This window comes from Streptomyces sp. NPDC026301 (assembly GCF_055567935.1).
The window spans coordinates 1-54654 of sequence record NZ_JBVHPN010000028.1 but is presented as its reverse complement, the minus strand read 5'-3'; the positions used below and the strand labels follow the sequence as shown (position 1 = coordinate 54654).

The window sequence follows — 54654 nt, the reverse complement described above, 5'->3', positions numbered from 1 at the left end:
TCCCCTTTTCGGGGGGGGGGGGGGGGGGGGGGGGGGGGGGGGGGGGGGGGGGGGGGGGGGGGGGGGGGGGGGGGCCCCCCCCCCCCCCCCCCCCCCCCGCCGCGTTTCCCTCATTTTCCCCTCATCGGGCCCAGGACTTCCGCCCGTAACGTCCCGTTCGCGCGGCGGAATGAATTTCCTGAGAGACTTTGTTCCCGTAGAGAACTTAAGGCTGTCCCTGTCTCCGCGCGCCACTACGGGCGCGCCCCTTTGATCCTGAAAGGTCACTCATGCCCTTGGCTCTGCTCGCGCTCGCGATCTCGGCCTTCGGTATCGGCACCACTGAGTTCGTGATGATGGGCCTGCTGCCCAACGTCGCGAACGACCTGGGCACCAGCGTGCCCACCGCCGGCTACCTCGTCTCCGCCTACGCCCTCGGCGTCGTCATCGGCGCCCCGCTGCTGACCGCGCTCGGCTCGCGCATCCCCCGCAAGCGGATGCTGCTGCTGATGATGGCGGTCTTCACGGCCGGCAACCTCGCGTCCGCGCTCGCCCCGAACTTCGGCATGCTCATCGCGGGCCGGCTGCTGGCCGGTCTGCCGCACGGCGCGTTCTTCGGTGTCGGGGCGGTCGTCGCCGCCCGGCTGGTCAAGGAAGGCCGGCAGGCCCGCGCGGTCGCCACGATGTTCCTCGGCCTGACCATCGCCAACATCGTCGGCGTGCCCGCCGCGACCCTGCTCGGCCAGCACCTCGGCTGGCGCGCGACCTTCCTGGTCGTCGCCGCCATCGGGCTGGTCGCCATGGCCTCGCTGGCCAAGCTCGTCCCGTACGTGCCGCGCGACGAGCAGAACGGCGTGAGGCAGGAGATCCGGGCGCTGGGCAACCGCCAGGTACTGCTCGGCCTGCTCACCGCGGTCTTCGGCTTCGCGGGCGTCTTCGCCGTCTACAGCTACCTCGCGTCGATGATGACCAAGGTCACCGGCTTCACCGAGTCGACCGTCCCGGTGGTGCTCGCCCTCTTCGGCATCGGCATGACCCTCGGCGCGCTCGCCGCGGGCCCGCTGACCGACCGGGCGCTGCGCCCGACCCTGTACGGCTCGCTCGGCGCGCTGGCCGTCACGCTCGTCGTCTTCGACTTCACCGTGCATGTGAAGTGGGCGGCCCTGGTCACCGTCGTCGTCCTGGGCGCGGTCGGCTTCATGACCACCACGCCCCTGCAGATGCTGGTCATGCGCAAGGCCGAGCACGCCCCGACGCTCGCCTCCGCCTCCAACCACTCCGCGTTCAACCTCGCGAACGCGGGCGGTGCCTGGCTCGGCGGCGTCGCGATCGCCGCGCACTGGGGCTGGACCTCCCCGACCCTCGTCGGCGCGGTCCTCGCGGTCGTCGGCCTCGCCATCGCGGTGACGGCCGGTGTCATGGACCGCGACCCCGGCCGCTCCCGCATCATCGCCACCAGCGACGACAAGGCCCGCCACGAACCTGCCCGGCTCGGCTGAGCACCGCGGTTCCGACGGCCCGGCCGGCGGGGCGCCCCCGTGGCGTCCCGCCGGCCGTTCCCGTTTCCGCGGCGCGTCCCGCTTCCGGCGGCCGGATGACCGTGCCGGGTCATCGGGGCAGTACCGGCTCCACGCCCTCGGGGAGGACCGGGGGCTGCCCCGTGGTCCAGATCGCCTCGACGGCCATCCGGGAGATCCGCCAGCCATCCGCCGTGCGGCGCAGGCGGGCCTCCCAGCGGCCGCCGACCGTGAACAGGGGGTCGGCCCCAGGGCCGCGCCGCTCCAGGGTGGCGGGGTGGTGCACGTGGGTCATCAGCGCGTTCCAGGACGCGGTGGCCTCCTCCGACGCGGCGTCGGCGTCGACGAGGACATCGGCGGAGACGTGCTGGGTGCGCGCGAACCGCCCGATCGCCTCCTCGGTGTGTCGCACCACGTCGGCGCCCTCGGCCGTACCGATGGGCGTCACCGTACGGACGTCGTCCGTGACGTAGGAGCGGGCCCACCCCGCGTCGAACTTGCGCTCGTCCAGGGCGCGGAAGAAGCGGCTGACGAGCAGGGAGATCTCGGCGTGGTCCTGTGATGTGGTCATGACCCGAGCCTGCTGCCTCAAGCGCACTTGAGGTCAAGCGCCGGTACCAGGAGGGCTCAAGCAGCGGCGCTCACCCCTCCCGCCACCGGTTGGTGGTCGGGAGGCGGCGGTCCTTGCCGAAGCCCTTTGCGGAGATCTTGGTGCCCGGCGGGTACTGGCGGCGCTTGTACTCGGCGGTGTCGACGAGCCGGAGGACGCGCGTGACCAGCTCCGGGTCGAAGCCGCGCGCGATGATCTCCGCGTGGCCGAGATCGCGGTCGACGTAGAGGTCCAGGATGGCGTCGAGGGTGGGGTAGTCGGGGAGGGAGTCGGTGTCGACCTGGCCCGGGCGCAGCTCCGCGCTGGGCGGCTTGGTGATCGAGTTCTCCGGGATGGGCGGGGTCTCGCCGCGGGCGACGGCCGCCCGGTTGCGCCAGTTCGCGAGCTGGAAGACGACCGTCTTGTAGACGTCCTTGATCGGGCCGAACGCGCCCACGGAGTCGCCGTAGAGCGTGGAATAGCCGCACGCCAGCTCGGACTTGTTGCCGGGGGCGAGGACCAGGTGGCCCTCCTGGTTGGAGATCGCCATCAGCGTCGTGCCGCGGATGCGGGACTGGAGGTTCTCCTCGGCCAGCCCCGTGAGCGGGAGGGCTCCCATGTACGCGTCGAACATCGGCCCGATGGGGACCGTGCGGTAGTGCAGTCCGGTGCGGTGGGCCAGTTCGGCGGCGTCGTCCTTGGAGTGCCCGGAGGAGTACCGGGACGGCATGGAGACGCCGTGCACGTGCTCCGGGCCGAGCGCGTCCACGGCGAGCGCCGCGACCAGCGCCGAGTCGATGCCCCCGGAGAGGCCGATCACCACGCTGCTGAAATTGTTCTTGGTGATGTACGCCCGCAGGCCCATCACCAGCGCGCCGTAGATCTCCTCGGAGGCGTCCAGCCGGGGCGCCTCGGCGGGCAGCGGCAGCGGGTCGTAGGCCGGGAGCGGGCTGTCGGAGAGGGTGACGTGGTCGACGCGCAGGCCGTCGTCGACGGTGCCGGACGGCGGCTCGGGCGCCGCGGCCGGCAGCTCCAGATCGAGGAGGAGGCACCGCTCGGTGAACTGCGGGGCGCGGGTGAGCACCTCGCCCGCCGCGTCCACCACGATCGAGTCGCCGTCGAAGACCAGGTCGTCCTGGCCGCCGGTCATCGCCAGATACGCCGTCGTACAGCCGGCCTCCTGGGCGCGCTTGCGCACCAGCTCCAGCCGGGTGTCGTCCTTGTCCCGCTCGTACGGGGAGGCGTTGATGGACAGCAGCAGCCCGGCACCGGCGGTACGGGCCGCGGGCACCCGGCCGCCGTCCTGCCACAGGTCCTCGCAGATGGCGAGGGCGATGTCGACGCCGTGCAGCCGGACGACGGGGAGCGTGTCGCCGGGCACGAAGTAGCGGTACTCGTCGAAGACGCCGTAGTTGGGCAGGTGGTGCTTGGCGAAGGTGAGCGCGACCCGGCCGCGGTGCAGCACGGCCGCGGCGTTCTGCGGGGCACCGGCGGGCCGCCCGTACAGCGGCTGGGCCCGGTCGCAGCGGTCCAGATAGCCGGTGACGACGGCGGTCTCGCCGAGGCCCTCGTCGGCCAGCCGGGCGGCCAGGGCGCGCAGCGCGCTACGGCTCGCCTCGACGAAGGAGGGCCGCAGCGCGAGGTCCTCGACGGGGTAGCCGGTCAGCGCCATCTCGGGGAACGCCGCCAGATGCGCGCCCTGCCCGGCTGCCTCCCGGGTACGGCGCACGATCGTCTCGGCGTTCCGGGCGATGTCGCCCACACAGAAATCGGTCTGATGCAGAGCGAGGCGAAGTTGAGGCACGCGGCCGAGTGTAATCGTCGTACTGACGTTATGTGGGGCGGTCGTGTTCCGGGGGTGTTGCCGGGGCGGGTCCCGGGTCTGTGCCGCCGGTTTCGGGGCCCGCCCCGCCGCTGCGGAGGGCTCAGCTCCCCTGCGCCCGGTTGTACAGCTCCTTCGCGTCGTCGCCGAAGTACGGACCGAACATCGTGTTGGGCAGGAAGGTGTAGCCGAAGCTGTTCACCGAGGACTGCAGCCCGGTGCCGGTGGCCTCGTCGAACTGGGTGAACCACGGCCCGCCGCTGGAGCCGCCGGTCATGTTGCAGGCCAGCCCGTGGTCCTTGGAGAAGGTCGGGTCCTTGATGGTGGTGCCGCTGCAGTAGATGAGCTTGCTGCCGTCGTAGGGGGCCGCGGCCGGGTAGCCGAACGCGTACATCTTCTTGAGGTAGCCGGTGTTGAAGGCGACGCCCTGGCCGCCGACCTCGTCGGTGAGGCGCTTGCCGTCCACGGGGGCGACGACCGCGGCGCCGACGTCGTAATTGATGTCCTCGCTCGCGGTCCACTGCGGGGTGGAGAGGGTCTTGGTCGCGGCCCACTTGCCGTGCGGTGCCTGGCCGTCCTTGTAGCCGGGCACGAAGACCCAGTTGGTGTGCCAGGCGCCCTCCAGCTTCACGCAGTGCCCCGCGGTGAGGACCGTACTGCCGTTCTTGCTGTTCACCGCGTCACCGGAGCAGGACGCCTGGCGGCCCTTGTACGTGAAGAAGACCCGGCCGGTGGTACTGGTGACCTTGCCGCCGCCGGTCCACGGGCCGCCGGCCTGCGGGAAGGACGTCACGGCGGGTAATGGCAGGGACGGGGGCACGGCCGCCTTCTTGCCGCGCGGCACGGCGTGCGCGGGCGGGCCGGACGCCGCGCGGGCGGCCGCGGCGGTGAGCTTCTTCCGGGCGCCGGACAGCAGATCGAGCGGCTTCGCCGCGCGCATACGGTCCGCCGTCCAGAAGGCGGCCGCTTTCTTCGCGTTCTGCGCGGCGGAGGTGCCGGGCGGTTCGGCGGCGCCGGCCGCGGGGGCCTGCAGCGCCGTGGCGCAGAGGGTGCCGGCGGCGAGCAGCGCCGCGGCGGTGATCCGGGCGGACGCCCGGCCGGATATCGCGGCGCCGGACGTGCGGGAGCGGTGGCGCCGGCCGGTGCCGGTGCCGGTGCCCTGGACGGTGTGTCTCACGCGTACCCCCTGATGCGATGGTCCCGCGGGTGCGCGGACCACGACGTACGGACCGCCGGCCGGCGGCCCGGAGCGGAGCGGATGTACAGCGATGTGCAGAGGCAGCGTCCCACCGCCCGGACACCGCTGTCAGGGGCGCGTCAAGGGTTTGGCCGGAACCGCCGGGGAACGCGAAACCCCGTACGGCCCCCGGGCCTGCCCGAAGGGGCCGCGACAACGTAATGTGACGGTAACCCCCGCACGCGATACTGGCGTGCCGCGCCCCGCTCAGGGCGATGGGCGTGGACAGGCCGTTCGACCTGCAAGGATTGGTGAACATGGACAAGCAGCAGGAGTTCGTGCTCCGCACGCTGGAGGAGCGCGACATCCGCTTCGTACGGCTGTGGTTCACCGATGTGCTCGGCTTCCTGAAGTCCGTTGCGGTGGCCCCCGCCGAGCTGGAGCAGGCCTTCGACGAGGGCATCGGCTTCGACGGCTCGGCGATCGAGGGCTTCGCGCGGGTCTACGAGTCCGACATGATCGCCAAGCCCGACCCCGGCACCTTCCAGATCCTGCCGTGGCGCGCCGAGGCCCCCGGCACCGCCCGGATGTTCTGCGACATCCTCATGCCGGACGGCTCCCCGTCCTACGCCGACCCGCGCTACGTCCTCAAGCGCATTCTGGCCAAGACCTCCGACCTCGGGTTCACCTTCTACACCCACCCCGAGATCGAGTTCTTCCTGCTGAAGGACAAGCCGGTGGACGGCGGCCGGCCCACCCCCGCCGACTCCTCCGGCTACTTCGACCACACCCCGCAGAACGTCGGCATGGACTTCCGGCGCCAGGCGATCACGATGCTGGAGTCCATGGGCATCTCGGTGGAGTTCAGCCACCACGAGGGTGCGCCGGGGCAGCAGGAGATCGACCTGCGCTACGCCGACGCGCTCTCGACCGCCGACAACATCATGACCTTCCGCCTGGTCATGAAGCAGGTCGCGCTGGAGCAGGGCGTGCAGGCGACCTTCATGCCGAAGCCGTTCTCGGAGTTCCCCGGCTCCGGCATGCACACCCACCTCTCGCTCTTCGAGGGCGACCGCAACGCCTTCCACGAGTCGGGCGCCGAGTACCAGCTCTCCAAGGTCGGCCGGTCCTTCATCGCGGGCCTGCTGCGGCACGCGGCGGAGACCTCCGCGATCACCAACCAGTGGGTGAATTCCTACAAGCGGATCTGGGGCGGCGCCAACCGCCCGGCGGGCGCCGGCGGCGAGGCCCCCTCGTACATCTGCTGGGGCCACAACAACCGCTCCGCGCTGATCCGGGTCCCCATGTACAAGCCCGGCAAGATGGGCTCGACGCGGGTCGAGGTGCGCTCCATCGACTCCGGCGCCAACCCGTACCTGACGTACGCGGTGCTGCTGGCCGCCGGGCTCAAGGGCATCGAGGAGGGGTACGAACTCCCCGCCGGCGCCGACGACGACGTGTGGGCCCTGTCGGATGCCGAGCGGCGCGCGATGGGCATCGAGCCGCTGCCGCAGAACCTCGGCGAGGCCATCTCCCTCATGGAGCGCAGCGAACTGCTCGCGGAGACCCTGGGCGAGCACGTCTTCGACTTCTTCCTCCGCAACAAGAAGCAGGAGTGGGAGGAGTACAGGTCGGAGGTCACCGCCTTCGAGCTGCGCAAGATGCTGCCTGTGCTCTGACCCGAGAGGCCCCCGCCCGATGGCACTTCCCGCTCCGCAGGGACGGCGGAGCAGCACGTTCACCCGGCTGCTGCGGTACGGATTCACCGATCCGCAGGCGGCCGGGCGGCTGCTGGACGCCCCCGCACTGTCCTCCGTACGGTCCGACTCGGTGCTCCTCGAAGCGCTCGGGGCCACCGCCGACCCGGACCAGGCACTCGTGAGCCTGGTCCGGCTGGCCGAGGCGCAGCCGGAGGAGGACCAGCAGCGGCTGCTGTCCACGCTGGTCACCGCCAAGCCGCTGCGGGACCGGCTGCTGGGCGTGCTGGGGGCCTCGGAGGCGCTCGGCGACCACCTCGTGCGGCACCCCAGGGACTGGGAGTCGCTGGCCACCTACGAGTCGGCCGACCTGCACCCCACCACCCCGGAGTTCGAGCAGGCGCTCGCCGAGGGCGTCTGGGGCGAGCGGGGCGCCGGGCTGTCCCGGGAGGACGCGCTGCGGGCCGCGTACCGGCGCGCGCTGCTGGGCATCGCGGCGCGTGACGTGTGCGGCACGATCGACGTGGCGCAGACCGCGGCGGAGCTGGCGGACCTGGCCACCGCCACGCTGCGGGCCGCGCTGGAGATCGCCTCCGAGGAGCAGCCGGGGGACGCGGCCGTCAGCCGGCTCGCCGTCATCGGCATGGGCAAGTGCGGCGGCCACGAGCTGAACTACGTCTCCGACGTGGACGTCATCTTCGTCGCCGAGCCCAAGGACGGCGTCGAGGAGGCCCCGGCGCTGCAGGCCGCGACCCGGCTCGCCGCCCGCATGATGCGGGTCTGCTCCGACGTCACGCCCGAGGGCACGATCTGGCCCGTCGACGCCAACCTCCGCCCCGAGGGCCGCAACGGCCCGCTCGTCCGGAGCCTGAGCAGTCACCTCGCGTACTACCAACGCTGGGCCAAGACCTGGGAGTTCCAGGCGCTGCTGAAGGCCCGCACGGTGGCCGGCGACCCCGTCCTCGGGCAGGAGTACGTCGACGCCGTCACCCCGCTGGTCTGGCAGGCCGCCGAGCGCGAGAACTTCATCGTCGACGTCCGCCAGATGCGCCGCCGGGTCGTCGCCAACATCCCCGCCGGGCAGGTCGACCGCGAGCTCAAGCTCGGCCCGGGCGGCCTGCGGGACGTCGAATTCGCCGTGCAGCTCCTGCAGTTGGTGCACGGCCGCAGCGACGCCACGCTGCGCAGCGCCACCACCCTGGACGCGCTGAAGGCGCTCGCCGCCGGCGGGTACGTCGGCCGCCAGGACGCCACCGCGCTGGACGCCGCGTACCGCTTCCTGCGCACGCTGGAACACCGCATCCAGCTGTACAAGCTGCGCCGCACGCACCTGATGCCCGAGGACGAGCACGACCTGCGCCGGCTCGCCCGCTCGCTCGGCATGCGCACCGAGCCGGTCGACACCCTCCGCAAGGAGTGGAAGTGGCACGCGCGCGAGGTGCGCCGGCTGCACGAGAAGCTGTTCTACCGCCCGCTGCTGGACGCCGTCGCCGTCCTGGAGCCGGGCGAGATCCGGCTCTCCGCGAAGGCCGCCGGGCAGCGTCTGGAAGCGCTCGGCTACGAGGACCCGGTGGGCGCGCTGCGCCACCTGGAGGCGCTGGCCTCCGGCGTCTCCCGCAAGGCCGCCATCCAGCGCACCCTGATGCCGGTGCTGCTGGGCTGGTTCGCCGACTCCGCCGACCCGGACGCCGGGCTGCTGGGTTTCCGCAAGGTCTCCGACGCGCTCGGCAAGACGCCCTGGTACCTCCGGCTGCTGCGCGACGAGGGCGCGGCCGCCGAGAACCTCGCCCGGGTGCTGTCGGCCGGCCGGCTCGCCCCCGACCTGCTGCTGCGTGCCCCCGAGGCGGTCGCGCTGCTCGGCGCGCCGGACGGCCTCAAGCCGCGCGCCCGTGCCGCGCTGGAGCAGGAGGTGCTGGCCGCGGTCGGCCGCGCGGACGGCGCGGAGCAGGCGGTGGCGGCGGCCCGCGGGGTGCGCCGCCGCGAGCTGTTCCGCACCGCGGCCGCCGACCTGATCGGCGCGTACGGCACGGAGGCCAGTCCCGCCGAGGAGGACCACGGGCAGGCCGTGGACGCGGTCGGCTCGGCGCTGACCGACCTGAACGCCGCGACGGTCGCGGGCGCGCTGCGGGCCGCGGTGCGCGAGCGGTGGGGCGACACGCTGCCGACCCGCTTCGCGGTGATCGGCATGGGCCGCTTCGGCGGCCACGAGCTGAACTACGGCTCGGACGCGGACGTGCTGTTCGTGCACGAGCCGCGCGAGGGGGCCGACGAGCAGGAGGCCGCCAAGGCCGCGTTCGGGGTGGCCAACGAGATGCGCCGGCTGCTTCAGCTGCCCTCCTCCGACCCGCCGCTGGTGATCGACGCGGACCTGCGCCCCGAGGGCAAGACCGGCCCGCTGGTCCGGTCGCTCGCCTCCTACGCCGCGTACTACCGCCGCTGGGCGCTGACCTGGGAGTCCCAGGCGCTGCTGCGCGCCGAGCCGGTCGCGGGCGACGCGGAGGTCGGGCGGCGGTTCACCGAGCTGGTGGACCCGCTGCGGTATCCGCGCGCGGGGCTGGGCGAGGACGCGGTACGCGAGATCCGCCGGCTCAAGGCGCGGATGGAGTCCGAGCGGCTGCCGCGCGGCGCCGACCCGACGATGCACACGAAGCTGGGGCGCGGCGGCCTCAGCGACGTGGAGTGGACGGTACAGCTGCTCCAGCTGCGGCACGGCCACGAAGAGCCGGCGCTGCGGACGACCCGGACCCGCCCGGCGCTGGCCGCGGCGCGGGACGCCGGGCTGATCGGCGCGGAGGACGCGCGGACGCTGGACGAGGCGTGGGTGCTGGCGACGCGCGTGCGCAACGCGGTGATGCTGGTGCGCGGCCGCCCGGGCGACACCTTCCCCGGCGACGGCCGGGAGCTGGCCGCGGTGGGCCGCTACCTCGGGTACGAGGAGGGGCACGTGGGGGAGATGCTCGACGACTATCGGCGGATCACGCGGCGGGCGCGGGGGGTCGTCGAGGAGCTGTTCTACGGAGGGTGAGTCCCTTTACGACGCCCCGTCTGCCCCGTTCTCGCCGCGCCCGTCCGCGGCGCCGCTGTGGTTGCTCGCGCAGTTCCCCGCGCCCCTGACGGGGCGCAGGTTTCTGCAGTACTCCAGGAACCCCGCCAGGGTCAGGTCGAATGCCTGGTCGGCGCGGTCCGGGCCGGTGGCGGCCTGTGCCGCCGCCAGGCGGGGCACGGCGGTGCCTGCTTCGACGTCCCACATCGTGTCCGGCGCCGACATGTCCAGCGCCGAGCCCAGGACGAGGTTGTCCAGCCCCGTGATGACCGGCAGCACGAGGGCCGGCGGGAAGCCCGCGGCCAGCAGCAGCCCGGCCACGGACTCGTACTGCGCGAGCACCCGCGGGGCGCGCACCGGTGAGGTCATGAGCATCGGGATCGTCCGCGGGTGGGCGGCGAAGGCGGCCCGGTAGGAGCGCGCCCAGCGCTCCAGGGCGGTGTCCCAGGGCACGCCGCTCAGCGTGTCCAGTTCGATGGCGTCGGTGACGCGCTCCCGCAATAGTTCGATCACGCCGGCCCGGCCGTCCACATGGTGGTACACCGAGGCGGTCTGCACACCCAGCCTGCGGGCCACCTCCGGCACGCTGAAGTCGCCTTTTTCATCGACGAGTTCGAGCGCCGTGGCACCGATGCGCTCCCGGTCCAGCAGGGCCTTCCGCGGCCGCCCCATGTTCTGATCTCCCGCCCGTGAGGTCTTCCCGAATCGTACGGCGGCGACTACATTGCCGAAAACCGAAAGGCTTTAGGTTTTCGCCCGCGGTCATGCTGCCGTTCCACCTGTGTACGTGCCGGACCGCCCCACCCCTCTCCCGCAGCAGAAGGGCAAGAGCGCATGGCCGTAGAGTCCGGGACCCGCGACGGGTCGCCACAGCACGACACAGCACCACCCGGCGAGAGCGCCCCCGCCCTCCGCAAGGGCACCCTCGGCGTCGCCGACATCGCCTTCTTCGTGGTCTCCGCAGCCGCGCCGCTCACCGTCATGGCCGGCGTCGCGCCGCTCGCCATCGGCATCGGCGGCATCGGCGCCCCCGTCGGCTACCTCCTCGCCGGTGCCACCCTCGCCCTCTTCGCGGTCGGCTTCACCGCCATGACCCGGCACGTGAAGCACGGCGGCGGCTTCTACGCGTTCATCACCCGGGGCCTCGGCCGCCCGGCCGGCTTCGGCGCCGCCACGCTGGCCCTGCTCGCGTACAACGGCATGCAGATCGGCGTGTACGGACTGCTCGCCACCGGCACCCAGGACGCGCTCGAAGCCCTGTGGGGCATTCATGTGCCCTGGCCGCCGATCGCGCTCGGCGGCGTCTTCGTCATCTGGTACCTGGGCTACCGCTCCATCGACTTCGGCGCCAAGGTGCTCGGTGTCCTGCTGGTCGCCGAGACCGGCATCCTCGTGCTGCTGGCCGGCGGGGTGCTGCTGGACGGCGGCGCCGAGGGCCTGGCGCTGGACTCCTTCACCCCCGGCAACGTCCTGGTACCCGGCACCGGGGCGGTACTGGCCTTCGCCTTCGCCGCCTTCACCGGCTTCGAGTCCACCGCCATCTACCGCCGCGAGGCCCGCGACCCCGGCCGCACCATCCCGCGCGCCACCTACTTCGCCGTCGGCTTCCTCGGCCTCTTCTACGCCTTCAGCGTCTGGGTCGTCATCCAGGCGTACGGCGGCACGAAGGTCCTGAAGGCGATCGCCGCCGACCCGGCCGGGCTCTTCTTCACCGCCACCACGCACTACGTCGGGGCGTGGGCCGCCGACCTGATGCACGTCTTCATCGTGACCAGCATCCTCGCCTCGCAGCTGGCCTTCCACAACGCGATCAACCGTTACGGGCTGGCGCTCGCCCAGGAGGGCGTGCTGCCGCCGGCGCTCGGCAGGGTGCACCCCAAGCACCGCTCCCCGTACGTCGCCGGGGTGCTGCAGAGCATCCTCGCGCTGCTGGTCGTCGCGGGCTTCGCGCTCGCCGGCGCCGACCCGTACCAGCAGCTGCTGCTGTGGATGAACACTCCTGGAATGCTGGGCCTGTTGACCCTCCAGGGGATCACCGCGGTCGCCATCCCGTTCTTCTTCCGCGGCATCCGGCACCAGGAGGGCCGCTGGCGCACGCTCATCGCGCCGATCGCCGCCACCGTGCTGATGGCGGGCGCGCTCTGGCTGGTCATCGCCAAGATCGGGCTGATGACCGCGGCCCCCCTCGCGACCAACACCGCCCTGGTCCTCACCGTCCCCGCCGCCTTCGCCGTCGGCGTCCTGATCGCCGTGCGCTTCCGCCGCAGCCGCCCCGCGGTGTACGCGGAGTTCGCCGCCGAGCCCGCCGACTGACCACGACGGCCGCACCGCCACAACCCCCCGCACCCGTTTCGCAAGGAGATCCGAAGCAGTGTCCGAGCCCCGCAGCGCCGCCGCCGACACCGTCCTGACCGGCGCCCGCATCCGCACCCTCGATCCCGCCCGGCCCTGGGCGGGCGCCGTCGCCGTCAAGGACGGCCGGATCGCCGCCGTCGGCGAGGAGCACGACGTACGGGACTGGCGCGGCCCGGACACCGAGGTGATCGACCTGGCCGGGGCCACCCTCACCCCCGGTCTGGTCGACGGCCACAGCCACCCCGTCTGGGGCGGCGAGATGGCCACCGGACTCGACCTCTCCGGCTGCCGGGACCTGGACGCGCTGCGGGACGCGCTCGCCGGCGCGGCGCGCGCGGCCGGCCGCGGCGCGTGGGTCATGGGATACGGCCTGGACCACAACACCTTCGGCGGCCGGCCCGTCCACCGCGACCTGATCGAACCGGCCCTCGGCGGCGTGCCCGCCTTCCTCCGCCTCTACGACGGGCACTCCGCGCTGGCCACGGGCCCCGCGCTGGCCGCCGCCGGCATCGACGGGCCGCGCGCCTTCGCGCAGCGCGCCGAGATCGTGTGCGACCCGGACGGACGGCCCACCGGGTACCTCGTCGAGCACGCCGCGATGGACCTCATGCTGCCCGTGGTGCCCCGCCCCGGCGCCGCCGAGCGGAGCACCCGGCTGCTCACCGTGCTGCGCGGGATGGCGGCGACCGGCCTGACCGGCGCGCACGTCATGGACCTGGAGGGCCAGGACGTACTGGACCTGCTGACCGGCATCGAGGCCGACGGCGAACTGCCGGTGCGGCTGCGGAGAGCGCCCTGGTGCATGCCGGGCACGGACACGGCGGGCCTGGACGACCTGATCGCGCTTCAGCGGCGGGCCGGGCGGCACTGGCAGGTGGGCGGCGTGAAGTTCTTCATGGACGGCACGGTCGAGGGCGGCACGGCCTGGCTGGAACACGCCGACTGCCACGGCCAGGGCACCGAGGCGTTCTGGCCGGATCCCGCCGCGTACACCCGCGCCGTGCACCACCTCGCGCGGGCCGGTGTACGGACCGCCACGCACGCCATCGGAGACGCGGCGGTCCGGCACGTCCTGGACACGGTCGAGGCGCTGGGCGACCCGGCGCAGCGCGGGCTCCACCGCATCGAGCACATCGAGACCGTGCCGAGCGAGCAGCTGCCGCGGTTCGCCGCGCTCGGGGTGGCCGCCTCCATGCAGCCCACCCACACCGCGTACACCCGCGCCGACCACACCGACGAGTGGTCCAAGCGGGTCGGCGAGGAGCGGGCCGCGCGCGCCTGGCGCTGCCGCGACCTGCGGGACGCGGGCGCCGTACTGGTCCTCGGCTCCGACTGGCCGATCGCGCACTACGACCCGCGGGGCGTGCTCGCGACCGCCCGGCTGCGCCGCCCGGCCGGGTCGCCGGAGACCGCGCCGGTCACCGTCGAGCAGGCGCTGACGGGGGAGATGGCGCTGGAGGGCATGACCTCGCACGCGGCGCTCGCCGTTGGCGAGGAGTCGTACGGGGGGCGCGTCGCACCCGGGTTCCGGGCGGATCTCACCGCGCTCGGCGTGGACCCGGTCGAGGCCCCGGCCGACGAGGTGGGGCAGGCACCGGTGGCGCTCACCATGACCGGTGGGTTTGTCGTGCACCGCGCGGTGGGCTGATGCGCTGAGCCCGGCTTCGCCGGGCTGTCCTCAAACGCCGGACCGGCTTGATTTGTACCAGAGGTGGGCGGCTGCGAAGGCCAACGCCAGGCAGAGCACGCCGCCCACCGCGTCCAGCCAGAAGTGGTTGGCGGTGGAGACGATCACCAGCAGGGTCAGCACGGGATACAGCGCGCCCAGCACCCGTACCCACGTGTGCCGCGCCAGCAGCGCGAGGGTGAGGCCGCACCACAGGGACCAGCCGATGTGCATCGAGGGCATCGCCGCGTACTGGTTGGACATGCTCGCCAGGTTCCCCGAGGCCATCGAGCCCCAGGTGTCGTGCACCATGACCGTGTCGATGAAGTGCCCGCCGGGCATCAGGCGGGGCGGCGCGAGGGGGAAGAAGTAGTAGCCGAGCAGGGCGACCGCGGTGGTGAGGAAGAGGACCAGCCGGGAGGCGGCGTAGCGGCCGGGGTGCCGGCGGTAGAGCCAGACCAGGACGCCGACGGTGACGATGAAGTGCAGCGTGGCGTAGTAGTAGTTCATCGCGACGATCAGCCAGGTCACGGCGTTCATCGCGTGATTGACGGTGTGTTCGACCGCGATGCCGATGCTGTGCTCGGCCCGCCAGACCCAGTCGGCGTTTCTCAGCGCCTGCGTCTTCTGCTCCGGCACGGCGTTGCGGATCAGGGAGTACGTCCAGTAGCTGACCGCGATCAGCAGGATCTCGAACCACAGTCGAGGTCTTGCGACGCCGCGCACCCGGGCGGCGGCCGCCCGTCCGCGAGGCGGGCCGGAACGCTGCGCAGGGGGTGTCGGTGCTGCGCTCGTCCGGCCGTCCAGGATCCTCGCGTTGGCATCACCCATAGCCCGACAGTCTGCCAGAAATCGGGTGAGACCCGATCATCCTGGAGTCGGGTCCTGGACAGCCTTTCTCGCCCCGTAGGGGGACGCCGCACCCCCACCGCCGTCGGGGTCGGTGCGCCGCGCCGAGGCCGTCGAACCGCGCACCACGAGCTCCGGATGGAAGACGAACTCGGTACGCAACGGGGCCCGCGACGACTCCGGCGGGCCCTCCGGCAGGCCGGCGCCGACCTCCTCCAGCAGGGCCCGCACCGCCGCCTGCCCCATGGCCTGCACCGGCTGCCGGATGGTGGTCAGCGGCGGGTCGGTGAACGCGATCAGCGGGGAGTCGTCGTACCCCACCACCGAGACGTCGTCGGGCACCTCCAGGCCGCGCTGCCGGGCCGCCCGGATCGCGCCGAGCGCCATCATGTCGCTCGCGCAGACCACCGCCGTGCAGCCGCGCTCCAGCAGCGCGCCGGCCGCGGCCTGCCCGCCTTCGAGCGTGTAGAGGGAGTGCTGCACCAGCTCCGCGGCCTCGTCGGCGGCCATCCCCAGCTGCTCCCGCATGCTGCGCAGGAAGCCCTCGATCTTCCGCTGTACCGGCACGAAGCGGCGCGGGCCGAGCGCGAGGCCGATCCGCTCGTGGCCGAGGGCCGCGAGGTGGGTGACCGCGAGGGAGATCGCCACGCCGTCGTCCGGCGAGATGAAGGGCGCCTGCACCTTGTCCGAGTAACCGTTGATCAGGACGAACGGCACGCCCTGGCCGCGCAGCGCCTCGTACCGGCCCATGTCCGCCGTGGTGTCGGCGTGCAGCCCGGAGACGAAGATGATGCCGGCCACGCCGCGGTCCACCAGCATCTCGGTCAGCTCGTCCTCGGTCGAGCCGCCGGGGGTCTGCGTGGCGAGCACCGGGGTGTACCCCTGGCGGGTCAGGGCCTGGCCGATGACCTGCGCGAACGCCGGGAAGATCGGGTTCTCCAGCTCGGGCGTGATCAGCCCGACCAGCCCGGCGCTGCGCTGCCGCAGGCGTACCGGGCGCTCATAGCCCAGGACGTCCAGTGCGGCGAGTACGGACTGGCGGGTGGTGGCGGAGACGCCGGGCTTGCCGTTGAGCACCCGGCTGACGGTGGCCTCGCTGACACCCGCCTGTGCTGCGATGTCAGCCAGGCGCGCGGTCATGGAAGGCGACCTTACCGGTCGGGATCCGGCTTGCCCACCACGCGCAGGATTCGCCGGGAAGGCACACCCTGCCGTCCTCGGTGCGCAGCGGCGCGCTCGCGAGCAGCGGGCGGCCCGCGCCCGACACCTCCACCGGCCGGGCGCGGGTGTTCAGTACGCACACGAAGCCGTGCCGGCGCAGCGCCAGTACGCCGTCCGGCGCGTCCAGCCAGCTCATCCGCCCGTCGCCGAGGCCGGGCAGCGCGCGGCGCCAGGCGAGCGCGGCACGGTACAGCTCCAGGGTGGAGCCGGGGGTGCCGGTCTGCGCCTCGACGGTCAGCTCCGCCCAGCCCGCGGGCTGCGGCAGCCAGCTCCCGCCGGGCCCGAAGCCGTACGGCGCCTGCGTACCGGACCAGGGGAGCGGCACCCGGCAGCCGTCGCGGAAGCCGTCCTGGCCGTCGCCGCGGAAGAACGCCGGGTCCTGGCGGACCGCGTCGGGCAGTTCGGTGACCTCCGGGAGCCCCAGCTCCTCCCCTTGGTAGAGGTAGGCGGAGCCGGGGAGGGCGAGCATGAGGAGGGTGGCGGCGCGGGCGCGCGCGAGGCCGCCGAGCCGGGTGGTGTGGCGGACGACGTCGTGGTTGGAGAGCACCCAGGTGGTGGGCGCGCCGACCAGGGAGGTGGCGGCCAGCGAGTCGTCGATGACGGCGCGGAGCGCTGCGGCGTCCCAGTCCGCTTGCAGGAAGTGGAAGTTGAACGCCTGGTGCAGCTCGTCGGGGCGTACGTAGCGGGCCAGCCGGCGGGCGTCGGGGGCCCAGGCCTCGGCGACGCCGATGCGCTCGCCCGGGTAGGAGTCGAGCAGGCGGCGCCAGTGGCGGTGGATTTCGTGCACGCCGTCCTGGTCGAAGAAGGGGAGCACGTCGGTGCCGATGAGGCGGGCCTGCTGGCGGCGGCCGACGTCGGGCAGGCCCGGCGCCTTGACCATGCCGTGCGCCACGTCGATGCGGAAGCCGTCGACGCCGCGGTCCAGCCAGAAGCGCAGGATCGCGTCGAACTCCGCGCGCACCTCGGGGCGCTCCCAGTCCAGGTCGGGCTGTTCGGGCGCGAAGAGGTGGAGGTACCAGTCGCCGCGGTCGGTGCGGGTCCAGGCGGGGCCGCCGAAGACGGACTCCCAGTCGTTGGGCGGCAGCTCGCCGTGCGGGCCGCGGCCCGGCCGGAAGACGTATCGCTCGCGGGCGAGGTCCGGGTCGCGGAACCACGGGTGCCGGTCGGAGGTGTGGTTCGGGACGATGTCGACGATGACCCGCAAGGCCAGGTCGTGGGCGGTGCGCAGGAACGCCTCGGCGTCGGCGAGGGTGCCGAAGAGGGGGTCGACGACGCGGTGGTCGGCGACGTCGTAACCGCCGTCGGCCTGCGGTGACGCGTAGAACGGCGTCAGCCACACCGCGTCGACGCCCAGCTCCTTCAGATACGGCAGGCGGGCGCGGGCGCCGGGCAGGTCCCCGACGCCGTCGCCGTCACCGTCCCCGAAGGACCGTACGTAGATCTGATAGATGACGGCGTCGCGCCACCAGCCCGTGCCGGGGCGGTCCGGGGCCGGCGGCGCGGCGGGGGAGGGAAAGGTCAGCTCATCGGTCATCGGCCGTCCTTCGGTCGATCGGGCTACTGATGATCAACGCCCCGGCGGGCCGGGGGTGACGGGTCGAGGTAACCGGGCTGCAACATCTTCCGGTGGTCTTGCAGAAATTTGCCGCAAGCTCTTTCGGTTTCTTTTCGCCGCTGTTACGTTCCTGACGCCCTCTCGGGCGAATTCCTACGTACCTCGTGCGTATCTCGGCGTATCTCGGGCTTTCCAGAAGGAGTTCACATGCGACGTGGCATAGCGGCCACCGCGCTGGTCGCGGGTCTGGCACTGACGGCGACCGCGTGCGGCGGTGACGGCGGCGGGAGCGACCAGAAGAGCGGCGGCAAACTGTCGGGCACCGTCACCTTCTGGGACACCTCGAACGACGCCGAGAAGGCGACGTACAAGAAGCTCGCCGAGGGCTTCGAGCGCGAGCACCCCGGCGTCGACGTCAAGTACGTGAACGTCCCCTTCGGCGAGGCCAACGCCAAGTTCAAGAACGCGGCCGGCGGCAACTCCGGGGCCCCGGACGTGATGCGGACCGAGGTCGCCTGGGTCGCGGACTTCGCCAACCTCGGCTACCTGGCGCCGCTGGACAACACCCCCGCGCTGGACAAGAACGAGGACTTCCTGGAGCAGGCGGCCGGCAGCACCCGCTTCAAGGCCAAGACCTATGCCGCGCCGCAGGTCATCGACACCCTCGGGCTCTTCTACAACAAGAAGCTGCTGAAGGAGGCGGGCGTCGGGGTCCCCAAGACCTTCGAGGAACTGCAGGCCGCGGCCAAGAAGATCAAGAGCAAGACCGGCGCCACCGCGCTCTACCTGCGCGGCGACGACCCGTACTGGTTCCTGCCCTACCTCTACGGCGAGGGCGGCGACATGGTCGACGACAAGACCAAGAAGGTCGCCATCGACGACCCGGCCGGCGTCCGGGCGTTCAAGACGATCAAGGACCTGGTGGACTCCAAGGCCGCCGTCACCGACGCCACCGACGGCCAGGAGAACCAGCTCAAGGCCCTCAAGGACGGCGACGTCGCGATGGCGATCGACGGGCCCTGGGACATCGAGGGCGCGCTGGCCGGCAAGGAGTTCAAGGACCGCGGCAACCTCGGCGTCGCGCCCGTCCCCGGCGGCAGCAAGGCCCAGGGCTCCCCGCAGGGCGGCTGGAACCTCTCCGTCTACGCCGGGTCCAAGAACCTCGACGCCTCTTATGAGTTCGTGAAGTACATGAGCTCCGCCAAGGTCCAGCAGCAGACCACCGAGAAGCTGAGCCTGCTGCCGACCCGTAAGTCCGTCTACGCCGTGCCGTCCGTCAAGGACAACACGATGGTGAAGTTCTTCCGGCCGGCGGTCGAGAAGGCCGTCGAGCGCCCCTGGATCGCCGAGGGCAACTCGCTCTTCGAGCCCGTCAAGGTCCAGATGAACAAGGTCCTCACCGGCGGCGCCACCCCGGAGCAGGCCGCCAAGAACACCGGTGACGCCTACCGGAAGCTGCTCAAGGACTACAAGTGACGGTACTCGCCCCCACGAAGCCGTCCGGCAAGGCGGCGCGCACCGCGCCGCCCGGCCGCGTCCGCCGGGCCCTGAGCACCCACTGGTACGCCTGGACCATGGTCGCCCCGGTGGTGCTCGTCCTCACGGTCATCATCGGCTACCCGCTGGTCCGCGGCCTGTATCTCTCGCTCACCGACGCCACCGAGGCCAACGTCGCCCGGGACATCGGCATGAACCACATCCCGGCGACGTACAAGTTCACCGGCCTGGCGAACTACCAGGCCGTGCTGAGCGACAGCGTCTTCTGGAGCCGGCTGGGCTGGACCGTGGTGTGGACCGTCGCCTGCGTCGGGCTCACCTTCACCCTCGGCCTGGTCCTCGCCAACCTCCTCAACCGGAAGCTGAAGGGCCGCACCTTCTACCGGCTCGCGCTGATCCTGCCCTGGGCGATCCCGGCCTTCATCTCCGTCTTCACCTGGCGGATGCTCTACAACGAGAAGAACGGCCTCCTCAACAAGCTCCTCCAGGGCGGCGGCATCGACGCGGTCCCCTGGCTCAACGACCCGACCTGGGCGAAGCTCTCCGTCATCGCCGTCAACGTCTGGCTCGGCGTGCCCTTCATGCTCGTCGCGCTGCTCGGCGGGCTCCAGTCCATCCCCGGCGAGCTGTACGAGGCCGCCGAGATGGACGGCGCGAGCGCCTGGCAGCGGTTCCGCAACATCACCGTGCCGTCCCTGCGCTCCGTCTCCAGCACGGTGATCCTGCTCAGCACGATCTGGACCTTCAACATGTTCCCGGTGATCTTCCTGCTGACGCGGGGCGGGCCCGGCGACGCCACCGAGATCCTCGTGACGTACGCCTACCGGCTCTCCTTCGTCGACAGCCCGCGCAACTTCTCGGAGTCGGCCGCCTGGGGCGTGCTGATCCTGCTGCTGCTCTCGGCCGTCGCGATCGTCTACCGGCGCGCGCTGCGCAAGCAGGGAGAGGTGTGGTGACCATGCGCGACAGGAAGAGAAGCCCGCTGGCCTCCACGGGCCTGCACGCCACCTTGCTCGTCGCCGCCGCCGTCGCGGTCTTCCCGCCGCTGTGGCTGCTGGTGACGTCCTTCAAGCCGAAGGACGACGCCTTCACGACCGAGCCGGTCACCCACTTCACGCTCGCCAACTACACCCATGTACTGGCCGACACCTCGTTCCTGACCTGGTTCTGGAACTCCACGCTGATCGTCGGCGTGACCACCGTCCTCGGCGTCTTCCTCGCCGCCACCACGGGCTACGCCGTCAGCCGCTTCCGCTTCCCCGGGATGCGCCCGCTGATGTGGCTGCTGCTGATCACGCAGATGTTCCCGGTGGCCGTGCTGATCGTGCCGCTGTACAACCTGATGGCGAGCCTGGGGCTGCTCAACCAGCCGGCAGGGCTTGTCATCACGTACCTCACCATCGCCGTGCCGTTCTGCGCCTGGATGATGAAGGGGTTCTTCGACACCATCCCGGTGGAGATCGACGAGTCGGGCCGGGTCGACGGGCTCAACCCCTTCGGCACCTTCTGGCGGCTCGTACTGCCGCTGGCCCGGCCGGGCCTCGCCGTCACCGGCTTCTACACCTTCGTCACGGCCTGGGCCGAGGTCGCCTACGCGTCGGCCTTCATGACCGGCGAGGAGAACCTCACCCTCGCGGGCGGCCTGCAGACCTTCGTCAGCCAGTACAACAACGACTGGGGGTCGATGACCGCCGCCGCCGTGATCGTCGCGGTGCCCGCAGCCCTCGTCTTCGCCTTCGCCCAACGCCACCTCGTCTCCGGCCTGACCGCCGGCACGACCAAGGGATGACATGACACAGCAGCACGCCGTCACTCCTGCCACTCCTGGCACCCCTGCCACCGGCTGGTGGCGCGACGCGGTGATCTACCAGGTCTACCCGCGCAGCTTCGCCGACGGCAACGGCGACGGCATGGGCGACCTGGCAGGCATCCGCGGCCGCCTGCCGTACTTGAAGGAGCTGGGCGTCGACGCCGTCTGGCTCAGCCCCTTCTACGCCTCGCCGCAGGCCGACGCCGGCTACGACGTCGCCGACTACCGCGCCATCGACCCGATGTTCGGCACCCTCGACGACGCCGAGGCCGTGATCCGCGAAGCGCACCGCCTGGCCCTGCGCGTCATCGTCGACATCGTCCCCAACCACTGCTCCGACCAGCATGAATGGTTCCGCCGCGCGGTGGCCGAAGGCCCCGGCTCGACGCTCCGGGACCGCTTCCACTTCCGCAAGGGCCGCGGCGAGAACGGCGAGCAGCCGCCCAACGACTGGGAGTCCATCTTCGGCGGCCCCGCCTGGACCCGGCTCCCGGACGGCGAGTGGTACCTCCACCTCTTCGCCCCCGAGCAGCCGGACTTCGACTGGGACCACCCCGCCGTCCGCGACGAGTTCCGCTCCATCCTGCGCTTCTGGCTGGACCTGGGCGTCGACGGCTTCCGCGTCGACGTCGCGCACGGCCTGGTCAAGGCGGCCGGGCTGCCCGACATGGGCCACGGCGAACAGCTCAGGCTGCTCGGCAACCAGGTGCTGCCCTTCTTCGACCAGGACGGCGTGCACGAGATCTACCGCTCCTGGCGGCAGGTCCTGGAGGAGTACGCGGGGGAACGGATCGCGGTCGCCGAGGCGTGGACGCCCAGCGCCGACCGCACGGCCCTGTACCTGCGCCCCGACGAGCTGCACCAGGCGTTCAACTTCCACTACCTCAACACGGGGTGGGACGCGGCCGCCCTGCGCGAGGCCATCGACTCCTCGCTGGACGCCATGCGCCCGGTCGGCGCGCCGACCACCTGGGTGCTCTCCAACCACGACGTCGTACGCCACCGCACCCGGCTCGGCGGTGGCCTGCGGCGCGCCCGTGCCGCGGCCCTGCTGATGCTCGCGCTGCCCGGCTCCGCGTACGTCTACCAGGGCGAGGAGCTGGGGCTGCCGGAGGTCACCGAGCTGCCCGACGAGGTCCGCCAGGACCCCTCCTTCTTCAAGGAGAACGGGCAGGACGGGCTGCGGGACGGCTGCCGGGTGCCGCTCCCGTGGTCCGGTACGGAAGCGCCGTACGGCTTCGGGACCGGCGGCAGCTGGCTGCCGCAGCCGGCGGAGTGGGCGTCCCTGAGCGTCGCGGCGCAGACCGGGGACCCGGACTCCACGCTGGAGCTGTACCGCACCGCGCTCGCCGTGCGCCGGGAGCACCCCGCGCTCGGCGCGGGCGACGCGGTCGAGTGGCGGCCGGCGCCCGAGGGCGTGCTGCACTTCCGCCGCCCCGGCGGCTTCACCTGCGCGGTGAACACCACGGAAAAGGCCGTGCGGGTGGCCGTTCCCGGACGGCCGCTGCTGTCCAGCGGCGCGCTGCCGCAGGAGATCCCCGGCCGTACCGGCGCCTACGAGCTGGCCGCCGACACGGCCGTGTGGTGGACCGAGTGACGCTGCCCCCCAGGCTCGCCGACATCGCCGCGCAGGCCGATGTCAGCGAGGCGACCGTCAGCCGGGTGCTCAACGGGCGGACCGGGGTGGCGGGCGCCACCCGGCAGCGGGTGCTGGCCGCACTGGACGTGCTCGGGTACGAGCGTCCGGTGCGGCTGCGGCGGCGCAGCGCGGGCCTGGTCGGGCTGGTCATCCCGGAGCTGACCAACCCGATCTTCCCCGCGTTCGCGCAGATCATCGAGCAGGCGCTGGCCGGGCACGGCTACACGCCCGTGCTCTGCACGCAGATGCCGGGCGGCGCGACGGAGGACGAGCTGGTCGAGCAGTTAGAGGCGCGGGGCGTCACCGGGATCGTGTTCCTCTCGGGGCTGCACGCGGACACCGGCGCGGACCCGTCCCGCTACACCCGCCTCACCGCGCGCGGTGTGCCGTACGTCCTGATCAACGGCTACAACGCGGACGTCCACGCGTCGTTCGTCTCGCCCGACGACCACGCGGCGGCCCGGATGGCCGTCACCCACCTCGCCGCGCTGGGGCACACCCGTATCGGGCTGGCCGTCGGCCCGTCCCGGTACGTGCCGTCCCGGCGCAAGGCGGAGGGGTTCACCGCGGTCATGGAGGAGCTGTTCGGCCTGCCACGGGGGGAGGCCCAACAGCTCGTCCAGCACACGCTGTTCAGCGTCGAGGGCGGGCACGCGGCGGCCGCCGCGCTGCTGGACGCGGGCTGTACGGGCGTGGTGTGCGGCAGCGACCTGATGGCGCTGGGCGTCGTGCGGGCCGCCCGGCAGCGCGGCCTCGCCGTGCCGGGACAGCTGTCGGTGGTCGGCTTCGACGACTCGCAGCTGATCGCGTTCGCCGACCCGCCGCTGACGACCGTCCGGCAGCCCGTGCAGGCGATGGCGACCGCGGCGGTCGGCGCGCTGATCGAGGAGATCCAGGGAAACCCCGTACAGCGCACGGAGTTCGTCTTCCAGCCGGAGCTGGTGGTGCGGGGGTCGACGGGGCCGGTCCCGGGGGGACCGGTCCGGCCGGCCGGGCGCGTGGGACCCGCGTGACGCCGGGTCCCCGGCCGGCCGGACCGGGGTGCTGCACGCTGAAGTTAACACCGTTGCAATGTCTTGCGTAAGGTCTTGCAACAACGGATTACGGCGGATACAACAGCAACAGCCTTACGGGAATGGCGCGTTGCCGGGCAAGGCTTCGATCTCCCCCTCAGGAGGAACCATGCCCCACCGCAGAACCCTGGTTCGCTCTGCCGCGGCGGCCGCCCTGGCACTCGCCTCGGTGGCCGCCGGCGCGCCCGCCGAGGCCGCGCCGCCCGGCACCAAGGACGTCACCGCCGAACTCTTCGAGTGGCGCTACGACTCGGTCGCCCGGGAGTGCAAGGACGCTCTCGGCCCGGCCGGCTACGGCTACGTCGAGGTCTCCCCGGCCACCGAGCACATCCAGGGCGGCCAGTGGTGGACCTCGTACCAGCCCGTCAGCTACCGGATCGCCGGCCGGCTCGGCGACCGCACGGCCTTCAAGAACATGATCGACGCCTGCCACACGGCCGGTGTGAAGGTGGTCGCGGACGCCGTCGTCAACCACATGTCGGCCGGGTCCGGCACCGGCACCGGCGGCTCCTCGTACAGCAAGTACACCTACCCCGGCATTTACCAGCCGCAGGACATGGACGACTGCACCGCCCAGGTCGGCAACTACCAGGACCGCTGGAACGTGCAGCACTGCGAGCTGGTGGGCCTGGCCGACCTGGACACCGGCGAGCCGTACGTCCGCACCCGCCTCGCGCAGTACCTCAACGACCTGCTCTCGCTCGGCGTGGACGGCCTCCGCATCGACGCCGCCAAGCACATACCGGCCGAGGACCTGGCCGCGATCAAAGGGCAGTTGAGCAATCCCGGCGTGTACTGGAAGCAGGAGGCCATCTACGGCGAGGGCGAGGCCGTCTCGCCGAGCGAGTACCTCGGCAACGGGGACGTGCAGGAGTTCCGCTACGGCCGCGACCTCAAGCGGGTCTTCCAGAACGAGAAGCTCGCGTACCTGAAGAACTTCGGCGAGGGCTGGGGATACATGGCGAGCGCCAAGTCCGGCGTCTTCGTCGACAACTGGGACACCGAGCGCAACGGCTCCACGCTCAGCTACAAGAACGGCGCGGACTACACCCTCGCCAACGTCTTCATGCTGGCCTGGCCGTACGGCTCCCCGGACGTGCACTCCGGCTACGAGTTCACCGACAACGACGCGGGCCCGCCCAACGGCGGCACGGTGAACGCCTGCTGGCAGGACGGCTGGAAGTGCCAGCACAAGTGGCCCGAGATCAAGGCCATGGTGGCCTTGCGCAACACCGCACGCGGCGCCGCCGTCACCGACTGGTGGGACAACGGCAACGACGCCATCGCCTTCGGGCGCGGCGACAAAGCGTACGTCGCGCTCAACCACGAGGGGGCAGCGCTGAGCCGTACGTTCCAGACCTCGCTGCCCGCCGGGAACTACTGCGACGTGCAGAGCGGGCGGACCGTCACGGTCGACGGCGCGGGCCGCTTCACCGCCACGCTCGCTCCGAACACCGCCCTCGCCCTGCACGCCGGCGCCCGCACCTGTGGCTGATCCCCTGAAGGAGAGCACCTCCGTGACCGGCACCCTCCGCCGAACCGTCACCGCGCTCGCCGCGGCGCTCTGCGCCGCGGCGGCCGCCGCCCTGCCCGGCGCCGCCCCCGCGAGCGCGGCCCCGCCGCCCTACCCCGCCAAGGCCGAGGCCCAGTGGATCGACCGGGACACCGTCGTCTGGAAGGGCGCGCCCGACCCGGCCGGCGGCACCCTCCAGCTCGAATCCGGCCCCGACGGCGACCGGCGGCTGCGGCTCGCCCCCGGCGCCCTCACCCCCGACGAGCGCGCCAAGTACCCGCATCTGACGGGCTTTCCGGCCTTCACCGTCGACCCGCGCGACCGCGCCGAAGCCGCCACCGCGCTGCGCGACCGCCTCGTCGCCACCCGCCGGGCCGCCGACGGCACCCTGCGTGAGGCCACCGGCGTGCAGATCCCCGGCGTCCTGGACGACCTGTACGGCACGGCCGCGGCGGACGCCCGGCTCGGCCCGGTCTTCGACCGCGGCCGTCCCACCCTCTCCGTCTGGGCACCCACCGCGCGCACCGTCGCCCTCGAACTGGACGGCCGTACGGTCCCGATGACGCGCGACGACCGGACCGGCGTATGGAGCGTGCGCGGCGAGCGCGGCTGGACCGGCAAGCCGTACCGCTACGCCGTCACCGTCTTCGCGCCCGCCGCCGGGCAGACCGTCACCAACAAGGTCACCGACCCCTACGCCACCGGCCTCACCGCCGACTCCGAGCGCAGCCTCGTCACCGACCTCGCCGACCCGCGGCTGGCCCCCGAGGGCTGGGACCGGCTGAAGAAGCCGGCCGCGGTGCCGCTGCGCTCGTACGCCCGCGTCCAGGAACTGCACATCCGCGACTTCTCGATCGCGGACCGCACCTCGAAGCACCCCGGGCAGTACCTCGCCTTCACCGACCGCTCCTCCGACGGCATGAAGCACCTGCGCGCCCTCGCCCGCGCCGGCACCACCCACGTCCATCTGCTGCCCGCCTTCGACTTCGGATCCGTCCCCGAGCGCCGCGACCGGCAGGCCGCGCCGGACTGTGACCTCGCGTCCTACCCGCCGGACTCCGAGAAACAGCAGGAGTGCGTCGGAAAGACCTCCGCGAAGGACGCGTACAACTGGGGATACGACCCGCTGCACTACACCGTCCCCGAGGGCTCCTACGCCTCCGACCCCGACGGCACGGCACGCACCGTGGAATTCCGCCGCATGGTGCAGGGCCTGAACGGCGCCGGGCTGCGCACCGTCATGGACGTCGTCTACAACCACACCCTCGCGAGCGGCCAGGACCCCCGGTCCGTACTGGACCGCATCGTCCCCGGCTACTACCACCGGCTGCTGGACGACGGCACCGTCGCCACCTCCACCTGCTGCGCCAACACCGCGCCCGAGCACACCATGATGGGCAAGCTCGTCGTCGACTCGCTCGTCACCTGGGCGAAGCGGTACAAGGTCGACGGCTTCCGGTTCGACCTGATGGGGCATCACCCCAAGGCCAACATCCTCGCCGTGCGCAAGGCCCTGGACGGCCTCACCGTGCGCAAGGACGGCGTGGACGGCAAGGCGATCGTCCTCTACGGCGAGGGCTGGAACTTCGGCGAGGTCGCCGACGACGCCCGCTTCGTGCAGGCGACGCAGAAGAACATGGCCGGGACCGGCATCGCCACCTTCGACGACCGCACGCGCGACGCGGTGCGCGGCGGCGGCCCCTTCGACGGCGACCCGCGCGTCCAGGGCTTCGCCTCCGGCCTGTTCACCGACCCCAACCCCTCGCCCGCCAACGGCACCCGCGAGGAACAGCGCGCCCGGCTGCTGCACTACCAGGACCTCATCAAGGTCGGCCTGACCGGCGGCCTCGCCGACTACACCTTCACCGACAGCGCGGGCCGCCACGTCACGGGCTCCCAGGTCGACTACAACGGCGCGCCCGCCGGATACGCGGCGGCGCCCGGCGACGCGCTGGCCTACGCCGACGCGCATGACAACGAAACCCTCTACGACACGCTCGCCTACAAGCTCCCGCAGGGTACGAAGCCCGCCGACCGGGCCCGTATGCAGGTCCTCGCGCTGGCCACCGCCACCCTCTCGCAGGGCCCGGCGCTCTCCCAGGCCGGCACCGACCTGCTGCGCTCCAAGTCGCTGGACCGCAACTCCTTCGACAGCGGCGACTGGTTCAACGCGCTGCACTGGAACTGCGCCGACGGCAACGGCTTCGGGCGCGGCCTGCCGCCCGCCGCCGACAACAAGGACAAGTGGCCGTACGCGCGTCCGCTGCTCGCCGACCCCGCGCTGCGCCCCGGCTGCGACGAGATCACCGGCACCTCGGCCGCGTACCGGGACCTCACCCGCATCCGCGCCACCGAGCCGGACTTCGGCCTGGCCACCAGGGCGCAGGTGCAGCGGGCGCTGTCCTTCCCGCTGTCGGGTCGGGACGAGACGCCCGGCGTGATCACCATGCGCCTCGGCCGGCTGGTCGTGGTCCTCAACGCCACGCCGGACCGGCAGGCGCAGACCGTACGGGACGCGGCCGGGCAGCCGTACGCGCTCCATCCGGTCCAGGCCCGGGGCGCCGACCCGGTCGTACGGACCTCGTCCTACGAGAAGGGCGCCGGCACCTTCACCGTCCCGGGCCGTACGGTCGCGGTCTTCACCCGCGGCTGACCCGGCGGCCGCCCGGCCCTCAGGCCGGCTCGCCCGTCCGTTCCCCCGGCTCGCACACCGCGGGAACGGACGGCAGCAGGGCCTGGACGCCCGGCTGACACAGCATCAGCGCCAGGTCGTCCCGGAGCGGCGCCGTCGTGTGCGCCATGAGCAGGGCGTGCAGCGCTTCCACCGCGTCGTCCAGCGTGGGACGGGTCAGCGCCTCGTGGACCCGCTCGTCCATCGGAAAGGGGTCGCCGCCCGGGTCCAGCGCCTCGATGAGCCCGTCGGTGTAGAGCAGCAGCCGCTCGTTGGCGGCCAGCCGGACGCGCTGCGGGAACGGGGTCGGCTGCAGGCCGAGCGGCAGTCCCGGCTCGTCGGGGGCCAGCGGCTCCAGCCGTTCGCCGATCCGCAGCGGGGCCGGGTGGCCGCAGTTGACCAGCCGCACCTCGCCCGGCGCGAACTCGGCCAGCACGGCCGTGACGAACCCCTCGGCGTCCAGCTCGGGCGCGAGCCGGGCGTCCAGCGTCCTGGCCAGCTGGACGAGGTCGGGCATGGTGAAGGCGTGGTCGCGGAAGCAGCCGATCGTGAGCGTCGCGAGCCGCGCCGCCTCCAGGTCGTGGCCGCGCACGTCACCGATCAGCACCCGCAGGCCGAACGGGGAGTTCGCCACGTTGAGCAGGTCGCCGCCGATGGCGGCATCCGCCGCGGCGGGGCGGTAGCGGCCGGCGAGGCCGACGCCGCCCAGTTCGGCGGAGAGGGGCTGCAGGAGCGCCTGCTGGGCCGTGTACGCGACCGCGGCCAGCGCGGCGCCGCGCGCGTCGTGGGCGTGGGGCGCCGGAGGCGGCGTGCGCAATCGGCGCACCGTGAGCGCGCCGCAGGCCAGGCCGGTGAGGAAGCCGCAGCCGTACCCGAGCAGCGCGCCGATGAACTCCATTGCGGTCAACCCACGTCCCTCCCACGCCCGGCGGTGGGACGGCCACTCTGGCACCGCCGCGGAACCGCACGGAAGCGGATGCCAGAAGCTGGTGGCAGGCGATCGTGCAGCGACGGGAAGTGTCGGGTGGTGACGCGAAAACGGTCGTCAACGGAGCCCGGTGGTCACGCGTCGCCCGGTACCAGCGCGAACAGGCGGGCCGCCAGCTCCGCGAACGGGCCGTCGATCGGCTCGGCGGCGAGGATCGTGCGCAGCGTGTCCGCCGTCTCCTCGTCGTACGCGGCGCTCACCGCGGCCAGCGCGGCGAAGTCGTGCACCAGCTGCCGCTCCAGCTCGGCGCGCGGGATGCGCTTGCCGTCCAGCCACTGCAGCGCGGTGGACTCCGCGAGCGAGATCCAGGAGCGGATCACCAGCTCCATGCGCGGGGCCGGGGAGTCCAGGCCGAGATGGGCGACGATCTGCTCGTACGCGGACTGCCGCACGCCGTTGATCATCGCGCTGGTGCGGCTGGACCCGACCGCCGGGCCGCCGCGCATCAGCGCCGAGAAGCCGGGGCCGTGCTCGTCGACGAAGTCGAAGAAGCGGCCCATGACCCGCAGCAGGCGGGAGCCCAGCGGCCCTTCGCGCGGCTCGACGAAGCGCGCGGCGAGCTCGTCGGCGGCCCGGCCGAGCGCCGCTTCGTACAGGCTCTGTTTCCCGGGGAAGTAGTGGTAGACCAGCGGCCGCGAGATGCCCGCGGCCTCGGCTATCTCATCGATGGAGACGTCCTCCGGGGCACGGTGGCTGAACAGGCCCAGAGCCACGGAGATCAGTTGGTCACGGCGTTCCTCGACGCCCATCCTGCGGCGCACCCCGGTCGTCATGCGAACACCCTAACGACCGGGGTACGGCAGCGGTATGCCACCGCCACCGGGCCCGCACCGCTTCGGCCCCGGAGCCGGTGTCCGGGGGCACGGCCTCCTACAGATCCAGCACCAGCCGCTCCCCGTGGCAGCGCGAGACGCAGATCAGCATCTGGTCGTGGCGCTCGGCGTCGGTCAGCAGCTCGTCGCGGTGGTCGATGTCGCCCTCGACCACGTTCTGCAGGCAGGTGCCGCAGAAGCCCTGCTCACAGCTGTACGGGAGGTTCGGCAGCGCCTGCTCGCGGATGGCCCGCAGGATGCTCTGGTCCGCCGCGACCGCGACCGTGCTGCCCGTGCGCCGCAGCTCCACCTCGAAGGCGCCGCCCGCCGTGCCGGCCGCCGGCGCGAACGCCTCGGTGTGCAGTTCCAGCCCTTCCGGAAGCAGCTCGGCGACCGCGTCCATCAGGGGCTGCGGGCCGCAGCAGTACACGGCGGAGTGCGGCGGCGCGTCGGCGAGCGCGGCGGCCAGGTCCGGCTGCCCGTCCTCGTCCTCGGCGACGACCGTCACCCGGTCCCCGCCGGCCCCCGCCAGCTTCTCGATCTCGGCCAGGAACGGCATCGACGCGCGCGACCGCCCGCCGTACAGCAGCCGCCACGGCACGCCCTCGCGCTCGGCCTGGCGGACCATCGGCAGGATCGGCGTGATCCCGATGCCGCCCGCGACGAAGAGGTACGCGTGGCACTCCTCCAACCGGAAGCGGTTGCGCGGCCCGCGCACCTCCACGACCGTGCCCTCCTGGAGCTGCTCGTGCACCTCGCGCGAGCCGCCCCGGCCGTCCTCGATGAGCCGGGTGGCGATGGTGTACGTACCGCCGTCGGCGACGTCACCGCAGAGCGAGTACTGGCGCACCGCACCCGAGGGCAGCACGAGATCGATGTGCGCGCCCGGCTCCCAGCCCGGCAGGCCCTCGCCCTCCAGGCGCAGCCGGACGACGCCCTCGGCCTCCTCGGCGCGCTCGATGACCAGCAGTTCGCGGCGGCCGGGGCGCCCGGTGCCCGATATCGGCTCCTCCAGGGCGGGCATCGGCCACAGCGGGGACTTCTCGACCCGGCGGCGCAGGGCGCGGCCGACGAGGAGGGCCGCGCCGGTGGCGACCACGAGGGCGCGGAGACGGCGGGAGCGGAAGATGGCGGTCATGTCAGGCGGCTCCGGGAGAGGTGCGGGACTCTGCCGCGGTCGCGGCGGGGGAGGCGGCGAGGTAGGCGGCGGCCTGCGAGGTGCTGCCGTACTGCGAGGGGTGGTACGTGCGGTGCAGGTACTGCGGGATCGTGCGGGCCACGGCGCCGGTGGTGGGCAGCACGCCCTGCCGCCCGGCCCGGAAGAACTCCTTGAACGACGCCTTGCCGTCCAGCAGGGTCGGGTCGTTCGCCATGAAGAAGCGGACGCCGCGCTGCCACAGGAAGACCAGTGCGGCGAAGGCGGTGGCCCAGGTGCGGGCGCGGCGCCGGTAGCCGCCGTCGAGGTGCATGAAGAGGTCGAAGGCGACCGAGCGGTGCTCGACCTCCTCGGCGCCGTGCCAGCGCAGCAGGTCCAGCATGGTGGCGTCGGCGCCCTTGGCGTCCAGCTCCCCGGCGTTGAGCACCCAGTCCCCGAGGAACGCCGTGTAGTGCTCGATCGCGGCGATCAGCGCGACCCGCTCCAGCAGCCACCAGTGGCGCGCGCGGCCCGGCGGCAGGGTGCGGTCGCCGAGCAGCTTCTCGAAGAACCAGTCGACCTGCGCGGTGTACGGCGTGGGGTCCAGGCCCTGCCGCTTGAGGTGCGGCAGTACGTCGTCGTGCGCCTGGGAGTGCATCGCCTCCTGGCCGATGAACCCGATGACGTCGGCGCGCAGCCGCTCGTCCCGGATGTACGGCAGCACCTGCTTGTAGACGTGCACGAACCAGCGCTCGCCGGCCGGCAGCAGCAGGTGCAGCACGTTGATGGTGTGCGTGGTGGACGGATCGCCGGGGACCCAGTGCAGCGGGGTCTCGGCCCAGTCGAAAGCGACGTTGCGGGCCTTCAGCGGTATGTGTTCGGACGCGACCGGCGCGGGCCGCAACGAGGCCTTGTTAGACATGGCGTCAATGTACTGGGCGGTAAGGACGAGGGACAGACCCTTGCACGAGGTTTTCCCGCTCCATGCCGAAGGGGGTACGAGCGCATGCCCGTACCCCCGTTTCGCGGTCCTCCAGCGCTCAGTGCAGCGCCGTGAGCCGGCCGCCGTCCGGCAGCCGCGCCGTGAGCCGCGCCCGCTCGCCCGCCTCCGCGCGCACCGCCAGCAGCCGCCCCTTCGCGCGGCCGGTCACCCCGCCGCCCGCCGTCACCCGGCGCAGCTCCGCGCTGCCCGCCGCCACCAGCCACCAGTGCCCGGCCGCCGACTTCCACAGCACCCCGGCCAGCGCGTGCGGCGACCGCGGCCCGCAGGCCCGGCCGCCCTCCGCCCGCGCCGCTACCGCACCCGGTGGATACCGCCGCGCCCCCGACCCGCCGCCGTCGCCCGCCACCGGCGCCTGGAACTGCGCCATCGTCCGGCTCCCGGGCCCGCGCCAGGTCTCGGCCCGCGTGCACAGCCACGCCGCCGTCCCGCCGTGCTCGGGCAGCCGCTGGCGCGCGTACTCCCAGGCGTTCACGCTCCGCACGCCCAGCGACCGCACGGCCGCGAGCCGGCAGGCCGTGCGCGCCCAGGCCGTCAGCGCCGCGCCGCCCGCCGGCTCGCCCGCTCGGCCCGGAGCGCCGTACGTCAGCCGGGCCGGGGTCAGCTCGCCCAGGTCGGTGTAGAGGTGCCCGGCCATCCGCAGCGCGGGCCAGCGGGCGCAGGACGCGCCGGGCGCGGGCGCGGGCGCCGGGGCCGTCACGCCGTCCGCCGTGCGGCGCAGCGCGGTCGCCCGCGCCTTCGGGCCGACGGTCAGGTCCGCGAGCGCGACCGCGCGCACCCAAGGGGCCGTCAGGTAGCGGACGTTGCCGTCCGTGCGGCTGACCACCAGCGCCGCCGACCCCGCCGCGTCGGCGCCGTCCGTGCGCGCGAAGTCCAGTGCCGCGCCGCCGCCCGCGCCGTCCGCCGCCTCCGCGTACCGCACCACCCGCAGCCCGTCGTACAGCAGCACCACGGCCGCCCGGTCCACCACGCCCGCGAACAGCAGCTGCGCGGGACCGGCGGCGGGCCCGGACGGCGTGCCGGGTGTCGCGGAGACCTGCACCCGGGGGCCGGGGCGGGCCCAGGCCGCCAGCGCGCGGCGCAGCAGGGCCGCGTCGTGCCTCCGGCCGCCGCGCGCCGGCCAGGCCGAGAAGTCCGTACGGACCGCGGTCCGCCAGGCGTCACCGGGCGCGCGGGTCAACTCGCCCGGATCGAGGGCCGCTTCGGCCGCCGCGTTGCGCGCGTACGGCGGCGCCGCCGCGCCGTCCCGCCCCCAGCCGTCGCCCGGCAGCGCGAGCAGCGCCCCGCACACCGCCGCCGCGACGCCCGCCGCCAGCGCGGCCCGTACGTGCTGCCGCCGCCGGATCAGGTCCGTCGGCCGGGCCTGCAGTGAACAGGGGTCGAACTCGGCGGAGTCCAGCAGCGAGCCGTCCCGGCTGCCCGCGGGGGCCGCGGCGCCGTCCGCCTCGGCCAGCGCGTCCCGCGGCTCCGCCACGCCCGCCGCCGCCAGCGTCCGCCGCACCTCGCGGTCGCCCAGCCCCTCCAGACCGCGCAGCGCGTACGCCGCACGGGCCGGCGCCGACAGCGCCGACAGGGTCTGGTCCAGGGCCAGTTCGTCGGCGCCGCCGGAGCGCGGGAAGAGCCGCAGCCCCCAGACCTGGGGGAGCGGCGGCGGGAGGTGCGGCAGCGGCACCCGCAGGCGGCCGAGCCGCAGCGCCGGACGGCCCGCGGCGAGCGCCGCGCGCAGCACCCGCTGCCGTACGAAGGCGTACGCGGGGTCCGGCGCGGGCCGCCCGTCGGCGCCGGGGCGCTGGGCGGGCAGCGCGCTCTCCGAGGCGGCGGTGCGGTGCCGGGGCAGCGCGCGCTGGGTGACCGCGTGCGCGGTCAGCACCCGGCGGCTGCGGCCGAGCCGGGGCGGCAGCACCAGATAGGCCAGCCGCACCAGCCGCGGATAGTGCTCCACGAGCGCGGCTTCGGCCTGCTCGACGTCGATGACGCCCAGCGGGGAGGTGCGGTCCGGTGGCGGTGATATTGCCTGCTGCTGTTCCACGTTCCGTAGAACGAGTGAATCTTGGGATGGTCACTTTGACCATCGGGCGGACCGGCCGGGGTGCGGCCGGTCCTCAGGAGCTTCCGCGCCGGCCGCTCAGCGCTGCCGGTCGAGGTCGAACTCGCCGTCCCGGGCGCCCAGTACGAACGCCCGCCACTCGCCCTCGGTGTACCGCAGCACGACGTCGGGGTCGGTGGAATTGCGCATCGCCACCGCGCCGCGCTCCAGGAACGCGATCTCCACGGCCTCCTCGGCGTCGCCGGGGGCGCGCTGCCAGACGGCGTCGGAGATGTCGAGGGCGTAGAGCCACTCCTTCTCAGCTGCGGCGCTCATGCGGTGCTCTCCTCGCGATAGGCCCGGTCGGTACGGAGGTCAGCGTACGCCGCGCGCACCTGTGACGGGGAGCGAACGAACGACCCCGGACAGTGCCTCACCGTCCGGGGTCGCCGCCGTGCCGCCGCGGGTATGTCAGTCCGTGCGCCAGTCGCCGAACTCCACCCGGCCGCGGGCGCCCGAGCCGCCGTTGGCCGCCGACATGTGCAGCCCCGCGTCCTGCGCGGCGGCCGCGCCGGGCACGGTGGCGGTGGCGACCGCGCGCCAGGTGTAACCGTCGTCCGTGGAGTACTCGCCCTTGAAGGCGCCGCCCGCCTCCCGCGAAAGCCGCAGCGTCACCGGCGCCTTGACGCCCGTGACCCGCTCGTACCGGTCCAGCGTGCCGTCCCCGGTGGTGTCGTAGGACAGCGCGACGCCGTTCTCCGGGGTGACGGAGAGGTTCACGAACCCCGCCGAGTCCGCCTCCGCCAGGCTGTTGCGGACGGCGATCCCGGCGCGTGCCCACGGGCCGGTGACCGACTGCTCGGCGACCTTCACCGTCACCGAACCGCCCGCTCGGAGCGCGCCCGGGCGGTAGACGGCGCCGAACTCGGCGGTGGCCTTCCACAGGTCGGCGCCCGCCCCGTCGATGGCGAACCGCCCGTCGAGCTGACCGAAAACCGCCTCGTTCGTGGTGACCGTGCGCAGCCCGTCGTCCAGCGGCCCGGCCACGAAGAGCGTCCCCGTGCGCACCGAGGAGACCGCCGTCTCGCCCTTCGGCCCGTAACTCACCGTCAGTTCGTACGGCATCGGCTTCAGCGGCGACGTCAGGGGCTCGGCGGGTGCCGCGACCCGCCAGTCGACGTCTCCCTTGCCGCCGGCCGGTATTGACGGCAGCGAGACGGGGCCGCGGTCCTCGGCGTCCACGCCGCTGAGCGCGAAGTCCACCCGGCCGGTGTCCCGCAGCCCGCTGACGTTGTGCAGGGTGGCGGTGACGGTGGTCGCGCCGCCCGGCGCCATGGCGGCCGGCTCGGCCGTGACGACGACCCGCCCCTGGTAGGGCGCCTTGGCGAGCACGTCGTGCACCTTCCGGGCGGTGCGGTAGGCGTCGGTGGTGGGCCGCAGCGGGTAGTTCTTGCGCTCCCGCGTCCAGGGCTCCTCCAGCGCGTACCAGTCGAACGCCTTCGGCTTGCGGTTGCCAGCGAGCGCGTCCTCCAGCTCGTCCAAGTACCGCTGCCACTGCGGGAGATGGAAGTCGCCGATCAGGCCGTGCCAGTCGCGGTTGGCGTAGTTGGCGAGCTTTCCGCCGTCCGCGGTGGGCCGGTCCGCCCAGGTGGTGATCAGCACCCGCGCGGTGCGCTCCAGCTGCGCCGCCTCCTTCTCGCCGGTCGCCATCCGCTTGGCGGCGTCCAGCCACGGCCCGAGGAGGAAGTGCCGGTGCGCGCCGGTCATGTCCTCGCTGAGCCGCATGAGCTGGAGCCAGAGCTTGGCGAGGGCGCGGAAGGCGGCCAGGTCCTTGCGCTCGTACGCCTCCTGGAGCTGCGGGATCAGCTGCCAGGAACGGTTCGCCAGCGCCTGCCGGGCCAGGTCGGTCAGGTCCAGCCGGTACGCGTCGCTGTTCCGCAGCGCGGGCCGGACCGCCAGCAGCGCCGCGAACGCGGCGTCGAGCCGGGCGGGAGAGAACGCGGGGGTGTGCGTGGCGTAGTACGTGCCGGAGCGGGCGGTCAGTGACGGGCGCGCGGCGAAGATCGAGTCGTGCGGCCGCCCGTCCTTGCTGCTGATCTCGTACGTGCTCTCCCGGAGCGCCGCGAAGGCCGCGCGGGCCTTGGCGTCCCGGCCGCCGTACCGCGCGTCCGCGTACCCGTCGAACCACGCCGCGCGGTCCACCGCCTCGTCCCGCCACGCCAGCTCGCTGAAGAGCTCGAACGCCGCGGGGTCCCGCTCGGCGGCCTCGGCCATGTACGCCGTGCCGACCAGCTTGCTGCCCTTCTTGTCGCGCCACTTCGTGAACCGTTCGGCCCACATGTGGGTCTTGGCCCCTATGGTCGTCCGGCCGCCGAAGTTCGGGATCGTGCCGAACGCGTACGGCACGTCGCCCCAGTCCTTCTCCCGGTCCTCGACCGTCTCCAGGTCCGAGAGGCCGTCCACGATCAGCAGGTGGTCGTGGTCGACGGCGTCCAGCAGATCCCGCCGCGGATTCTCCTGCCAGCCGAGAATCACCCACGTGGCGTCCTTGTGGGCGGCCAGCATCGCCCGCTCCACGGCCTTCGCGGCGGCCGGCACCGGGACGTCCCCCGGATTGCCGCCCTCGTGCAGCAGGTCCATCTTGAAGTGCCTGACGGTCCCGAAGAGCGCCTTCTGGTGCCGGTAGAACGACGCCGCGACCTTCTCGAAGACCGCCGTCCGCGGGTCCAGCCAGTCGGGGCGCTTCAGGCCCGCCCAGTTGCCCTGGGGCACCACCCGGGCGCCGGCATTGCGCTGTACGAAGCCGTCCGGGACGGTGCCGAAGTAGCCCGGCAGCACCGGGTGCATCCCCAGCGACCGCAGCCGGTCGGCGATCCGCTTGCCCAGCGCCGTGCGTTTGGCGAGCAGCTCCTTGCTGACCGGGCCGCCGTAGCCGCTCATGTTCTGCAGCAGCCACCACGGCTGGTGGGTCGGCGCCGGCAGCCAGGCCCGCGCCTCGGCGTCGGAGTACCCGAAGTCCTGCAGCACACGGTGGTACACGGCCTCCGAGCCCGCCGTGACCAGGACCTCGTTCACGCCGTGCAGCGCCAGGACGTCGATCGTGCGCTCCCAGTGCGCCCAGTCGGCGTACGGCGCGGTGTACCCGTCGTGCGTGTCGTTGAGCGCGAAGCGGTGGGCCAGCGCGGTGCTGCGCTCCAGCGGCCGCTTCGGTGCGGGGAGCTTCGCGGGGAGGTCCAGCTGCTGACCGGCCCAGGAGATGTGTGCCCGGCAGGTGTACTTCAGGTACCAGTTCACGCCGGTCAGCAGCGCGGCCGGGCTGGTGCCGGCGACCTCGATGCGGCCGGGTGCGCCGGCCACGCGGAACCGGTCCGCGGTCTTCGCGGGGCGCTTCTGCGGGGTGAGCCGGAACTGGTCGGCGTGGTGGGGGAGGAGGCGCCTGAGCGCGGCGCGCGCCGGTGCGGTGTCGAAGGGAGCAGCGGAGGGTTTGCGGCCCGTCGGGCCCGCGGGGCGCGCCGGCCCCGGCACGGCGGAGGCGGCCATGGCGGGGGTATGCCCGCCGACCGCGACGGTGACACCCAGGGCACCCGCGGTGCCCAACACGTTGCGTCTAGTGACCTGGCTCACGCCTGCTCCCACTGCTCGGCAGTATCAACGGTTACGTGCGAGGGGTCACGCTAACGGGCCGTCAGCTCATCTCCAAGGATGTTGATACGACCAGAACGCGCCGAATGTCGCGGCTGTTGGGCCGGTGGAGTGACGGGGTTCCGGCGCGTTTTCGACTATCGCCGAGGCTGCTGTGCCGAGCGTGACCCGGGCCCTTCGGAGGCCAGTGTTCGGCGGTTTCTTACCCGCGCTCCTCCTGGGCTTCACGCGAGGGGGCGGCGGGCGGGGGAACAGTCGGCTGGGCGGCGGGGGTCTCCCCGGGCTCCTCGCCGCCGCTGTGCCACGACCGCCGTGCGCACCGGCCGGCGCCGTCCCCGCGACGGCCGGTGCGGTTCCCCGCTCACCCGGACGGAGCTGTCATGTCCACGTCTTCACCTGCGACGACCGCCTTCCCGCACGCCCAGCCCGACCCGCAGGCGCCCGCCCCGCACGTGCCCGCCCCGGGCGCCCCCGCCGCGTACACCACCTCCATCGCCGACTCCACCGAGCAGATCCGCGCCGCGCAGCGGCTGCGCCACCAGGTCTTCGGCGAGGAGATGGGCGCCACGCTGCACTCTCCACTGCCCGGCCACGACATCGACGACTACGACGACCTCGTGGACCACCTGATCGTCACCGAGACCGCCACCGGCGAGGTCGTCGGCACCTACCGGCTGCTGCCGCCCGGCCGCAGCGAACGGCTCTATTCGGACGGCGAATTCGATCTGTCCGGACTGCGCGCGCTGCGCCCCTCGCTCATCGAGGCCGGCCGCTCCTGCGTCCACCCCGACCACCGCAGCGGTGCGGTCATCAACCAGATGTGGGCCGCGCTCGCCCGCTACACCCTGCTCTCCGGCCACCGGTACCTCGCCGGCTGCGCCTCCGTACCGCTCGCCGACGGCGGGCAGTGCGCGCGGGCGGCGTGGGAACTGGGCCGCACCCGGCACGCGGCGCCCGAAGAGCTGCGCGTCCGGCCGCTCCGGCCCTGGCTGCCGGACGCGGACACCGCCGCGGCCGCCGACGCCGCGGGCCGGGCTCAGCTGCCGCCCCTGCTCCGCGGCTACCTCCGGGTCGGCGCCTGGATCTGCGGGGCGCCCGCGCACGACCCGGAGTTCGACGTGGCCGACTTCTTCGTCGTCCTGGACATGGACCGGCTCGGCGAGCGGTACCGGCGGTTCTTCCTGGGTGACCAGCGGTGAGCGCCGCGGCCCCCGGCACCACGGTCCCCGGTGCCGCGCGGACGGGCCTCTGGGACACCGTCTCCACCTGCACGTCCGGCTGCATCGACCACGCCGCGCCCCGGGTGCCGCTCGCCGGGACGGCGCGCCGCGCCGCCGCGTTCGCGCACGTCGTCCTGCGGGCCGCCGCCGACCGCGACCGGCTCGCCGAACCGGGCCGGCTGCGGCGGCACGCCCGCGCCGCACTGGGCGCGCTGGGCGTGGCGCTCGCGCACGACGGCCCGCTGCTGCGGGTGGCGGGCGACGAGCCCGGCGGCCCCGGCACGCTCGTCGTGGTCAACCACATCTCCTGGCTGGACATCCTGGCGCTGCTCGCCGTCGAACCGGTCACCATGCTCGCCAAGCGGGAGGTCGCCGGATGGCCGGTGATGGGCCCGCTGGCCCGGCGCGCCGGCACCCGCTTCATCGACCGCAGCAGCCCGCGCGGCCTCCCGCAGGCCGTGGCCGACCTCGCGGCGGAGCTGCGCGACGGCCGCTCGGTGGTGGTCTTCCCGCAGGCCACGACGTGGTGCTCGGCGACCGAGGGCGGCTTCCGGCGGGCGACGTTCCAGGCGGCCATCGACGCGGGAGCGCCGGTCCGCCCGGTCACCGTCCGCTACCTCCAGCACGGCGCGCCCTCCACGGTGCCCGCCTTCGTCGGCGAGGAGGACCTGGCGTCCTCGCTCCGCCGGGTCCTCGCGGCGGGCGCCCTCACGGCCCGGGTCACGGTGCACGCACCGCTGACACCGGGCACCCGCGACCGCCGCGACCTGGCGGCGGCGACCCAGGAGGTGATCCTCGGCCGCCGCCGCCCGGATCAGGAGACCGGTACGTACTTGTAGCCGACGCGGCGGACCGTCACGATCGACGAGCGGTGCGCGGCGCCCAGCTTGCGGCGCAGGCGGGCGATGTGGACGTCGACCGTGCGGCCGTCGCCGACGTGCCCGTAACCCCACACCGTCGTCACGAGCTGGTCGCGGGTGTGCACCCGCTGCGGGTGCGCCACCAGATGCGCCAGCAGCTCGAACTCCAGGAAGGTCAGGTCCAGTTGGCGGCCCTGGACGTGCACGGTGCGGCGTTCCGGGTCGACCCGGACGCCGCCCTCGCCGAAGACGGCGGCGGGCGCCTCGGGCCGGGCCTCGGGCTGCGGCTCGGGCCGGTGCTCGGTACGGGGCGCCGAGGCGGCCGGTACGAGCACGAGGTAGCCGACCATCGGGGGCCGGCCCGGCAGGTCGGGCAGGGTGTGCTGGGGGGCCGGCAGCCAGGTGGCTTCGGCGCCCAGGAGATCGGCGACCGGCGGTACTTCGCCGGGGGCCACGGCACGCAGCCGGGGCGGAGCGGGAACGGTGGCCGTCGGGGCGGCGGCAGGAAGGGGTCGGACGTTCGTCGCGTTCGTCATCGAGGTCAGCTCTTTCGCGCAGTGGGGCGTCGGGGGACGTCGTGCGCGCGGGCAGGGCTGTGTCTGAGTGTGTGCGGGCCCGCGCTCAGTGCGCGCGGCAACACAGACGGTCGAAGAGGTGATCCTGCCGGGACGGCCAGAACGGCTCGAGGTCGGTGCGACCCGTCGCGGTGTCGGTGAGGCTGGCCATGCCCCTATTGAACCAGACGGGGCGTGATCTGTCCTTCGTGCGCTCTTCATGCGCACCTTCACGCGCGAGGGGCGCGCCGCTCCAAGCGGGGCGCCCCTCACGGGAATTGCGGTCGGCCATGGGGTCCGGCCTCAGACCTGGAGGGCCTTCTCCAGGGCGGTGCAGCAGGTGTCCACCATCAGGCGCGTGACGACGTACGGGTCGACGTTCGCGTTCGGGCGGCGGTCCTCGATGTAGCCCTTCTTGTCCCGCTCGACCTGCCACGGGATGCGGACCGAGGCGCCGCGGTCGGACGCGCCGTAGCTGTACTGGTCCCACGGCGCGGTCTCGTGGGCGCCGGTCAGGCGGTCCTCGATGCCGGTGCCGTACTCGCGGACGTGCTCCAGCGGCTTGGTGCCCTCGCCCAGCGACTCGCACGCGGTGATGATCGCGTCGTAGCCCTCGCGCATCGCCTTGGTCGAGAAGTTGCAGTGCGCGCCCGCGCCGTTCCAGTCGCCCTTGGCCGGCTTGGCGTCCAGGGTCGCGGAGATGCCGAAGTCCTCGGCGGTGCGGTAGAGCAGCCAGCGCGCGATCCACATGTGGTCCGAGACCTCCAGCGGCGCCAGCGCGCCGACCTGGAACTCCCACTGGCCCGGCATGACCTCGGCGTTGATGCCGGAGATGCCCAGGCCCGCGGCGAGGCAGTTGTCCAGGTGCTTCTCGACGATCTCGCGGCCGAAGATCTCGTCGGCGCCGACGCCGCAGTAGTAGCCGCCCTGCGGGGCGGGGAAGCCGCCCTCGGGGAAGCCGAGCGGGCGGGTGCCCTCGAAGAAGGTGTACTCCTGCTCGATGCCGAAGATCGGCTCCTGGTCCGCGAACTTCTCCGCGAGCGGGCGCAGCAGCGCGCGGGTGTTGGAGGAGTGCGGCGTCATGTCCGTGTTGAACACCTCGCACAGGACGAGGATGTGGTCGCCGCCGCGGATCGGGTCCGGGCAGGAGAAGACGGGCTTCAGCACGAGGTCGGAGGCGTGGCCCTCGGCCTGGTTGGTGCTGGAACCGTCGAAGCCCCACAGCGGCAGCTCGGCCAGCTCACGGGGCCCGGAGAGGATCTTGGTCTTCGAGCGGAGCTTGGCGGTCGGCTGCGTGCCGTCGATCCAGATGTACTCGGCCTTGATGGTCACGGGGGCCCTTCCTGCGGGTTGGTACGAATACGCGTGCGGGCGTACTCATGCACCCTCGCAACGAGCCGTTTCCCGTCCATTGCTCGAATGTGAACCCCGTGTTACTCGGGCCCGCTGTGACGCACGCCATGCGGGCCCCGGGCCCGGACCGTCTCGAAATGGCCGGTCAGTATGCGTGAACACGCCGTGTGTCGTGTCACAGACAACATTGCGACACTGTGACACGTTCAACTGCGTTACTCCTCCGTACAGTTGGCACGCCACCCGCACGCGTGGAGAGGATCGCATGAGCACACTTGAAGCCATGGCGCTCGACGAACTGGTCGACACGGCCCGCTACCCCCTGGCGGATCCGGACGGCGCCGAGGGCCGCGCCCTGACCGCCCGCGCCCGCCACGAGCTGGCCACGGTCGGCTGCACCGTACTGCCGGACTTCGTCCGCCCGGCCCTGCGCGACCTGCTGCGCGAGGAGTGCGCGGCCCTCGCGCCCCGCGCGTACTTCGACGTCGAGACGGTCAACGTCTACAACACGTCCGTGGACGCCGACCTGCCCGCCGATCACCCGGGCCGCACCACCTTCGAGCGCGGCAACGCCTTCGTCGCCCGCGACCACATACCGGCCGAAGCGCTCATCAGCCGGCTCCACCGCCACCAGGCGTTCCGCTCCTTCGTCGCCCGCTGCTTCGGCCTCCCCGAGCTGTACGAGCTCGCCGACCCGCTCGCCGGCCTCGTCCTGAACGTCGTCGCGCCCGGCCGGGAACACCCCTGGCACTTCGACACCAACGAGTTCACGGTCTCCATGCTCACCCAGGAGTCCGAGACCGGCGGCGCCTTCGAGTACTGCCCGAACATCCGGTCCGCGAAGGACGAGCACTTCGACGACGTACGGGACGTCCTGGCCGGGCGCGGCGAGCGGCTGGTGCGGCGCCTCCCGCTGCACACCGGCGACCTCCAGCTCTTCAAGGGCCGCTACTCCCTGCACCGCGTCAGCCCCGTCGGGGGCGGCACAGCCCGCCACTCGGCGATCTTCGCGTACAGCGAGCGCCCCGGCGTCATCGGCAGCGTGGCCCGCACCCGCCAGCTCTTCGGCCGGGTGCTGCCCGAGCACCTGGCGGCCGAGGGCCGCGCCGTGCGGGGGGACGAACTGCTGGACTGAGCCGCCGCGGGGCATCCTCCCTGTGACGGGGGCGCCCCACAGCACGCCGCAGGACGTTTTCCCACTCGCGATCCGAGGAGCAACCCCGTGCGCTTCGACACGACCGGAAAAGTCTCGCTCGACCACATCTACACGCGGCCCGACCCGCGCGCGTACTTCACCGTGCTGCGCACGCTCGACTACTGCGTACCGCAGCTCGCCAAGCCGTACTTCGCCAAGCTCCTGAAGGAGTACCGCGAGGCCCGGCGGGTGGCGGTGCCCAAGGTCGTCGACATCGGCTGCTCGTACGGCATCAACGCAGCGCTGCTGAAGTACGACGTGACCATGGACGAGCTGTACGCCCGTTACGGCGACGACGCGGCCGCCGGGCTGACGCGCGAGGAGCTGCTCGCCCGGGACCGGGAGCTCTCCCGCGCCCGCCGGCCCGCGCAGCCCACCCGCTTCGTCGGCCTCGACGCCTCGGAGAACGCGCTGTCCTACGCGCGGCAGGCCGGCTTCCTCGACGGCACCGTCCACGCCGACCTGGAGAACCACGACCCCACGCCGGACCAGCGCGCCCTGCTGTCCGGCGCCGACCTGGTCTTCTCCACCGGCTGCATCGGCTACGTCACCGAACGCACCCTCACCCGCGTCGTCCGCGCGCAGGGCGGCCGCCGGCCCTGGATGGCCCACTTCGTGCTGCGGATGTTCCCGTTCGACCCCGTCGAGCGGGAGCTGGCGGCCCTGGGCTACGAGACCACCCGCGTCGACGGGATGTACAAACAGCGCCGGTTCGCCTCCCCCGAGGAGCAGGCGCTCGTCCTGGACACGATGTCGGCGGCCGGAGTGGATGCCACAGGGCTGGAAGCGGAAGGCTGGCTGTACGCACAGCTCTACGTCTCCCGGCCGTACGGCCCGGCAGGACGCCTCCGGTCCCAAGATCCTCACGACCCGAATCGAGAGCAGCTTTGAACCCCAGTCAGGGCACGGCCACCGCCCCCTCGGCCACCGCCGCCTCCACCACCCCCACCTTCGCCCACGAGGACACCCTGCCGCGGGTGCCGCTGCCCTCGCTGGAGGACAGCTGCGAGCGGTTCCTCGCCTGGTGCGGGCCGCTGCTGACCCCCGAGGAGCGGGCGGCGACCGAGGCGGAGGTCGCCGCCTTCCGCAGCCCGGACGGCCCGGGCCCGGTCCTGCAGGCGGCGCTGGCGGGGTACGACCGCACGCCCGGCGTGCACAGCTGGCTCGACACCTTCTGGCCCTACCGCTACCTCGGCCGCCGGGACCGCATCGCCCTCAACGCCAACTTCTTCTTCCTCTTCCAGGACACCGGGCAGCCGCAGGCCGAGCGGGCGGCCGGGCTGATCGCCGCGGCGCTCGCCTACAAGAAGCAGCTCGACCGGGAAGAGATCCCGCCCGTGGTGCTGCGCGGGGCGCCGCAGACCATGGAGCAGAACAAGTACCTCTTCTCCACCACCCGCATCCCCGGCGCCGAGCAGGACACGGTCCGCCACCCCTACTCCGAGGACTGGCCCGGCCCCTCCGACGCCCGCCACATCGTCGTCTTCTTCCGCGGCGCGATGTACCGCATGGACGTCCTCGGCGCCGACGGCACCCCGCACAGCCTCGCCGACCTCGAAGCGGGGCTGGCCGCCGTCGTGAAGGCCGGCGAGGAACCGGCCGCCGCGCACACCCCCGTCGGCCACCTCACCACGATGGCCCGCGCCGAATGGGCCGCAGCGCGCGACGACCTCCTCGCGTACCACCCCGGCAACGCCGCCGCGCTCGACACCGTCGAGACCGCCCTCTTCTGCGTCTGTCTGGAGGACTTCGCGCCCGCCGACACCCAGGAGACCTGCGACGAGCTGCTCTACGGGGACCGCGGCAACCGCTGGTTCGACAAGGCCGTCTCCTTCGTCGTCTTCGCCGACGGCCGGGCCGGCATCAACGTCGAGCACTGCGGCCTGGACGGCACGACCATCCTCAGCTTCGTCGACACCCTCCTCGGCAGCCCCGCCGAGGAGCACTCCCGGCTCTCCGGCGCCCGCTCCCAGGGCCGGCCCGAGATCGCCCCGGTCGTCTTCGCGCTGGACGACGCCCTCCGGGCCAGGGCCCGCGCCGCCGCCGAGTCCTTCGCCCAGTACGGCGCGGACACCGCCACCCAGACGGTGTCCTTCGAGGACTTCGGCAGCACCGCGGCCAAGGCCCTCCGCGTCTCGCCCGACGCCTTCGTGCAGCTCGCCTACCAGCTCGCCCACCAGCGCGCGAAGGGCCGGCTGGGCGCCACGTACGAGTCGATCGCCACCCGCCAGTGGCGGCGCGGCCGCACCGAGGCCATGCGCGTGGTGACCCCCGAGATCCAGGCGTTCGTGGCCGCCATGGAGGACCCGGCGGCCGACGCCGAAGCCCGCCGCGCCGCCTTCCGCACCGCCGCGGCGGCCCACGTCACCCGCGCCAAGGAGTGCCAGGCGGGCGAAGCGCCCGAGCAGCACCTGTGGGAGCTGGAGCTGATCCAGCGCCGCCGCGGCGCGGACCTGGGCGTGACCGAGCAGCCGGCCCTCTACCGGTCCCCGGGCTGGGTGACCATGCGCGACGACTACCTGAGCACCAGCTCGGCGCCGTCGGCGCACATCCAGTACTTCGGCTTCGGCTCCACGAGCAGCCGCTGCATCGGCATCGCCTACGTCCTTCTGCCCGACCGCTTCAACCTCTACCTGAGCACCCCCCGCGCGGTCGCCGACCAGATGCACGCCTTCGCGGACCACCTCCGCACCGCGGTCGCCGAACTCCGGGAGCTGCTGACGGGGGAGTGACCCCCTGCCGCGCCGAGGGCCGCCACCCGCGACGGGGTGGCGGCCCTCGGCGTATTTCCTGTCCACCCGCCGCCGAAAACGGGTAGAAACCTTCTCTGGTACCGGAGTTGACCGTGCGGCGGAGGGGGCCACGTGAGCGAGGAACGGGAACAGCCGGCACGTACGGCGGATGCCACGGTGGCCGACGGCGGGAGCGCGCCGGAAGGCGGCGCGCGGTTCCCGCGGTTGCGTACCTGGGGAATGGCGCTCGCCGGCGTCGTGATCAGCAGCTTCGTGGCGGCACTGGTCACGAACTACTTCGACACCTGGACGAGCGCGGGCGCCGTCCCGGGAGGCCGCGGCCTCTCCGCGGAGTCCCAGGTCTGGTGGGACAGGACCCGGGACGTCCGGACGGTGGCGATGCCGCACCCCGTGGATCTCCACGCCCTCGGGCTCTCCGCCGGGGACGCGGACAGCCAGTTCGACACCCTCGTCAAGGACGGTGGCAGCTACGCGGGCATGATGCGCATCCGGCTGACGCTCATGAACTTCGCCAAGTCGCCGGCCGTCATCACGGGCGTGCGGGCCGTGACGACCGCGGAGAAGCCGGCCCCTTCGGGACCGTTCTTCTCGTGCGGCGGAGCCCAGGGCAGCACGGGCGTCACCCGGGTGCGGCTGGATCTGGGGAGCGCGGACAAGGAGGCGGAGGAGTACGACGGGGACGAGCTCGTGGGCCGTTATCCCACCGAGCAGATCCAGCTCGCGAAGCAGGACGAACCGGCGATCTTCGACGTGCGGGTGACGGCCGGGCCCGCCCTCTCCAGGTACGTCATCGAGATCCACTACACCCAGGGCACGACGAAGGGGACGCTGCGGGTGGACGACGGGGGAAAGCCGTTCGCGCTGGGCCCGGTGAGCAAACGGGGAACGCACTACCGGTGCGACGAGAACGCGAACACCTGGGTGCGGTCGTGAGACGCCGCGGTCTCCTCCTCGCCGCGGTCGTGACCGGCGCCGTCGTGGGCGCGCTCGTGGGAGCCGGGGCCGGCGGACCGGAGACGCTCGGGGGCGGGCCGGACGTCCAGGTGCTCGGCCGCTCGGTACTGGGGGAATCGGGCGGCTGGACGGCGACGGTACGGACCGGGCGCCCCGTGCCGCGCCGGCTGCTCGACCCGGCCGGCGGCTGCCTTCCGCTGCACGCCTGGGCGAGCGAGCGCGGCGCGGTCCCCCGGGGCACGGCCACCGCGGCGTTCACCGTCGCGGCACCGGCCGGCCGGGCACTGCTCGTCCGCGGGGTGAAGGTGATCAGAGGCAAGCGCCTCCCGCTGCCGGAGGGCCGGGACGTGGCGTGCTCCGAGACCGGTGGCTCCGCCCTGGGCTACGGCATGCGGCTGCGCGCCGAGCAGAGCCTGGACGGTACGCCGACGGGCCGGCCGCTGAGCCAGTACGTGCGCCCGGGCGGCACCACCGGCGGCTTCGTCCGGGTCCGTACCCACAGCTGTTCCTGCCAGTGGTGGATCGAACTGGACGTGCTCGACAACGGGAAACCCCGAAAGCTCCGGATCGACGACGGCGGCAGGCCGTTCACCCTCGCCCCTCCGGCCCCGCCTGTCGCGACGGACGCGGACCGGGAGGTGTGGCAGTACGGCGGCGGAAACATCCCGCTGGCCGGGCAGCCGCACAACGGCACGGTCGGCGATCACCGGCTCTCCGCCCGCGGACTCTGGCTGACCCCCGGCTCCCAGGCACCCTGGCAGCTCACCACCGACCATGAGGTCCCTGCCGTCCGGCGGATCGCCGGCACCCTGGACGTACCGGGAGTGCCCTGCGTACGCATGTACCGCACCCTCGTCGCCGCAGGCGGCCGGCACACCGGGCACAGCACCTTCCTGGCGCAGGTCGCCTCCCGCACCGAGCAGTCCCTCACGGCGGACGTCCGTCTGCACATCGAGAAGGTCGAGCCGCGGCGCGGCGGCACCGGCTACGCCTGCCTGGCCGACAACTGGCAGCAGGACATGGACCGCAAGCGCGAGACGGCGGCCGTGTACCTGGCGGGCGCCACACCCGGTACGGATCTCCCCGTCATGACGGGAACGGAGCTGGACCTCGCCCGCCGAGAAGCGGACCCCGTCGGCCAGGCACCCCTGTTCTTCGGGGTGGAACCGGGCGACGCCGACTACTCCTTCACGGTCCGGCTGCGCCTCACCGACAGGACCGGCAAGGTCACGGAGCACACCCTGAGCGACAACGGCAGACCGTTCGTCGTGTCCGGGGCGCCACCCCCCGACGGCCTCGTCGTCTACCGCGAGAGCGGCAACAGCACCAGCCTCTTCCTGGCCCACTGACTTCGCGCGGGCCGGCCGGTCGATGCCGGATTTGCCCCGGCCCGGGGGCGGTATGCCACAGTGGGCCGTCCCGGTGGGCCGGGCGCGCCGTGTGCGCTGCCGCTGCCGGGAACACCCCTCCTCCACAGACCTTCCGGTCGTGCCTCCCGCGTGTCCGGAATGTCGCTTCACCGCCGTCCGTCCCTCCTCCCTTCCCAGAGAGCAATGCAGGCAACGACTCTTGTCCCCCGAGCCGCCGACCTGTTCACCCAGGGCCTGGAGCGCCGGTCAGGCGCCGCCCTGCTGCGCTTCGGCGCCGCCCGGCCGCGCCCGGCCGACCGGATCAGCTGGACCGGTGACGGCGCCGCCGCCTGGCTCGACGACGTCCGTGGTCACGTGTGGTCCGTGGGCGAGCCGGACGCCGCCGCCGGCCTCGTCCTGCGCGCGGCCCTGGCCCTGCCCGACCGGGTACGGGAGTTCACCGGCCCCCGCGGCACCGAGACCCTGGTCGGCCGCCATCTCCCGGTGACGGACATCGTCGAGTGGATCTTCCGCTGGACGCTGGAGGAGCCCCCGGTCCACCGCGGCGAGGGCCGGGTCGTCGTCCTCGACGAGTCCCACCACGCCGAACTCCAGGCCTTCCTCGGCGAGCACAGCCCCGGCCACTCCACCGGCCCCGGCTCCGCCGACGTCAGCCTGTGGGCCGGCATCCGCGGCGCCGACGGCCGGCTCGTCGCCTGCGGCGCCCTGAGCAGTCTGCGGGACAGCGGCGCCCCGCTGATGGCCTCCGTCGCGACCGACGCCACCCAGCGCGGCCAGGGCCTCGGCGCGGCCCTGACCTCCTGGCTGACCCGGCACGCCGTCCGGCACCACGGCTTCTGCACCCTCTGGCAACTCGCCGACAACACCCCCGCCGACCGCCTCTACACCCGCCTCGGCTACCGCAACGAGGACCCTTGCGTCTCGGCGCGTATCCCGGCGCACTGACCGCACGACCGGACTCTCCCCGCAGCGCAGGCGCGGAATCTCCCGTTTCGGGCTATACCAGGGGAGTGGGGCATACGTCCGCCGACGTGCAGACGGGAGGTCCGGCAATTGCTGACCATCGACCTGGCGCTCTTACTTGCTGTCATCCTCTTCGTGGTGATGCGCCGCCCCCCGAGGCCCAGAAAGCGAATCGATCAGGTCATGGTGGTGATCGCCGCCGTGGCATTCGGAGTCCTCATCGCCACGACCCCGCTTGGTCAGGGAATCCTGGACTTCCTGGCCCAACTCACGAGCGGCGTCTCACAAGCCGCCTCCTGACCGCCCGTACTCAGCGAGGGCGGGTGTTGAGGGCGTACGCGAGACCCTCGTCGGTCTCGGCGGCCAAGCCGTCGCGGAACGCCGTCTCGTAGGCCGGGCCGCCGATGGTCTGCCGGAGGCGGCGCTCGCAGGCTTCGCGGGCGGCGACCAGTTCGGGGACGCCGGCCTGCCGTCGGCCGAGGGTGTGCCAGCGCCGTTCGGCGATGCCGAGCAGCCGGGCCACCTCCGCCTCCCGGCGGGGTTCCTCCGCGAGCGCCGAAGCCAGTACGTCGAGGCACATGGCCACGCCGATGCCATCGTGGAGCTGGGCCTTCGCCTCCAGGGCGGTACGGGCGCAATCGGCCGCCTCCTGCGGCCGGCCGAGGCCGAGCGCGTTCCATGCCTGCATGTAGCGGGCCCACGCCAGGGCAGAGAGCTCGCCGCGGCTCTCGCACGCCGCGCACAGCTCGTCCGCCTCTGCCTCGGCCCGGACCGACTCGCCGAGCTGTACGAGGACGAACACCCGGGTGTTCCAGACCAGCAGCCCCGACACCGCGTACGGGCCGGGGGCCTCCTGCCGGTACGGCGCCGCGTCGAGCGCCGCGAGGGCGGCTTGCGGCTGCCCCTGCAGCACCAGGGCGGTGCCTTCGATATGGGCCGCGGCGTTCCGGATTCCGGGGGTGCCCTCCTTCTCGGCTGCCGCCTTGAGCTCGTGGCCCATCCGGGTGGCGACCTCGGTGTCGCCCTGAACGATGGCGGCGAGCCCGCGCGCGTAAACGCCCCTGCTGTGGATCCGGCCGGGCACCGGCCAGCGGTCGAGCGCCCGGTCCAGGTAGTGGCTCCCCTCGCGGGCGAACCCGCAGGCGTACCAGAAGAACCACAGCGTCCCGGCCAGGTCCAGTGCGCCGCTGTCGTCGGAGCCGGAGAGGCTGTGGTCCAGCGCGGCGCGGAGGTTGGCGTGCTCGGTGATCGTTCGCGCGCTCCAGGCCAGCTGCCGCGGGCCGACCCATGAGGCGTCGGCCTCCCGGGCCAGGGCCCGGTAGAACTCCCCGTGCCGGCGCCGCCATTCGTCCTCCTCGCCGAGGCGGTGCAGCCACTCCGCGCCGTATTCGCGCACCGTGTCGAGCATGTCGTAGCGCGGGCGCGCCGGATCGTCCGTGGGCCGCGGGCGCACCAGGGACTTGGCCACCAGGCCGTCCAGCGCGGCGGGGACCGTGGCGGCGTCGAGCGGGCCGCCCGCGCACACGGCCCGCGCGGCCTCCCGGTCGAAGCCGCCGTGGAAGACCGACAGGCGGGCCCACAGCAGCCGTTCGGCCGGCAGGCACAGCTCATGGCTCCAGCCGATGGTCGTCCGCAGCGTCAGATGGCGCGGCAGTACGTCACCGTTGTGGCCGGCGGTCCGTGCGGTCAGCACCTCGAAGCGGGCGTCCAGCCGGTCACAGAGCTGCTCGACGGGCAGTTCCGGCACCTGGACCGCCGCCAGCTCGATGGCGAGCGGAATACCGTCAAGACGCCGGCAGACGGCCCGCACCGAAGCCCGGTTGACGGCGCCGACCTCGAAGCCCGGCACGACGGCGGCCGTGCGGACGGCGAAGAGCCGTACCGCGTCGCTGTCCGCGTGCTCGGCATCCTCCACGGGCAGCGGATCCACCGGCAACTGCCGCTCCCCGGCGGCCCCCAGCGGCTCTCGGCTGGTCACCACCACGCGCAGCCCCGGCGCCGCGGCCAGCAGGACGCGCACCAATTCGGCACAGGCCCCCACCAGGTGCTCGCACGAATCGAGTACGAGCAGCAGCTCCTTGTCCGCGAGCCACTCGGCGACCACCTCGAGGGCCGGCCGGGTGGTCTGGTCGGCCAGGCCCAGCTCTTCCAGCAGGGTGATGCCGAGCAGATCCGGGGCCCGCAGCGAGGCCAGCGGGACCAGCCACGCCCCGTCGGCGAAGTACTGGCTCATCCGGGCGGCCGCCCGCAACGCCAGCCGCGACTTGCCGACCCCGCCCACGCCGACCAGCGTCACCAGCCGTGAATCCGCCACCATGGCCTCGATCGCGGCGAGTTCGCACTCCCGCCCCACCAGACTCGTCGGCTCCGGCGGCAGGTTCCCCACCAGCCGTCCCGGGCCGGATGCTCTCGACACGGCGCCCCTTCCCTTGCGGCCGCCGTCCGGCCGCCGCCCCAGTCTGCTGCCGCACACGGCCCCGGGCACGGGATTCGCGGGAGCCGCACGCTATTGGCGCGGCCGACGCGCAGAAGTCTTCGCCAGACCGCCACGTTCGTTCCCGCCAGGCCATCTTCGGTCTTCCGGTCCGTGTCCCAGGGATTTCCAGCAGAGTGGTCGCTCCGCCGTCGGGAGGGGCGGACGACTCGGAAAGCGGGCGGTCGCATGGCCTTGAGGGGGCGGTGGGGAGTCCCGGGCCTGTGGGCCGTCGCGCTCGTGGTGAGCCTGCTCCTCGCCGTGTTGAACGTGGTGACCGGAGGCCGGACGCCGGGTGTCACCGCGCTCGTCATCGGCCCCCTACTGGTCTGCCCCCGGCACGACGCCCACCACACCGCCGCGCTCGCCGCCTGGGCCCTGCTGCTGGCCCTCGCCGCCGGTACGGCACACGGCCTCGTGACCACGCCGCGCTTCGCCCTGGACTACCTCCTCCTGCTGGCGACGAGCGCGCTGACCGTCCGTACCGCCGCCGCGCACACGGCCCGCGGGGCCGAGCTGAAGCAGGTCACCGAGGTGGCGCGGGCGGCCCAGAGCGCGATCATGCACCCGGTCTCCGCGCGGGTCGGCGACATCGAGGTGTGCACCCGGCAGCACTGCGCCGTGGAACGGGCGTCGGTGGCCGGTGACGTGTACGACGCCGTCCACACGCCGTACGGGCCGCGCGTCCTCATCGCGGACGTGTCCGGCCACGACCTCGCCTGCCTGCGCACCACCGCGCAGGTCATCGGGGCCTTCCGGGAGCTGGCCCAGCTCACCCCCGAGCTCCCGGACCTGGCCCGCAAGCTCGACGCCCGGCTCGCCCCCGAGCTGGGCCCGGAGGAGTTCGTCACCGCGCTCTTCGCGGAGTTCGCCCCGGGTGAGGTCCGGCTGGTCAACTGCGGCCATCCCGCGCCGCTCCGGGCGGGCGAGCGGATCCGCCTGCTGGAGTCGCCCACCGGCCCCGCCACGCCCTTGGGCCTGCAACCGGCGCCCCGGCTGCAGCGCTTCCGGCTGGACCCCGGCGACCGGCTGCTGTTCTACACCGACGGCCTGAGCGAGGCCCGCGACCCGGCCGGCGCCGACTTCCCGCTCCTCGAACACGGCCCCGCGGCCCTGGCCGCCCCCTCGTCCTTCGAAGCGCTCGACGCACTGTACGGAGCCGTCGTCGCCCACGTCGGCGCCCCGCTCACCGACGACCTCACCCTCGTCCTGTGCCGCCCCACCGAGCTGCGCGCCCCCGCCCCGGCACCCATCACTGAGGGCCGCCACCCGAATCCGGGTGGCGGCCCTCACTGGTCAATCTGACGCAACCATCAGCGAACTGGCCGGGCGATCAGGCTTCCGCCCAGGCGCCTCGGCCCCGCCTCTTAGAGGTCGAAGTACAGCTCGAACTCGTGCGGGTGCGGGCGGAGCTGGATCGGGGCGATCTCGTTGGTGCGCTTGTAGTCGATCCAGGTCTCGATCAGGTCCGAGGTGAAGACGCCGCCCTGCTGGAGGTACTCGTTGTCCGCCTCCAGGGCGTCGAGTACCGCGGGGAGGGAGGTCGGGACCTGCTGGACGTTCGCGTGCTCCTCGGGAGCGAGCTCGTAGAGGTCCTTGTCGATCGGCTCGGCCGGCTCGATCTTGTTCTTCACGCCGTCCAGGCCCGCGAGGAGGAGCGCGGAGAAGGCCAGGTACGGGTTGGAGGACGGGTCCGGGGCGCGGAACTCGACGCGCTTGGCCTTCGGGTTCGAGCCGGTGATCGGGATACGCATCGCGGCCGAACGGTTGCGCTGCGAGTACACCATGTTGACCGGGGCCTCGAAGCCGGGGACCAGGCGGTGGTAGGAGTTCACCGTCGGGTTGGTGAAGGCCAGCAGCGACGGGGCGTGCTTGAGGATGCCGCCGATGTAGTAGCGGGCGGTGTCCGAGAGGCCCGCGTAGCCCTGCTCGTCGTAGAAGAGCGGGTCGCCGCCGGCCCACAGGGACTGGTGGACGTGCATGCCGGAGCCGTTGTCACCGAAGATCGGCTTGGGCATGAAGGTCGCGGTCTTGTTGTTGCGCCAGGCGACGTTCTTCACGATGTACTTGAAGAGCATCAGGTCGTCGGCCGCGGCCAGCAGCGTGTTGAACTTGTAGTTGATCTCCGCCTGGCCGGCGGTGCCGACCTCGTGGTGCTGGCGCTCGACCTGCAGGCCGGCGGCGTCCAGCTCCAGGGAGATCTCGGCGCGCAGGTCGGCGAAGTGGTCGACCGGCGGGGCCGGGAAGTAGCCGCCCTTGTAGCGCACCTTGTAGCCGCGGTTGTTCTCCACCGCACCGGTGTTCCAGGCGCCGGCCTCGGAGTCGATGTGGTAGAAGGACTGGTTCGCCGACGTCTCGAAGCGCACGTTGTCGAAGACGTAGAACTCGGCCTCGGGGCCGAAGAAGGCGGTGTCGGCGATGCCGGTGGAGGCGAGGTACGCCTCGGCCTTCTTCGCCACGTTCCGCGGGTCACGGCTGTACTGCTCGCCGGTGATCGGGTCGTGGATGAAGAAGTTGATGTTGACGGTCTTGTCGCGGCGGAAGGGGTCGACACGGGCGGTCGACAGGTCCGCGCGGAGCGCCATGTCGGACTCGTGGATGGCCTGGAAGCCGCGGATCGAGGACCCGTCGAACGCCAGCTCCTCGTTCGGGTCGAACGCCTTCGCCGGGATCGTGAAGTGCTGCATCACACCGGGCAGGTCGCAGAACCGGACGTCGACGAACTTGACGTCCTCGTCCGCGATGAACTTCTTGGCCTCGTCGGCGTTCTGGAACATCCAACTCCTCCTAGCCCGGTCACCGGTCGGCGGCTCGGGGTTGCTCCTCGGATCGCGACCATGTGCGGTGGCGCGCTCGCCCGACCATAGGTAGGCGGGATTTCCCAAGCATGACCCATTTGTTTCGCCCAGGTTAACCGGCGCGCGGTGGCCGTGGCCCGTCCTGGCGCCCCGGCCGCGTGCCGGGACGGCCCCGTACCCCGTACGGCGGGGTGGTCGCCGCCCACCCCGTTCCGGTGCCCCGCCCAGCGGGAAATGTATGCGGTCGCAGTACCGTGGACGGGTGGACAACAGGCAAGCAATGGGATCGTGGCTCTCCGGGCCCCGCGCGGCGGCCGAGGACATGGGCGTCGACTTCGGTTACCGGGGGCAGCAGCTGGGACTGCCGGAGCACGGCCCCGGCTCGGTCGCCCGGCCGGGCCGCCGGTTCGTGGCCCTGCTCATCGACTGGGCGCTGTGCATGCTCATCGCGTACGGGCTGCTCAGCGGCGGCCGGGCGAACGCGGCGAGCAACTGGGCGCTGCTGGTCTTCCTGGTCCTGAGCCTGCTGACCGTCGGCACGGTCGGCTTCACCCCGGGCAAGCGGCTGCTGGGCCTGCGCGTGGTCGCCGAGGGCGGCGGCCGGCTGTCGCTGCCCCGCGTGCTGGTCCGTACGGTCGCGCTGATGATCGTCATCCCCGCCGCGATCTGGGACCGCGACGGCCGCGGCCTGCACGACCGCCTGGCGCGGGCCGTCCAGGTACGGATCTGATCGCAGGCGTCACACGTGAAGAGGAACCGCAGACCTCACACGTAAAGAGAAGCGGGGAGGGGGCGGAGGGCCGAGTTTATTCTCTTTTGGTGCCTGCCGTTGGTGTTTCTCGGGGGGAAGGGTGCACCACACCACCCAGCCAGCCCCCTCTAGCC

The 54654-nt window shown here is 72.9% G+C and carries 40 protein-coding genes and 1 pseudogene; 23 read left to right on the top strand and 18 right to left on the bottom strand.

Translation table 11 applies throughout. The annotated features are described in order from the left end of the window. Positions 1-269 precede the first annotated feature (269 nt). Positions 270-1478 carry an MFS transporter gene (locus ACZ4MH_RS32220; protein WP_351592078.1) on the top strand — a complete coding sequence of 403 codons (1209 nt, stop codon included), beginning with the start codon at positions 270-272 and terminating at the stop codon, positions 1476-1478. Between the two features lie 109 nt (positions 1479-1587). Here ACZ4MH_RS32220 and ACZ4MH_RS32215 read toward each other — a convergent pair whose 3' ends face one another. The 3 genes from ACZ4MH_RS32215 to ACZ4MH_RS32205 form a co-directional block, all read right to left on the bottom strand. Further along, positions 1588-2067, bottom strand: a complete 480-nt coding sequence (locus ACZ4MH_RS32215) for a nuclear transport factor 2 family protein (protein ID WP_351592075.1) — start codon at positions 2065-2067, stop codon at positions 1588-1590. A 70-nt stretch (positions 2068-2137) separates the two neighbouring features. Further along, a complete protein-coding gene (locus ACZ4MH_RS32210) occupies positions 2138-3889 on the bottom strand; it encodes an NAD+ synthase (protein ID WP_351592072.1) in 1752 nt (583 codons plus the stop codon). A gap of 121 nt (positions 3890-4010) precedes the next feature. Then, the gene (locus ACZ4MH_RS32205; RefSeq protein WP_467754824.1) at positions 4011-5084 is read right to left on the bottom strand and encodes a trypsin-like serine peptidase; all 1074 of its coding nucleotides are present in this window, start codon (positions 5082-5084) and stop codon (positions 4011-4013) included. A 317-nt stretch (positions 5085-5401) separates the two neighbouring features. On the opposite strand from ACZ4MH_RS32205, the gene glnA (ACZ4MH_RS32200) reads away from it, so the two are divergent. Together glnA (ACZ4MH_RS32200) and ACZ4MH_RS32195 are read left to right on the top strand one after the other, a co-directional pair. Next, positions 5402-6763 (top strand): type I glutamate--ammonia ligase, encoded by a 1362-nt coding sequence (gene glnA, locus ACZ4MH_RS32200; RefSeq protein ID WP_030256929.1) that lies wholly within the window; start codon positions 5402-5404, stop codon positions 6761-6763. A 19-nt stretch (positions 6764-6782) separates the two neighbouring features. Then, complete coding sequence (locus ACZ4MH_RS32195) at positions 6783-9806, top strand: bifunctional [glutamine synthetase] adenylyltransferase/[glutamine synthetase]-adenylyl-L-tyrosine phosphorylase (RefSeq protein WP_351592068.1); 3024 nt, start codon at positions 6783-6785, stop codon at positions 9804-9806. Between the two features lie 6 nt (positions 9807-9812). Here ACZ4MH_RS32195 and ACZ4MH_RS32190 read toward each other — a convergent pair whose 3' ends face one another. After that, on the bottom strand, positions 9813-10496 hold the full coding sequence (locus tag ACZ4MH_RS32190; protein WP_351592065.1) for a TetR/AcrR family transcriptional regulator: 684 nt from the start codon (positions 10494-10496) through the stop codon (positions 9813-9815). A gap of 162 nt (positions 10497-10658) precedes the next feature. On the opposite strand from ACZ4MH_RS32190, the gene ACZ4MH_RS32185 reads away from it, so the two are divergent. Both ACZ4MH_RS32185 and ACZ4MH_RS32180 read left to right on the top strand, forming a co-directional pair. Beyond that, positions 10659-12137, top strand: a complete 1479-nt coding sequence (locus ACZ4MH_RS32185; protein ID WP_351592062.1) for an APC family permease — start codon at positions 10659-10661, stop codon at positions 12135-12137. A 58-nt stretch (positions 12138-12195) separates the two neighbouring features. Then, positions 12196-13827: an amidohydrolase gene (locus tag ACZ4MH_RS32180; RefSeq protein WP_351592059.1), complete on the top strand. Its 1632-nt coding sequence runs from the start codon at positions 12196-12198 to the stop codon at positions 13825-13827. Positions 13828-13857: 30 nt separating this feature from the next. Here ACZ4MH_RS32180 and ACZ4MH_RS32175 read toward each other — a convergent pair whose 3' ends face one another. From ACZ4MH_RS32175 to ACZ4MH_RS32165, 3 genes are read right to left on the bottom strand one after another with little or no spacing between them, the layout of a single operon-like run. Beyond that, positions 13858-14676 carry a phosphatase PAP2 family protein gene (locus ACZ4MH_RS32175; protein WP_351592056.1) on the bottom strand — a complete coding sequence of 273 codons (819 nt, stop codon included), beginning with the start codon at positions 14674-14676 and terminating at the stop codon, positions 13858-13860. Between the two features lie 36 nt (positions 14677-14712). Beyond that, positions 14713-15834, bottom strand: a complete 1122-nt coding sequence (locus ACZ4MH_RS32170) for a LacI family DNA-binding transcriptional regulator (protein ID WP_351592053.1) — start codon at positions 15832-15834, stop codon at positions 14713-14715. Next, entirely contained in the window at positions 15815-17449 is a 1635-nt protein-coding gene (locus ACZ4MH_RS32165) for a glycoside hydrolase family 13 protein (RefSeq protein ID WP_351592050.1), read from the bottom strand. Before ACZ4MH_RS32165 ends, ACZ4MH_RS32170 begins: the two co-directional genes overlap by 20 nt. Before the next feature lie 228 nt (positions 17450-17677). Between ACZ4MH_RS32165 and ACZ4MH_RS32160 the strand changes: the two genes are divergently transcribed. The 7 genes and pseudogenes from ACZ4MH_RS32160 to pulA all read left to right on the top strand — a co-directional run bounded on the left by ACZ4MH_RS32160 (position 17678) and on the right by pulA (position 27655). Next, positions 17678-18946 carry an extracellular solute-binding protein gene (locus ACZ4MH_RS32160; protein ID WP_351592047.1) on the top strand — a complete coding sequence of 423 codons (1269 nt, stop codon included), beginning with the start codon at positions 17678-17680 and terminating at the stop codon, positions 18944-18946. 98 nt (positions 18947-19044) lie between these two features. Continuing rightward, entirely contained in the window at positions 19045-19923 is an 879-nt protein-coding gene (locus ACZ4MH_RS32155) for a carbohydrate ABC transporter permease (RefSeq protein WP_351592132.1), read from the top strand. 2 nt (positions 19924-19925) lie between these two features. Continuing rightward, on the top strand, positions 19926-20756 hold the full coding sequence (locus ACZ4MH_RS32150; protein WP_351592044.1) for a sugar ABC transporter permease: 831 nt from the start codon (positions 19926-19928) through the stop codon (positions 20754-20756). Between the two features lies 1 nt (position 20757). Further along, on the top strand, positions 20758-22374 hold the full coding sequence (locus ACZ4MH_RS32145) for a glycoside hydrolase family 13 protein (protein WP_351592041.1): 1617 nt from the start codon (positions 20758-20760) through the stop codon (positions 22372-22374). Beyond that, on the top strand, positions 22359-23429 hold the full coding sequence (locus ACZ4MH_RS32140; protein WP_467754823.1) for a LacI family DNA-binding transcriptional regulator: 1071 nt from the start codon (positions 22359-22361) through the stop codon (positions 23427-23429). Before ACZ4MH_RS32145 ends, ACZ4MH_RS32140 begins: the two co-directional genes overlap by 16 nt. A gap of 169 nt (positions 23430-23598) precedes the next feature. Next, positions 23599-24978 (top strand): annotated as a pseudogene (locus tag ACZ4MH_RS32135) (alpha-amylase); the annotation flags it as partial. 28 nt (positions 24979-25006) lie between these two features. Further along, entirely contained in the window at positions 25007-27655 is a 2649-nt protein-coding gene (pulA, locus tag ACZ4MH_RS32130) for a pullulanase-type alpha-1,6-glucosidase (RefSeq protein ID WP_351592032.1), read from the top strand. A 19-nt stretch (positions 27656-27674) separates the two neighbouring features. On the opposite strand, the gene ACZ4MH_RS32125 is transcribed toward pulA, so the two are convergent. The 7 genes from ACZ4MH_RS32125 to ACZ4MH_RS32095 all read right to left on the bottom strand — a co-directional run bounded on the left by ACZ4MH_RS32125 (position 27675) and on the right by ACZ4MH_RS32095 (position 37258). Then, positions 27675-28571 carry a PP2C family protein-serine/threonine phosphatase gene (locus ACZ4MH_RS32125; protein ID WP_351592129.1) on the bottom strand — a complete coding sequence of 299 codons (897 nt, stop codon included), beginning with the start codon at positions 28569-28571 and terminating at the stop codon, positions 27675-27677. A 164-nt stretch (positions 28572-28735) separates the two neighbouring features. Beyond that, the gene (locus tag ACZ4MH_RS32120; protein ID WP_351592029.1) at positions 28736-29434 is read right to left on the bottom strand and encodes a TetR/AcrR family transcriptional regulator; all 699 of its coding nucleotides are present in this window, start codon (positions 29432-29434) and stop codon (positions 28736-28738) included. A 97-nt stretch (positions 29435-29531) separates the two neighbouring features. Beyond that, on the bottom strand, positions 29532-30611 hold the full coding sequence (locus ACZ4MH_RS32115) for a PDR/VanB family oxidoreductase (RefSeq protein ID WP_351592026.1): 1080 nt from the start codon (positions 30609-30611) through the stop codon (positions 29532-29534). 1 nt (position 30612) lies between these two features. After that, positions 30613-31530 (bottom strand): metal-dependent hydrolase, encoded by a 918-nt coding sequence (locus ACZ4MH_RS32110; RefSeq protein WP_351592023.1) that lies wholly within the window; start codon positions 31528-31530, stop codon positions 30613-30615. A 118-nt stretch (positions 31531-31648) separates the two neighbouring features. Continuing rightward, positions 31649-33637, bottom strand: coding sequence for a hypothetical protein (locus ACZ4MH_RS32105; RefSeq protein WP_467754822.1), 1989 nt, complete (start codon positions 33635-33637; stop codon positions 31649-31651). Between the two features lie 96 nt (positions 33638-33733). Next, positions 33734-33970, bottom strand: a complete 237-nt coding sequence (locus ACZ4MH_RS32100) for a DUF397 domain-containing protein (protein ID WP_030256868.1) — start codon at positions 33968-33970, stop codon at positions 33734-33736. Positions 33971-34105: 135 nt separating this feature from the next. After that, positions 34106-37258 carry an alpha-N-acetylglucosaminidase gene (locus ACZ4MH_RS32095; RefSeq protein ID WP_351601863.1) on the bottom strand — a complete coding sequence of 1051 codons (3153 nt, stop codon included), beginning with the start codon at positions 37256-37258 and terminating at the stop codon, positions 34106-34108. 398 nt (positions 37259-37656) lie between these two features. Here ACZ4MH_RS32095 and ACZ4MH_RS32090 point away from each other — a divergent pair, with 398 nt between their 5' ends. Beyond that, complete coding sequence (locus ACZ4MH_RS32090) at positions 37657-38475, top strand: GNAT family N-acetyltransferase (RefSeq protein ID WP_351601860.1); 819 nt, start codon at positions 37657-37659, stop codon at positions 38473-38475. Further along, positions 38472-39335 (top strand): lysophospholipid acyltransferase family protein, encoded by an 864-nt coding sequence (locus tag ACZ4MH_RS32085; protein ID WP_467754821.1) that lies wholly within the window; start codon positions 38472-38474, stop codon positions 39333-39335. The genes ACZ4MH_RS32090 and ACZ4MH_RS32085 overlap by 4 nt, the downstream gene beginning before the upstream one ends. Here ACZ4MH_RS32085 and ACZ4MH_RS32080 read toward each other — a convergent pair. Further along, a complete protein-coding gene (locus ACZ4MH_RS32080) occupies positions 39311-39892 on the bottom strand; it encodes a winged helix-turn-helix domain-containing protein (protein ID WP_351599196.1) in 582 nt (193 codons plus the stop codon). The genes ACZ4MH_RS32085 and ACZ4MH_RS32080 overlap by 25 nt on opposite strands. Before the next feature lie 321 nt (positions 39893-40213). Then, on the bottom strand, positions 40214-41242 hold the full coding sequence (gene glnII / locus ACZ4MH_RS32075; protein ID WP_351599197.1) for a glutamine synthetase: 1029 nt from the start codon (positions 41240-41242) through the stop codon (positions 40214-40216). A gap of 286 nt (positions 41243-41528) precedes the next feature. On the opposite strand from glnII, the gene ACZ4MH_RS32070 reads away from it, so the two are divergent. The 7 genes from ACZ4MH_RS32070 (at position 41529) to ACZ4MH_RS32040 (ending at position 48798) form a co-directional block, all read left to right on the top strand. Next, complete coding sequence (locus ACZ4MH_RS32070; RefSeq protein ID WP_351599198.1) at positions 41529-42398, top strand: HalD/BesD family halogenase; 870 nt, start codon at positions 41529-41531, stop codon at positions 42396-42398. An 87-nt stretch (positions 42399-42485) separates the two neighbouring features. After that, positions 42486-43349 carry a class I SAM-dependent methyltransferase gene (locus tag ACZ4MH_RS32065; RefSeq protein ID WP_351599199.1) on the top strand — a complete coding sequence of 288 codons (864 nt, stop codon included), beginning with the start codon at positions 42486-42488 and terminating at the stop codon, positions 43347-43349. Further along, on the top strand, positions 43346-45190 hold the full coding sequence (locus ACZ4MH_RS32060) for a choline/carnitine O-acyltransferase (protein WP_351599200.1): 1845 nt from the start codon (positions 43346-43348) through the stop codon (positions 45188-45190). The genes ACZ4MH_RS32065 and ACZ4MH_RS32060 overlap by 4 nt, the downstream gene beginning before the upstream one ends. Before the next feature lie 132 nt (positions 45191-45322). Continuing rightward, positions 45323-46144 carry a hypothetical protein gene (locus ACZ4MH_RS32055; RefSeq protein WP_351599201.1) on the top strand — a complete coding sequence of 274 codons (822 nt, stop codon included), beginning with the start codon at positions 45323-45325 and terminating at the stop codon, positions 46142-46144. Beyond that, the gene (locus ACZ4MH_RS32050) at positions 46141-47514 is read left to right on the top strand and encodes a hypothetical protein (protein WP_351599202.1); all 1374 of its coding nucleotides are present in this window, start codon (positions 46141-46143) and stop codon (positions 47512-47514) included. Before ACZ4MH_RS32055 ends, ACZ4MH_RS32050 begins: the two co-directional genes overlap by 4 nt. Positions 47515-47718: 204 nt before the next feature. Then, positions 47719-48480, top strand: a complete 762-nt coding sequence (locus ACZ4MH_RS32045) for a GNAT family N-acetyltransferase (RefSeq protein WP_351599203.1) — start codon at positions 47719-47721, stop codon at positions 48478-48480. A gap of 108 nt (positions 48481-48588) precedes the next feature. After that, positions 48589-48798 carry a hypothetical protein gene (locus tag ACZ4MH_RS32040; RefSeq protein WP_351599204.1) on the top strand — a complete coding sequence of 70 codons (210 nt, stop codon included), beginning with the start codon at positions 48589-48591 and terminating at the stop codon, positions 48796-48798. A 10-nt stretch (positions 48799-48808) separates the two neighbouring features. On the opposite strand, the gene ACZ4MH_RS32035 is transcribed toward ACZ4MH_RS32040, so the two are convergent. Beyond that, positions 48809-50914, bottom strand: coding sequence for an ATP-binding protein (locus ACZ4MH_RS32035; RefSeq protein ID WP_351599205.1), 2106 nt, complete (start codon positions 50912-50914; stop codon positions 48809-48811). Positions 50915-51160: 246 nt separating this feature from the next. Between ACZ4MH_RS32035 and ACZ4MH_RS32030 the strand changes: the two genes are divergently transcribed. Next, a complete protein-coding gene (locus ACZ4MH_RS32030; protein ID WP_351599206.1) occupies positions 51161-52276 on the top strand; it encodes a PP2C family protein-serine/threonine phosphatase in 1116 nt (371 codons plus the stop codon). A 62-nt stretch (positions 52277-52338) separates the two neighbouring features. On the opposite strand, the gene glnA (ACZ4MH_RS32025) is transcribed toward ACZ4MH_RS32030, so the two are convergent. Next, the gene (gene glnA / locus ACZ4MH_RS32025; RefSeq protein ID WP_351599207.1) at positions 52339-53748 is read right to left on the bottom strand and encodes a type I glutamate--ammonia ligase; all 1410 of its coding nucleotides are present in this window, start codon (positions 53746-53748) and stop codon (positions 52339-52341) included. A gap of 283 nt (positions 53749-54031) precedes the next feature. Between glnA (ACZ4MH_RS32025) and ACZ4MH_RS32020 the strand changes: the two genes are divergently transcribed. Next, positions 54032-54499 carry an RDD family protein gene (locus ACZ4MH_RS32020; protein WP_351599208.1) on the top strand — a complete coding sequence of 156 codons (468 nt, stop codon included), beginning with the start codon at positions 54032-54034 and terminating at the stop codon, positions 54497-54499. Positions 54500-54654 lie beyond the last annotated feature (155 nt).

Bases quoted from the DNA above. Each gene is read 5' to 3' on its own strand.
- ACZ4MH_RS32220 (WP_351592078.1), top strand. From the start codon at position 270: ATGCCCTTGGCTCTGCTCGCGCTCGCGATCTCGGCCTTCGGTATCGGC.
- ACZ4MH_RS32215 (WP_351592075.1), bottom strand. From the start codon at position 2,067: ATGACCACATCACAGGACCACGCCGAGATCTCCCTGCTCGTCAGCCGC.
- glnA (WP_030256929.1), top strand. From the start codon at position 5,402: ATGGACAAGCAGCAGGAGTTCGTGCTCCGCACGCTGGAGGAGCGCGAC.
- ACZ4MH_RS32195 (WP_351592068.1), top strand. From the start codon at position 6,783: ATGGCACTTCCCGCTCCGCAGGGACGGCGGAGCAGCACGTTCACCCGG.
- ACZ4MH_RS32190 (WP_351592065.1), bottom strand. From the start codon at position 10,496: ATGGGGCGGCCGCGGAAGGCCCTGCTGGACCGGGAGCGCATCGGTGCC.
- ACZ4MH_RS32185 (WP_351592062.1), top strand. From the start codon at position 10,659: ATGGCCGTAGAGTCCGGGACCCGCGACGGGTCGCCACAGCACGACACA.
- ACZ4MH_RS32175 (WP_351592056.1), bottom strand. From the start codon at position 14,676: ATGGGTGATGCCAACGCGAGGATCCTGGACGGCCGGACGAGCGCAGCA.
- ACZ4MH_RS32170 (WP_351592053.1), bottom strand. From the start codon at position 15,834: ATGACCGCGCGCCTGGCTGACATCGCAGCACAGGCGGGTGTCAGCGAG.
- ACZ4MH_RS32165 (WP_351592050.1), bottom strand. From the start codon at position 17,449: ATGACCGATGAGCTGACCTTTCCCTCCCCCGCCGCGCCGCCGGCCCCG.
- ACZ4MH_RS32160 (WP_351592047.1), top strand. From the start codon at position 17,678: ATGCGACGTGGCATAGCGGCCACCGCGCTGGTCGCGGGTCTGGCACTG.
- ACZ4MH_RS32155 (WP_351592132.1), top strand. From the start codon at position 19,045: ATGGTCGCCCCGGTGGTGCTCGTCCTCACGGTCATCATCGGCTACCCG.
- ACZ4MH_RS32150 (WP_351592044.1), top strand. From the start codon at position 19,926: ATGCGCGACAGGAAGAGAAGCCCGCTGGCCTCCACGGGCCTGCACGCC.
- ACZ4MH_RS32145 (WP_351592041.1), top strand. From the start codon at position 20,758: ATGACACAGCAGCACGCCGTCACTCCTGCCACTCCTGGCACCCCTGCC.
- ACZ4MH_RS32125 (WP_351592129.1), bottom strand. From the start codon at position 28,571: ATGGAGTTCATCGGCGCGCTGCTCGGGTACGGCTGCGGCTTCCTCACC.
- ACZ4MH_RS32120 (WP_351592029.1), bottom strand. From the start codon at position 29,434: ATGACGACCGGGGTGCGCCGCAGGATGGGCGTCGAGGAACGCCGTGAC.
- ACZ4MH_RS32115 (WP_351592026.1), bottom strand. From the start codon at position 30,611: ATGACCGCCATCTTCCGCTCCCGCCGTCTCCGCGCCCTCGTGGTCGCC.
- ACZ4MH_RS32110 (WP_351592023.1), bottom strand. From the start codon at position 31,530: ATGTCTAACAAGGCCTCGTTGCGGCCCGCGCCGGTCGCGTCCGAACAC.
- ACZ4MH_RS32100 (WP_030256868.1), bottom strand. From the start codon at position 33,970: ATGAGCGCCGCAGCTGAGAAGGAGTGGCTCTACGCCCTCGACATCTCC.
- ACZ4MH_RS32090 (WP_351601860.1), top strand. From the start codon at position 37,657: ATGTCCACGTCTTCACCTGCGACGACCGCCTTCCCGCACGCCCAGCCC.
- ACZ4MH_RS32080 (WP_351599196.1), bottom strand. From the start codon at position 39,892: ATGACGAACGCGACGAACGTCCGACCCCTTCCTGCCGCCGCCCCGACG.
- ACZ4MH_RS32070 (WP_351599198.1), top strand. From the start codon at position 41,529: ATGAGCACACTTGAAGCCATGGCGCTCGACGAACTGGTCGACACGGCC.
- ACZ4MH_RS32045 (WP_351599203.1), top strand. From the start codon at position 47,719: ATGCAGGCAACGACTCTTGTCCCCCGAGCCGCCGACCTGTTCACCCAG.
- ACZ4MH_RS32030 (WP_351599206.1), top strand. From the start codon at position 51,161: ATGGCCTTGAGGGGGCGGTGGGGAGTCCCGGGCCTGTGGGCCGTCGCG.
- glnA (WP_351599207.1), bottom strand. From the start codon at position 53,748: ATGTTCCAGAACGCCGACGAGGCCAAGAAGTTCATCGCGGACGAGGAC.